Here is a 55,015-nt window from a genome sequence, read left to right on the forward strand (position 1 = left end):
TCCAGCTCGGCGTCGCCGTGCCCACGGGTGGTGAGGATCAGCAGCTCCCGCTCGACGAACACCGGACGGCGCCAGCCCCGGTCGCGGGCCAGGTCGGCCAGCGCGAACGTGGCGATCTCGTCGGGGACGGGTGGTGCCGTTCCGATCGTTGCCGCAGGAAGGGGACCGGTGGAGACCATCGCCTGCGACGGTAGCCCGAACCGCAGGTCACCGCATCCCGACCGCCGGTGCCTGCTGCAGCGGATCCGACGCAACGTCACGGGGCTTGTCGCGATCCCGGCGGCCGGGCTACGTTACCCGGCGGTAGCGCCGTCCGGTACCCGGTCCGCCCGGCGCCCCGCCGGCCTCCCGCCGGACCGGCGGACCCGCCGACTCGCGATGGGATGGGCATGACGCAGTTGTTCTCGGTCGAAGGCAAGACGGTCCTGGTCACCGGCGGGTCGCGGGGGATCGGTCTGATGATCGCCCAGGGCTTCGTCCGGGCCGGCGCGCACGTGATCATCTCGTCCCGCAAGGCGGACGTCTGCGAGGCGGTCGCCAAGGAACTCTCCGCCGAGGGGCGCTGCGAGGCGATTCCGGCCGACCTGAGCGCCGACGCCGGGGCCGAGTCGCTGGCCGCCGCCGTCCAGGAGCGCTTCCCCCGCCTCGACGTGCTGGTCAACAATGCCGGCGCGACCTGGGGCGCTCCGCTGGAGAACTACCCGGAGGCCGCGTTCGACAAGCTCTGGGCGGTCAACGTCAAGGCCGTCTTCCGGCTGACCACCGCGCTGCTGCCGGCGCTGCGCGCTGCTGCCAGCGCCGACGACCCGGCCCGCGTGATCAACATCGGGTCGATCGACGGCATCCGGGTGCCCTGGCTTGAGGTGTACGCGTACTCGGCCACCAAGGCGGCCGTGCACATGCTCACCCGCAGCCTGGCCCACCAACTGGCCGGCGAGCAGATCACCGTCAACGCGATCGCGCCCGGCCCGTTCGAGAGCAAGATGATGGCGTTCGCGCTGAACGACCCGACGAGCCGGGCCAGCATCGAGCAGCAGGTGCCGCTGGGCCGCATCGGGCGTCCGGAGGACATGGCCGGCACGGCCATCTACCTCTCCTCCCGCGCCGGCGCGTACCTCACCGGCGCGGTCATCCCGGTTGACGGCGGCATCACCACGCACGGCTGAGCACCGGCCGACCCGGAGCGGGCGGGCCCGCGTACCCCGGGGTGTGCCGGAGCCGCGCGGTCGGCAGATCCGCGCGGCCCCGTGATGGCCGGTGTTGCCCGGTCGGGCGGTGGTCAGCGACCGGCGAGCAGCCGGTTCACCGCCGTGTCGACGTCCAGGTGCTCGGCCTCGCGACCGCGCGGGACGACGACGTAGGTCCGTCGAAGGAAACGCACCAGGACACTGCGCGGCACCTCGAAGAGGGCGTTGCCGTCCGGTGACGATAGGGCCAGCGCGACGAAGTCGCCGCGCGGAGTGGCCCAGGGCCAGACCCGCACATCGCCGATGCCGGCTGGCTCGTCGAGGCCGGTGACGAGCAGTTCGCGAGCGAAGGACCAGCTCACCGCCTCGCCGCCGGCCGATTCGGCATGGAACAGGACATGGACCGCATACGGGTCAGCAGGGTCGTAACGCAAACTGGCACGCACCGGCAATGCGGTGGCGTCAGGTGCGACGAGCCTTAGCGACGTCTCGACCTCTACGGTCGTCGGTCGAATGACACTCATGGACGTTCTCCCCCCGGCACCGCTGCGGAACGCGCGTGTCCCGCTTTTCCCATACTCAGGTGCTACTCCTGGCTACGCTCCGCCATACGCTGACTTCACCCAGTGGTGGGAAGGGGGACGGAAAGGCCGCGTGAATGTGAGGATTCATGTAGGATTTCCGGTTCTGCCCAGTGCGTGATCCCGCCCGGCGTCGGGTGGCTCAGTCGTCGACTTACTCCGGTAACGTCCAGTCGGCCGTTGCAGTGACGGGCCCGGGCGACACTGGGGGGTGAAATGGTCGCGAAGCGATCCTCAGTGGATCCGGCAGCGGCGTCCGGTCCGCCGAACGTCGCGGTCCGAACAGCCGAAAAGCGGGGGTACGCAGTGCCAATGGAGCAGCCCGAGCGGCCCGGTCGGCCGGGCTCCGACCCCAGCCGTCCCGGTGCCGGAGCAGCGGGCCGGTCTGGCGGCGGTGGTGCGGACAACGCCGCCGGGGACGGAGCCGGTCGTGCCGGTGGCGTCCTCGTGGTGGCGGACCCGCCGCGGCGCCCTCGCTGGCGGGAGCGGGTCTCCACCACCCTCGACCTGATCCGGGCCAACCCCACCGGCCGGATCGCCCTCAAGATCTTCATCGCGATCGCCGGGGCGCTGGTCGTGACCATCGGCATCGCCCTCATCCCGCTACCCGGGCCGGGCTGGCTGCTGGTCATCGCCGGGCTGGGCATCTGGGCCGTCGAATACCACTGGGCCCGCCGGTTGCTCGGCTTCACCCGCCGTCACGTGCACGGCTGGACGAACTGGGCGAGGCGGCAGTCACTGCCGGTACGGATCGCGCTCGGCTCCGTCGGCCTGGTCTTCGTGGCTGTGGTGGTGTGGCTGTCACTCAAGTACAGCCTCGGCATCGACGTGGTGGCCGCGGTGATGAAGTACCTCGCGACGCACTGACCCCCGGATTTCCGGTCTGGTTCCACGATCGGGTAGAGTCATCGGCGCTGAGGGCGATTAGCTCAGCGGGAGAGCGCTTCGTTCACACCGAAGAGGTCACTGGTTCGATCCCAGTATCGCCCACGCAGGTCAAAGGCCACTTCCCGGAAACGGGAGGTGGCCTTTCTTGCTGTCGTACAGCAGCTTTGTACAGCAATCGCGGTCGTGGTGTGCGGGCGCTACCGGGAGGGTGGTGAAGGTGACGGACATGCTGAGGATCCAGGACCTTCGCCAGGTGTGTGCAATGCTGCTGGACGCAGTGGAAGAGCGTTTCGGGCCGGAAATCGATCTGTCGGACGCCGGTGTCGACCACTACTGGAACGTCGACCTGCGGACCGCGTTCGAGGTGAAGGAGGACCCGGCAGCTGGGATCGACGTCGGGCAGAGCAGCGACGACACTGCGGAGCTGCGCGCGCTGCTGCGCCGTCCGACGGACGACGTGCCGGTGCTCTGGCACGACCTGCAACACCTTGCCGGAGTTCTGCGGCTGCTGGCCTATCTCGACCTACCGGCTACGGGAGCCGACGAGAGCTGAGGCCAGCCCGCTGTGACTGGTGCCGTCTGGGAGCTCGCAGGTGCCGGGGTCAGCGGCCGAGGGTGTCGCCGAGGCGCTTGGCTGGCGGCGTCAAGATGAGTGTCTAATTGAGTGACTACGGGTGCGAACACTGCCGCACAACCACGGACGTCAGAGCATCCTTCGCGCAACTCAAAGGCGCAGAAACGGCAGCTCAACGAAGCGGAGTCGTTGCCTGGGGGCCAAGGGGTCGTCAGTTCGAATCCCGCCGTGCCGACGACGGTCGGAGGGCATATCCGATCGATGGGTACGCCCTCCCGTCGTTGAGCGGCTGTCAGGCGAGGCACTGGCCGTGCGGCAGAGCCCCGAGCACTTTCTGCTGCCCGCCCCAGCCCACCACGCAACCGGCGCCCGCCGATACGGCGTAGACGATGGCGTGCCGGGGTGCTGGATCCGTTGGCCCCGCTGGTCGTACGACGATGTCGGTGAAGCCGGCGGCGGCGAGCGTCTGCCGGATCTGGTCGGCGGTCTGCTCGGGGTTGTCCGTGGGCGGAAACATCCGTCGGCGGGCCTGCTCCGCCGAGCACTCCTGGGTGACTGGCCGGGCACAGTCAAACGTCACCCGGTCGATCGCTGCGCCGACGGCCTCGGCTGCGGTCTCCGCCTCAGCTCGCTGGCTGGAGGTGAGTTTGCTGCGGCGCAGCTCGTCGTCCACTATTCGCTGACAGTAGGTGGGGTCGTCGTCTTGGCCGGCCGGGCCAGCCCGGCTGCAGAGGATGGCGGGGCCGGACGTATCGGCCGGGGCCGGTGTGCCGCGAGTATATTGCCGTTTTGAGTCGGCGGCGGCGGTGGACCTGGTGCCCGGCTCCGGGGACGGTCGTCCGCAGGCGGTGAGTGTCAGGGCGGCGAGCAAGAGCCCGACCAGCGCCGCCCGGGAGGAACCGATGATTGGAGCCTGCGCGTGCACTGCCGCAGCATAGGGTTTTGGCCGGCCGCGCGGTGCCCACTCGCTTCCTGAGGAACGAGCGCCCCAAGGCCTGCATTCAGCGTCTCGACTGGTGCCAGCAGTACAGCAGTGGGGTACAGCAACCGCGCCAGCCGAACCGGCCCGAGACGCGCCTCAGCAAGCCGTTTGGCCTCGCATTCAGCCTTATCCGACCTGAGCCACCGGATGCCGTGGCCCGCGTAACTCGGGGTGCCTTTCATCCGATCACCCGACAATTGACAGTTGCGGGCCATCGGCCGTCGAGGACTGCTCAGACGGACAAGCACGTGCCATCGGGCAGCGTCCCAGCTACACCGGCCGCCTCGCGCGAGGACAATACGTAGCCGAGCACGCAGGCACCTTCAACCCGCGCGGCGAACACGAGCCCCTTGCCCTCGGTGATGTCGTCGGACCGCGCGGGCCGTACGACATGGTCGACCAGACCCACTCGGTTCAGCGCGTTTCGCAGCTCGACGGCGTCGACGTTGTCGCGACTGCATGGCCCGGGCCCGCCGGCCGCAGTCGTCGCGCAGACGGACGGCTGCCGATCCGCCAGGGCCGACAACTCCGTTCGGAGTTCAACGGCGGCGAGGTGGGCGGCCTCCCGCGCCGCTTCGCTCGGCGTGCTCCGGCCAGCCGCAACGGCGAGGTCCCAGCATGGATCGGGCACCGCTCCGGTCGGTTGCGGCGGTTGGAAACAGGTGATGAAACGGGGGGCGCTCAGTTCTGCCGCAGTGCTGCCACCATGACTGCTCCGGACCAAGATCGGCGCGGTGAGCGAGACGGCGGCAGAGAGGACGAAGGCACCACCGAGCGCTGCCGCTATGACAGTCGGTCTCGGTGAGCGCCAGTTCACCTCGCAGACAGTACGCGGAAGGGCTTGGCTCCGTGGTCCGACGTTGTCCAGATGGCCGCCCGCTGGCTCGGTCCGATCGCTACCGCCCACCGCTGGTTCGCCCGCCGTCGCGGCATCGACTGCCGTACTGACATCTGCCGTTGACATCAACGGTGGCGGCTCAGGCCGGACAACCGCCTACGAGTGTCGCCTCAACCCGAATCGAGTGAACGCCTGCGGACGCCGCGACTCTTGCCCGAAACGCCTTACAAGCGAAGGGTCACGGCCGGCCGGTGGGCAGGTTCTTCCGGGTTCGTTGCAGCCCCCGCAGCGACCGCTGGCCGGTGATCTCCCGGCCAGATCAGCATCCGGGCTACCCGGGGGGCGCGGGTTCGCGACGTACATGCCCTTGCCCTGTGGGCCGTCGATCAGCCCTTCGGCTGTGAGCACGAGCATGGCGGCGCGGATCACGGTGTTGCTGACCTCGTAGTGCTCGCACAAGGGTTCCGCGTTGTAGTGCTCGCCCTCCTTGTTCAGTTCTTCCGACAGAACCTCATGAGCGCTGGGGCGATTAGCTCGGCGCGGGGGAGCCTACGTTCGTCACCACCAGTGAATCCGCCCGGTGTCATCAACATCTGGTTCGTTCTCCTCTAGCCGCTCGGCAATGTCATAGAGCATCGCGGCGACGTCCTCCCATTTCAGGGTTGGCCGCTGCGCCCATATCCCTGTAGAACTGCATAACGCAACCATGTCTGCGGCCACTTCGGAGATCCACGAACAGGTGCGCCCCGCCATGGTCACTGGCGATGGGCAGCCACGCTGGTAGCCATGTCTCACATCTGGTGCCGGCCGGCCGACTGCTGTGCGAGCTTATAAAAGCTTCAAGCTCGGCGATCGGGATCGGCGCGATCTGCCGGGCAACCTCCATCGAGGTTCGGCGACTCCTGAGGGCATCCGCAACGGAGTAAGGGACGAAGCTCGGTGGGACGAGTGAACCGCTGTCGGCCTGCGGGGACGCACCGTTGGCGTCGGACCACCAGGACAACAGGTCCGAAGGGACCGGCTGGTCAACTGCCTCTTCGACCGCAGCGAGGTCTTGCTCTGAAGCGGGCGGCCTCAGTGCCGCGCGAACCCTGGGCGCGTGCTGCCGAAGCCACCTGTCGATCCTGCCGATCGCTGCGTCCGCAACCGCTGCTCGTGGCACACCAGACATCGTCCACCTCCATATCGTCCCACCAGACAGCCTCCTGCTTCCTTGCTCCATGTGCGACTGGACAGAGCCGCAGGTGACTGCGAGCTGAAGAGAGCAGCCGCCCATCATGTGGTGATGGGCGGCTGCTTCTCCCGTCGCCCGCTGCCTGGTTGGAATGTCCAAGTCCTGACGGGCGAGTGTGGTCAGAGCGTCTTGACCTGGCCGCCATCGAGGATGAACTCGGCGCCGGTGGTGTTGGCGGAGCGGGCGGAGGCAAGGAACAGCACCACGTCGGCGACCTCGCTGGCCTCGGTGATCCGGCCGGTGCTGATCGCCATGCTCTGCGGCACGACCTCGTCGAGCGCCTGCTGGGCGGTGACACCGGCGCCGGCGGCAACGGCGTGCGCGAAACCGTCAGGCCCGGTCCAGAACGGGGTCCGCACCGGACCGGGCGAGACGGCATTGACCCGCACACCGCGCGGCGCGAACTCCTCCGACAGGGCCTTGGTCAGGTTGGACATCGCCGCCTTGGCCGCCGAGTAGTCGACCACCATCGGGAACGGCAGCCGGGCATTGATGCTGCTGATGTTGACGATCGTCCCGCCGTTGTCCAGCAGGGCGGGCAGGGCCGCCCTGCTCGTGCGTACGGCGCTGAAGAAATTCACGTCGAACACGCGCGCCCACTCGGCGTCGTTGACGTCGAGGAACCCTGACCGGCCGCTGCCGGCGCCAACGTTGTTGACGAGCACATCCAGGCGCCCGTACGTCGACAGCGCGGCGTCGACGAGCCGCTGCGGGGTGTCCGCGTCGGTGATGTCGGCCAGCACCACGGTGGCGCCGCGCGCGGCCTGGGCCTCGAGCTCAGGTGTGCTCGTACGGCTGCTCGCCACCACGTGCGCACCCTCGTCGAGCAACGCCGCCACGGTGGCCAGACCGATGCCCTTGCTCGCGCCGGTGACGACGGCGACCTTGCCTTGCAGGTCGAGATTCACTACAACTCCCCAGTTGTTGACTGATCGGTTCCTAATTTGGGCAGCAAAAAGTCAGTCGAGGGCGCCCAGGGCAACCTCCACGGCATTGTCGAGGAATGCTCGATCCGCGCGGGCCTTGCCCATCACCCGCAGACCCTGCAGGAACGTGGTCAGGAACTGCGCCAGCTCCTGCGGTTTCTTGTCCGCCGCGATTTCCCCGCGGACCCGCGCCCGCTCCAACGCCCCGGCCAGGGCCGACTCAATCTGACCCATCGTGCGCGAAACCTGCTGCACCGTGTCCGGGTGCGCCGAGCGCTCCGTGGCCGCGTTGACCAGGAGGCAGCCCAGCTCCGGATCGGCCAGGTCGGCCTCCACCAACTCCAGGAGCACCGCCCGGATCGCCGGACGCACCTGCTCGGCCCGGTCCAACACCTCGATCAGCCCCACCGCGTGGCGCTGGCAGTAACGGCGAAGCGCAAGCGCATAGAGCTGCTCCTTGGATCCGAAAGCCTTGTACAGGCTGCCCCGGGCGATTCCGAGGCCCCCCACGAGATCCTCCGTCGAGGTCGCCTCGAACCCCTGGCGCCAGAACAACTCCATCGCGCGGTCCACCGCCGCGTCGATGTCGAACGTCCTCGGCCTACCCATGCGACAACCATAGGGGTAAGGAACTGATCAGTCCACTACTGTGGGAGCAGTCACCCGATGGGAAGTCAGCAAGAGGTGTGGCGCCGGTCACCGTCGGGCGACCTTCGATGGTGACCGAGACGCACGCGACGACATCAGATGGTGTCGGCTGAAGCGGCCCCTGCCGTCTCCTGCTTTCGAACACCGGCGCTGCCTGGGGCGCTAAGACAACTGGCCCGGCTGTGCCCATGTGCGGCGGGGCTGCCGCCAGCGTGGGTAAACCGCCGCCAGAGGCGTAGGCGGCTTCAACCTTGTCATGGGCTGGCGGAGCGGTGCCGAAGCAGGACCACCGCAAGGGCGATCGAACAAAGCGTCGGCCCCGAGCGGTCAAGCTGCGGCGGACGCTTCGCCGGAGTCGGTCACGCGCGATCCGTAGCGATGGGGTACGACTTCTGTCTCGCCTGAGCGGGCGGCGGCGTGCCGAAGGCGAAGGTCGGCAAGCTGGTCGGCAAGGCGGTCGAGGCCGCCGATAAGAAGCCGAAGAAGCGGATTCCCGCGCCGCCGGTGACCCGCAACAACAACCTGCCTGAATTCGTCCTCAAGATCAAGCGCAAGCCGTCCTACAAGAAGGGACCCTTCGACCGCAAGGTCAACGCGCTGAAGAAGCTCAGTGACGAGGGCAAGCTGTTCAAGCAGGCCAATCCCCTCGACAAGGACCCGGAGCTCACCAAGAACTACCGCAAACGCGTCATGGATGCGATTTTCGCCAAGTACTGGCCGCCGGGCGGCAAGGCCACCGAGGAGGGCAAAGCCATGGCGAACAAGCTTCTGGCCCGCCTGGCGGGGCTCGACGCCGATCATGTGTGGGATCCGCAACTGGGCGGTCCCGACACCGTCGATAATCTGAGACTTCTGGATTCCCATACGAACCAGGACATGGGCAGGGAGATCTGGAATGAGATCCGGAAGCTGCCGGACGGAACGCCGATCCGAATAGAGGTGATCCCTTGAACCCCGACCTGCGGGAACTCATCGTGGAGTTGCGCGCCGATCTGGAGGCAGATCAGCCCGCGACCTTGCTGTGGGCGCAGATCGGCCAGGGCGCGCCGGCCGACACGATTCCCGCCGAGGTGCCGCAGCCGGCCCGGGAACTGCTGGAGGTCGCCGACGGCGTCCGGGCCGGCGACTTCGAACTATGGGGCACCGCCCACGTCGACTACCGGCGGAACATGCTCGGCAGCATGCCAGAGTTCACCGGCGTGGCCGAGGAGCCCGCCGAGTGGTACTACCTGGGTGACCTGGCCGGGAGCCGCTGCTGCTGCGGCGCGACACCGGGGCGATCTGGTGGTTCCCGCGGACCAGCGGCGACCCCTACTACGCCCGGGAGGAATTCGAGGAGCTGATGCCGAACCTCGAGTACTTTCTCGCCGGCTACGTGTTCGGCCCCCTGTACGTCGATGTCGCACCCGACGACGCGTGGTGGGAGTTCCTCGACGAGCACGGGCTGACCGCCGAGGACGAGGACGACGAGGAGCCGGACGATTGACCGTCACGTACGAGCAGCTCGTCGGCCTGTGGGGCGCCGACGGCGTGCTGCATTTTCCGGTCGACAGGTTCGACGACGTGCTCGGCCCGATCCGGCCGGAGATCTTCCCGCCGAACGGCGCCTTCCCGACGGACGTACCGATCCTGTTCACCGTCGACGTCGCCGTCGAAGGCATGGAGCTGTTCTCGAAGCTGCGCATCGAGATCGGCGACGCAGGGCCGCGCACCTACCTCGTGCTGGGCAGTTCCCCCGAGGACGGCCACCTGCTGTATCGCCTGGACACGCTGACCGGCGGCGTCGCGCTGCTGGACCTGGAGTCGCCGAACTTCGAGCAGGTCAACTCCACGTTCGCGGCGTTCGTCGAGTTCCTGTACCGCCTCGAGCAGTTGATGGAGAACGACCCGGGCGACCGGGAGCGCGCGGCCCGCGCCGCCGCCATCCGCGCCGACCTGATGAGGGTGGACCCGTCCGCGTTCACCGACCCGGAGTCGTGGTGGAGCATGGCCTTCGGCCAACTGGAGTCCACCGGTCAGGGACGGTCCGCGTAGCACCGGGCGCCGATCGCGTGGTCGACCGTTTGGCAGAACGCGGCAAACCCCGCCGATCTGTCCTCGATCGGCGGATCCGGGGCCACCAAGTCGTGGCCGCGGCTGGCCAGCTCAGGGACGACAAGATGCCAGTCCCAAACGCTGCCCCCGCCGTCGTGGATCAGAACGAAAGCCGCCATGACCCGAAGCCGCACAGCCGGGTACGACAGCCAGCCACGCGGCCCGGCTCGCCGATCAGCGGCGACCGGTGGCCAGGGCGACGAGGTACTGCCCGCCGCCTGCGTCGACGCTTGCGGTCACCGGCAGTCCGGGCACCAGCCGGGAGAACCGGTCGACCAGCCAGTCCGCCGCCTCCTGGGCGTCCTTCTTGCTCGGACAGCGGGCGACCAACTCGCGGCCACCCTTGCGCTCAAGTCGCTCGGCGACGGTGATCAGCGGCGCGGGCTCCACCACGTGCAGACGGTCCGGCCAGGCGATGACCACCTTGACCGCGCCCTTGCGCGTGTTGCAGGCACGGTGCGCGAGTCGCTCGGCGACCTTGGCCTTCTTGTCGGCGGTGCGACTGTCGACGCTGGGACCACGCGGGTCGTTCACCGACATGCCGGCGTCGACCGGCTCGTCGCACACCCAGCATCGCCAACTGTCACGCCTCGCGACATCCTCGAGGAGACTCATCCGAGCAAACTAGCCTGCCAGGCCCCGGCCAACGACAGCGCCGACCGCCTTGACTCCCGACGGATAGCGAGTGTGGCGCCGTGGGCCAACCAGGGGTGACCCCGTGGAGACGACGAAAGACCCTCGCCTCTATGGTGGGCCGATGGCGTCGGTCAAGCAGTTCCAGGTCACCTTCGACTGCGCAGAACCTGAACGCGTCGCTCGTTTCTGGTGCGAGGTGTTGGGGTACGTCGTACCGCCGCCACCGGAGGGGTTTGCTACCTGGGACGATTTCAATCGCGCGTTGCCGCCTGAGCATCAGGGTTCAGCGTTCGCGTGCATTGATCCCTCAGGTGTGGGCCCGCGGCTGTTCTTCCAGCGCGTTCCCGAAGGCAAGGTCGTCAAGAATCGGCTGCACCTCGACGTGCGGGTCGGCACCGGGCTTGTGGGTGAAGAGCGCCTGGCCGTCCTTGAGGCGGAATGCGCACGACTGACCGCGCTCGGTGCGGTACGTGTGCGACTACTGCGTGCCGATGGCGAGAACGAGTCGTGCCTCGTGATGCAGGACATCGAGGGCAACGAGTTCTGTCTCGACTGAGTTCCGTGTGCTTCTAGGTTCCGATGGAACCGACGGAGGCAGCACTAGGTCTCATAGACATGAGGACCCTGTTTCGATTTGTCTCGGTGTTGGCGTGGACGTCCCTGGCTGCCCTGACAGTGGCATGTGGGGTCGCCACCGAACCACCTACCGCAAGATCAGGTGTGATCTCTGAGCCCGAGCCGAGTACACCGACACAGACGAGCGCGGGTGGCGATGCTGCTGCCTGGGATCTCGGTCCGGACAAAAGCCTTCAAAGGTCGTCCACGAGGTTCACTGCCCTCGTCTCGCGACTGGACTGCAATAACGGCGTCACGGGGCAGGTCTTGGCGCCGGCAGTTCACATCAGCGAGTTCGAGGTTGTCGTGACTTTCAGCGTCGCTCCGATGCGGCCGCATTTTGCAGCGTGCCCCAGCAACGATCAGGTCTCCTATGAGGTCGATCTCGGTGAGCCACTGCGGGACAGAGCGCTGGTTGACGGCCAGTGTCTGGCTGGCGGGGGAGCGGTGACCACGTCCTTCTGCGCCACTGGCCCCACGCGCTTCAGGCCGTAATGCCCATCCGGGCGCGTTTCCCCCTGGCGTTCCTCAACGCCACTGACATGCCGCGATCCGCGCGGCGTGGAGCGCAGCCGTTTGACGGATGGCGACGTGCGCACGTGCCGATGAGCGGATGCGGGCCGGTAGGTCAGCATGGGAATCTTGCCGGGTGATCAGCTCAGTCGAGCGACGCGATGTCATCCGGCGGGTTGCGGGCTTGATTCCCGCATTGCAGAACGGTGCCTGTGCCCGCGTGGCGGTCGATGGTCCGGACGCATCCGGTAAGACGATGTTCGCCGATGAGCTTGCCGCCGATGTTCAGGCGTCCGGCCGCCCTGTCGTTCGGATCTCCCTCGACGACTTCCACAACCCGCGACCGGTCCGATACCAGCAAGGACGGGAGTCACCGGAGGGCTATTGGCAAGACGCCTTCAACTATCCGAGGTTCCGCAGCGACGTCCTCGAACCCTTCCGCCCGGGTGGCACACGGCTGTACCGGCCCGCCGCACACGACCTCGCCACCGACGCCCCTCTCGACCCGGAACCGCTTACCGCTGCGCCTGCCGCCGTACTCATCGTCGACGGGCTCTTTCTGCAACGCGACGAGCTGGTCACGGCCTGGGATCTGTCGGTGTTTCTGGACGTGCCCTTTGCCGAGACAGCAAAGCGCATGGCGATGCGCGACGGAACGCATCCCGATCCCGCGCACGCGAGCATCCGCCGCTACGTGTACGCGCAACGCATCTACTTCGAAGCCTGTGCCCCGCATGACCGGGCCGACGTCCTCATCGACAATCAGGACCTCAACGCACCACGCATCATTCGACCATGACCCATTCAACTGCCGCCGATCGTGCGCGTCGGCGTCGGAGCGCCGTCACGCTAGGTAGCCGTCAGCGGTGGTAAGTCCGGGTACGAGGACGTCCGGTCGTAGCCGATGAGCGGACACGTTGCGCCGTCTCTGAGGAGGTTCAGGGGCGTGCGTCGAATTGGGTGCGGGCTTCGAAGACCCGGTCCATGTGCGTCTCCGCCCAGTTCTTGATCGCGATCATGACCGGAAACAGTTCATGGCCGAGCGGAGTGAGTTCGTAGTCGACGCGGACCGGTACCGAGGCGGTGACCGTGCGGGTGATCAGGCCGTCGCGCTCCAGCGTGCGCAGGGTCTGAGTGAGCATCTTCTGGCTGACGCCGGCGATGCGGCCGGCGAGTTCGCTGTGCCGCTGCGGGCCGTCGGCGAGGGCTGGGATCACCAGTGCGACCCACTTGTCAGTGAGCCTGCTCAACAACTCGCGGGTCGGGCACCGTGCCAGGAACGCGTCGTAGTCGCGTTTGGCCTGTTCGCGGCGTTGTGCCGCGGTCGTCGTCGCCATCGTGCCCTCCACCGGTGCCCTAGGCACTCCACGGTACCTACTTACTGGCAGTGCCCGCTGATCCCTACGGTCTTGGTGATCACGAGAAGCCCACCAGGGAGACAGCGATGCGCGCAGTCAGCTATGCACAGTTCGGCGGTCCGGAGGTCCTGCACGTGGCCGACGTGCCGGTGCCCGAGCCGGGGCCGGGGCAGGTACGGGTGAGGGTCGCCGCGTCCGTCGTCCACCCGGTCGATCTGATGATCCGCTCCGGTCGGTTCCCGGCCCCGCTGCCGACCGGTTTGCCGTACACGCCCGGCTGGGATGTGGCTGGCACCGTCGACGCGGTCGACCCGGCAGTCGAGCAGTTCACGATCGGCGACAACGTCATCGGCTTCTCGCCATGGCTGCAAACCACGGTCGGTGCCCACGCGGAGTACGTGGTGCTCGACGCAGCCTGGCTGACCTCCGCGCCCGCCGGCGTCCCCGCCACCGAGGCGGCGACCTTGCCGACCAACGGCCTCGCCGCCGCCCAGGCCCTCGACCTGCTCGCGGTCCCGGCGGGTTCGACCGTGCTCGTCACCGGCGCCGCCGGGCAGGTCGGCGGGTTCGTCCTGGCGCTGGCCCCCGCGACCGGCCTGCACGCCACGGGACTCGCCGGAACCGACGACCGTGCGTTCGTGGAGACGCTGGGCGCGGCATTCCTGTCGCGCTCAGACGACCCGACGGGGATGTTCGATGCGGTCATCGACCTGGCGGTGATCGGCCCCTCGCTGCTGGGCCTCATCCGCGACGGCGGCGGCTACGTGGCCGCGTCGCCTCCGCTTCGCCCGGAACCGGTGCGGGAAATCCGGACCTTCGCGCTGGAGGTGCTACCGGATGGATCGCGGCTGGGTGAACTGGTCAAACTCGTCACCAGCGGCGACATCCCGCTCCGGGTCGCCGACGTGTACCCCTTCGCCGACGCCGCGGCCGCTCACGACCGGCTGGGCAAAGGCGGCGTCCGCGGCGGCGTGGTGATCGTTCCATGACCCCAGCCAAACCTCGGCCGTCACGAATCTAGCGCCGCTAGAACTCCGCCAGTGTCACCAAGAGGGAAGTCGCCAATGCTCACCATCATCGCCAACGTGCTCGCCGGACTGATCGGCGCAGGCTGCATCTTCATGGGCGCGAACGCCTTCCGGGCGCCGCGGGCCGCAGCCGGCTTCGGCATCCCCGGCACGCGGACCGAGGACCGCACCTTCCAGGCCTGGCTGTCCGTCAAGGCCGTGCGCGACATCGCCTCGGGGCTCTTCATCTTCATCCTGCTGGCTGGAGCGACACCGCACCTGCTGGGCTGGTTCATGCTGGCCGCCGCCGGCATACCCGCCGGCGATGCACTGATCGTGTCGCGTAACAACGGGCCCAAGGCGGCCGTGTACGGCATCCACGGGGCCACCGCCATGGTGATGGTGGCGATCAGCGTGCTCCTCCTCGTCGCGTGACCACGAGTCACGCCGCTTCGGCTGAAGATCGAATCCACTGAAGGGGACACGACTCCGAACGCATCGACCTCACCCTGGGTAGCTGCCAGAGGTGGTATGTCCGGGTGCGCGGACGTCCGGTCGTAGCCGATGAGCGCACGCGTCCGTCACCGACTACAGCTTCAGTGTCGGAGGCTCCTCGGCGAGTATGGCCGCCGAGGTGGCCGAGCCGCTTAGCCTCACCGCGAGCCAGCCGTTCACGCTCCGGTGTCGACGGTGATCGGTTGCCTGAGGATGGTGCGCCGCCTGTCGGGTGCGACCTTGCGGAAGTCACTGAGGTAGATCTCGTGGTGGGTGCCGGCCATGCGAAGACCGTGGCCAGGGATGAAATCCTGATGCAGTCGCGCGAGCACGTCGGCCTCGTCGTCGAAGGAACCGACGTGCAGCGTCTGCACGCACCGCCCCTCGGTCAGCGTCTGGAGGCGGACGTCGTCGAGGCGCGCCGGTCGGTGCTTCGCCTCGGTCTGCTCGACGGCGGTCGTGAACATGGTCTGGTCGATCCAGTCCGGAACCATGAGCATCAGCGTCCAGTCCCACTGTGACTTGTCCCGTTCGGTGGTGAAAGAGCTCATGTCCTCGGCCCACCACAGGCCTTCTAGGGGCGGGACGACGTAGTCGCGCCCGAGGTCTCGCTTGCTGGCGAACTTCAGCTTGTACGCCACCGGGTAGAGCGCCTCGACCGCCTCGAGGAAGGCGGGCGAGGTGTTGGGGTCGCCGTGGCCATCGGTCATCAGGTACTGCATGTCGGGTATGTCAACTATCCGGAACCGGCCTCGTTGCGCTTGGTAGGCGTCAAGGGTCTTCTTGAAGTCGGTCTTGTCGTCAGCTTTGTTTGTCACCGGACACCTGGACTCGGGTGGCGAGCCACTGCCTTTCTGCCTTTAGGAGGCTCAGGGAGTAGGAGAACACCTCACGCGCCGCGAACGGGGCTTGTGCCAGCCGCACCTCCCGGACGGCCTCGACCGCGGCGATCCGGGCTTCGATCTGCGCCAGCCGGGTGCGCAGCGCCTGTGCGTACTGCTGCGCCGAGAGCAGGGACAGGTTGGCCACGCCGACCAGCAGTGGATGTGGGACCGGCCGTGCCTCGGCGACGAAGGCCAGCGCGTTACGTGCCGCAACCTTGCGGCCTTGGGTGGTGGCGTGGAAGACGCGGCGGGACTTCCCGGCGGCCGGAGCCTCCGGGACATGGAGCAGGCCGCGCTGCTCCAGCTTGGTGAGCAGGTAGTAGATGGAGGAGAACCCGATGTCGGTCCACTGTCGTATGCCGCGCTGCTCGATCACTTGCTGCAGGTCGTAACCGTGCTGCGGCCGTTCGATGACCAGGCCCAACACGGTCAGCTCAGCGGGAGTCAACTCCACGAGCCTATTCTAGCGCTAGAATACGGGTGGCCATGGCTGTGGCCGGCCGGTTGCCAGTCGCAGGCGTCGATTCCGCCGCCTGGCCTGCCCCGGGTGCCGACAATGAGGAAATGAGAGCGCAGAGGTTCCTGGAAAGGCAACAAGCCGCAGCTCGTCGTCGTACTCCAAAGAAGCAACAAGTTGTGGCTCGTCGTCGTACTCCATGGCCACTGATGGCGGCGCTGCTTGCGGCGGGAGCAGCCGGAGCCGCGGCGGTACGGCGTCGCAAAGCCGCCGGGCGCACCGGAGCCGGGGCGGCCGGTCATGCCGGCGATGCCAGCCGTCCCCAAGGAGCCACCGAGGGCTGGCCCCAGGGAAGGTGAAGCAGGGTGTTCCCCTCCGGCGTCGAACCGGAGACCTCCCAATCTTCAGCGCCGGGCTGGTGGGCTCCGGTCCGCCCGCATCGGCGCGGCAGCCGATGACCGGCGATCCGCGGCTGGCCGGGCTCAGCCGGCCGTCGGCAGGAGGGGGTTCAGTTCGGTGGCGGCCAGGTCACCGGGCCTCGCGCCGGGCAGCCAGGTGGCCAGGTCGTTGGCCTGCGCCGGGTTGGCCGGCGGGCTGACGGTCAGGCCGTCGGCGAACCAGATCACGGTCATCACCTCCCGCATGCGCGTCGACGCGTTGGGCAACGCCTTGTGCACGGTCCAGCCCGAGTGGAAGGTGGCGTCTCCGGCCGCCATCGCGGTCGGCGCCGCGATCGGGAACCGCCGGTCGGAGACGAGCCGTTCGAAGTGCTCCTCGGACGCGTCGGAGATGACGACGTCACTGAGCGGACCGGCGGTGTGACTGCCACTGGCGAAGCACATGCCGCCCGCCTCGGGACTGACGTCGACCAGCGGCATCCACATGGTGATGCACCGAAGCCCGTCCAGCGGCCAGTACATGGCGTCCTGGTGCCAGGGCGTGTGGCCGCCCTGCGGCTCCTTGAACAGCGCCTGGTCGTGGTAGAGCCGAACCCGCTCGACGCCCAGTAGCGCGGCGGCCACGCCCGCGAATCGGCTGGCCAGGCTGAACTGGGCCGCCGCCGGGTCGTGCCGCCACAGATTTCCGACCTGCAGGAACGCGCGACGGTAGGTGTCGCGCTCGTCCATTGGCTTGTCCTCGGTGCTCAGCCGTCGTACGCCGGCCGCGATCACGTCACGGAAGGCAAAGACCTCGCCGGCGTTCGCGACGCCGGGCAGTCGGACGTGACCGTCGCGCCGGTACGACGCCACGTCCGCGGCGGACACCGGGTACGCGCTGGTCAACGGCGGCAGGTGAGTGCGGGTCATGGCGCGATCTCTTTTCGCTCGGTAATGCTGTTTCGTGGTGCCAGGCTGTGCCGACAGCCCACCAGACGGCTGATGGCCACTCCCGGAACGACCTGGCAGGAGGGGTACGTTGTGGTCTACCGTCCCGGGATGGCACCCGGTGCGGAGGTGGTGTCCCGACGCGGCGTCGCACGTCTCGGGCACATACGACTCGCGGGGCGGATCGAGGGTGGGACCGGGATCCCGAGCCCTGCACCACGCAGCTATCCGTCCTACGCCCTGACCTACGTCACCGCCGGGGCCGGCCGGTACCGGGACGCGACCCATGACATCCCCGTGGTACCCGGCACGCTGATCCTCGTCTTCCCCGGACTGCCGCACTGGTACGGCACGGCTGGCGATGCCACCTGGGACGAAACGTTCCTCGTCTTCGACGGGCCGTTGTTCGAGCTGGCCCACCGGTCAGGCGTCGTCGACCCCGCCCAACCGGTGCACACGGCGTTGCCGGTGGCCCTGTGGCAGGCACGCTTGGGCGCCTTCCGTCGCCGCCCCCGTGCCTCGTCACCGGGAGGCGGTGACAGCGAGGGGTTGGAACTGTTGGGGCTCATCGTGGACGCAACCAGCGCCGCCGGCAGGACGAGGGAAGGCGTGCAGGCCGGCTGGTTCGCCCGCTCGGTGGAACTGCTCGAGGGTGACTTGGAGACGCACATCGGCATGCCGGAGGTGGCCCGAGCGGTCGGAATGCCGTACGAAACCTGGCGCCGAGCCTTCCGCGCTCGTGCCGGCGCTGGTCCGCAGCAGTACCGGAACCGGCACCGGCTGGACACCGCAGCGGAACTGCTGGAGCACACGTCGATGAGCACGAGAGACATCGCCGCCGTCCTGGGATTCAGCGACGAGCGGCACCTCATCCGTCGCTTCCGCGCCCGCACCGGCATGACCCCCCGCCAGTTCCGGGACAGCCGGCACCTCCGAGGAGCGGGTAGGCGTCCCTCACTGCGGCGATGAACCGGTAGACGTCGGTCCCGGTTGGCCGCGCACCGCGCGCGGGACCTGACGCCTGCGTGGCGCGCGGTTCGGCCCCGACGGCGCGCCCAGCCTCGCCGACCGGGTCGGCCGGCCTCCGGGCGAGCGAGCGGCCGGCGACGGCGAACCTCAAGTAATGCTCAAGATGTTGACTCGGCCTTACACATTCTGATATTTCTATTCATGAAAGGGGGGTGGAATTCGTCGGTTTCGGAGCGACTTACGCTGCCCGGAATTCGACACGCATTCAGCATGGCAGCGAGCACAAGGAGAATGTCTGTGCGTACCTGGAAAAGGAGAGCCCTGCTGCCCGCAGCTGCTCTCCTTGCATTGACCCTGCCCTTAAGTAGCAGTCTCGTTCTGAATTCGGCCGCCACCGCGGCCCCGCGCATCACCAGTCCCGAGCAGTTCTTCGGCTTCCCTCTCGGGGCCGAGGGCAAGCTGGCCCGCTGGGACGACCTCGTGAAGTACTACAAGCTCGTCGCGGACCGCTCCGACAAGGTGCTCTACCAGGAGATCGGCAAGACGGCGTCGGGGCGACCCTTCCCGCTGGTCACGGTCAGTTCCCGGGACAACCTCAAAAACCTTGACCGGATCAAGCAGATCAACCAGCGACTGGCCGACCCGCGCGGTCTGAGCGAGGCGGAGGCCAAGAAACTCGCCGCGCAGAGCAAGCCGGTCTTCCTGCTGGAAGCCGCGATCCACTCCACCGAGGTGGGCACCGCGCAGGTCATCCCGAACATTCTCCACCGGCTCGCCGACGAGAAGTCGACCACGATTTCGGAAATTCTCAACAACGTGGTGCTGCTCATCATTCCGGCGCAGAGCCCAGACGGCACGGAGTGGGTGGGCGACTACTTCAACGAAACCGCCGGAACGAACTACGCCCGCACCTATCCCGACCTCTACCAGAAATACATCGGGCACGACGACAACCGTGACTGGTTCATGTTCACGCAGCCCGAGACGCAGATCAGCGTCACCCTGCAGAACGAATGGAAGCCGCAGGTCGTCCAGAACCTCCACCAGATGGGTAACGCCCGGGGCCGGATCTTCGTCCCGCCGTACCTCTCGCCGAACGACCCGAACATCGACCCCATCACCGTCCAGCAGACCAACTCTCTCGGCATGGAGATCTCACGGAGCCTGACCGCCGAGGGCAAGAAGGGCGTCAACTGGGGGTCGACCTACGACTACTGGACGCCGTCGCGCCAGTACATGACCTACCACGGCGCGCCGCGCATCCTGGTCGAGGCGGCCAGCGCGCAGGACCTCGCCTACCCCTACAGAAGCAGCGACGGCGGCCCGATCGGCCCGCAGGAGCCGGACACCAACTTCATCGAGCCGTACGACCAGTCCACCTGGACGCTGGCGCAGATCGTGGACTACCTCGACACGTCGGTCTTCGGCGCGCTGAGCAACGTCGCCAAGTACAAGACCGAGTGGCTCTACAACTTCTACCGCACCCAGCGCAACGCTGTCGACCCGAGCGCCGACAAGCCGTTCGGCTACATCGTTCCGGCCGGCCAGCGGGATCCGTTCGCCACGTACGAACTGCTGAAGACGCTGCAGACCGGCGATGTCGAGATCGAGCAGGCGACCTCCGCCTTCACCGCGAACGGCAAGCAGTACGCGGCCGGCTCCTGGGTCATTCGGTACGCGCAGCCCTACGGTCGGTTCGCCAAGACGTTGCTGGAGGCGCAGGACTACCCCGACCTGCGGGAGTACCCGGGTGGCCCGCCGCAGAGCCCCTACGACGTGACGGCGCAGACCCTGCCGATGCTCCTGGGCGTCCAGGTCGACAGTGCTGCGAAGCCCTTCACCGCCGCGACCACCCAGGTGAAGGAGGTGCAGCCGGCCAACCCGGCGTTCCCCGGTGACCCGGGAGCGGGCGGCGCCTACCTGGTCGGCCCCGAGTCCTACGGCACCGCGATGATGATCGCCGCGCTGCAGAAGGCCGGTGCGCGGACCTTCCGGGCCAGCGCCGAGTTCTCGGCCGGCGGACGCACCTACGCCCCGGGCACCCTGATCGTCGAGCCGAGCAAGGCGGCGCGGACCGCCCTGCAGGATGTCTCCCGGAAGACCGGCATCCCCGTGTTCGGCGTCGGCCAGGCGCCGCGGGTGGCGGCGGAGCGACTCAAGGACAACACCCGGGTCGGTCTCTTCCGCGGCGTCAACAACATCCCCGGCGGCTGGATGAAGTGGCTGTTCGAGCAGTACGGCACCGGCTTCAGCGAGGTCGTGGCCGACGACTTCACCGGCGACCTCAACGCGAAGTTCGACACGATCGTCCTGCCGGCGGGGATCAGCCGGGCTGACATCGTCTCGGGCCTGAACCGGGACCGTTACCCGGCCGAGTGGTCCTGGGCGTACGGCGTTGGCGAGGCCGGCTGGGCCGAGCTGCGCAAGTTCGTCGAAGACGGCGGGACGCTCCTGGCGATCGGCGACTCCGTCGCGACGGCGCGCCAGCTCGCCTCGCTGCCGATCACCCCGGCGCTTCCCTCCGACGAGCATGAGTTCTTCTCGCCAGGCAGCATCCTCAGCCAGCGATTCGACACCGCGGACCCGGTGGCCTGGGGTATGCGCCCGGACACGCCGGTGTGGTTCGGTGAGGACGACCAGGCGTACAACGTCACCGGTGGCGACGTGGTCTCCTCGTTCCCCACCTCCGGCGAGCAGTTGCAGAGCGGCTGGCTCATCGGCGGGGAGCACCTCAACGGCAAGGCCAACATCGTCAAGCACCAGGTGGGGGAGGGGTTGATCGTGACGTTCGGCAGCGAGCCGACCTTCCGTACCTGGTCTCGCGACCCGAGCAAGCTGCTCTTCAACGCGATCTACCACGGTCCGTCGACCACGGTGGACGCGGCGGCACTGCCGGGCGCACTGCGCCGCTGACCGATATCGAGGGGGTCGCGTCCCGCCGGACGCGGCCCCCTCGCGGTGCACCGTCAGCCGGGGGAGTACGACGACCCGCGCCCCGCCGACCGGAAGCGTCGTTGTCCGCCCGGCTCGCCGGCATAGCCGCTGAACCGAGCGTCCGTCGGGTGTATCGGCGTCCGGTCCGGGTATGCGGGCGCGGTTGTCGCACCGACAGGAGGTTTACGGTGGAAAGTCGAGCCAAGGCGATGGGTCACGCGATCCATCCCATGCTGATCGTGTTTCCGCTCGGTCTGCTCGCTACGTCGGTCATTTTCGACATTCTCTATCTGATCACCGACCGAACGGGGTTTCAGATCTCCGCCGCGTACACCATCGCGGCGGGTGTCATCGGCGGCCTTGTCGCCGCCCTGTTCGGCCTCGCCGACTGGCGGGCCATCCCAGCCGGCACCCGGGCCAAGCGGATCGGCGCGGCGCACGGCACCGGAAATCTGGTGGTCGTGATCCTGTTCGCGGTGAGCTGGCTGGTGCGTCTGTCCCGGGAGAACTGGGAACCGAACGCCGCCGCGCTGGTCCTGAGCTTCGCGGGCATCATCCTGTCCGGGGTGACTGCCTGGCTGGGCGGGGAACTGGTCGAGCGGCTGGGCATCAGCGTGAGTGACAACGCCGGGGTGAACGCGAGCAGCTCGCTGCACCGCGCGCCGGCGCGCGGCGCCTGACCCGGCACCACGCCGGCCGATCTACCGGGCCGTTTTCAGGGTCCGGGGGAAGAAGACCCTCAGCGGGTCCGGTAGCGCGCGTAGATCAGTCCGCTGTCGAAGGCACGCTCCTCGACCAGCTCGAGATCGAGGCGCACGCCGTCGGGGAAGAATCGCTTGCCGCCGCCGACCACGCTCGTGGTGATGAACAGGTGGTACTCGTCCACCAGGCCGGCCGCGATCGCCTGGGCCGCGAGATTCGGGCCGTCGACGGTGAGGTCGTGATCAGCCTCGGCCTTGAGCTTGCGCACCGCGTGCGGGTCGAAGGTCCGCTCAATTCTGGTCTTCGCGCTGGACACCGACTCCAGCGTCGTGGAGTACACGATCTTCTCCGCGGCCTGCCAGTCGCGGGCGTACTGCAGGATGTGCGACGGCTGGTCGGGCTCGGTGTGCGCGGTCTCCCAGTAGACCATCGTCTCGTACATCCGTCGGCCGTAGAGGTATGTGCCGACGGGGCGGAAGAGGTCGTTGATGAAGGTATGCACCTCCTGATCGTCGGCCCCGGTGCCGAGGCCGCCTTCCGCCGCCTCGGCGTAGCCGTCGAGCGAGGTGATCATCGAGTAGATGAGCTTTGCCATGCGTCTCCTTCGGGTACGAGCGCGTCAGTCTGCCAGCGGTCCTGCAGGCTGTGACCTCCGCGCGACCCGAAACTCACCGATCGGCTGGCCGGCCGGTTCCGTCAGCCAGATCTGCACGCAGGGTGATCGATCCGGTGCGGCTGCGGGCAACCACCGGCAGATCCGAATCCGTTTCGACGTACGGTTTCCCACTCAACCCCGGACGGCGCAGATCGCGTCTCACTCTGCATCCGCACGTGAACGCGAGGCGGACGCGACCTGGAGGCGGCGTGAGTCGGCACGAAGACGACGAACAGTTCCGGCTGTTCGTACAACGACAGTGGGGGCCGTTGCTCCGAACGGCCTACCTGCTGACCGGCGACCGGGGGACAGCCGAGGACCTGACGCAGTCGGCGTTGGAGAAGACCCATCGGCGCTGGGGCGGGTACTGCGCAGGGACGCCCCCGAGGTCTACGTACGCCGGGTGATGGTCAACACGGCGATCTCCTGGCGGCGTCGGCGGCGGCCGCTGGAGGTGCCGCTGCTGACCTCCGACAGCGCGCCGACGTCGGACGCGTACGCGCAGGTGGAGGAGCGGCAACTGCTCCTCACCGCGCTGCGGCGGTTGCCGCCCAGGACCCAGGCGGTTCTGGTGCTGCGCTACTTCGAGGACCTCAGCGAGGCGGACACCGCCAAGGTTCTCGGCTGCTCCATCGGCTCGGTGAAGAGCCAGGCGTCGCGCGGGTTGGCCCGGCTGCGGGTCGAGTTCGTCCCACCCGCCCCGCAGTCCCCGGTACGGCTCGAGGAGGAACTGGCATGACCGAGAGCTTCGCAAACTCGGCGCTCAGTCCTGCGCTGTGGCAGGCCGCGCACGGCGTCGACGTACCTGAGGACCCGTGGCCGGGGTTCGCCCGGCGCGAGCGACGGCACCGACGGACGCGGCTGATCCGGGCGGCGGTGGCTACCGTGGTCGGGGCCGCGCTCGTCGGGGTCCAGACCAACGTGGTTCCCCTGCCCAGGTGGGCGCCGGGCATCGCGGTCGCCGCCGCCCCGATGCCGCTGCTCGACGCGCCGCCGCGGGGCGCGCTGGCCGGCGATCAGGCCTGGCTGGACACGCTGCGGGCGCGGATCAGCACCGAACCGCCGATGAGCACCGACACCCCGTTGGGTGGCTGGAACCGGGACGGCATCTGGAAGGTCGGCGATCGCAACCGGATTCGTCTGCTCTACGGCAGTGACGAGCCGGGCCACCGGGTCGCGCTGGTCGCGGTGCCGCTGCGGTTCGGCCTACTGACCAAGGAGGCGCTGGTCTGGTACGTGGGTCCGGCCGGGGCCGGCGCCCAACAGATGCACTACGCCGGGCACAGCGAGAGCGTCGACAGCCCCGTGATGACCCTGATGCAAGCCGGTACCGAACGGGGCGGATTCGCGGTCGTCGTCGGGCCGGCCGAGTCGACCGTGATGATCAGTGGCGACCCTCGGTACACGACGAGGGGCACCCTGGAGTACCAGAACCCCGCGAGGGCGGACGGCAGCGGGGTCGGGTTCGCCGTCCTGCCCCCCGCGCCCCTTCCGAGCGAACCCGTCGTCCGGGTCAGCCGTGGCGACCACGTGCTCTACCAGGGTGGCCTGGGCGGCGGCCCGTACGCCGCAATCGACCCGACCGGGCCGGAGATGGACGTCCTGCTCACCACCGCCCGACGGGGTGTCCGAGGTACGCCGCTGGACGACGCGAACCTGCGTAACTTCGTCGAATCGGCACTCCTCAACAGTCGCCTTCCGGCTGCCGGGACGACGGTACGGGTGCGTTGGTCGGGCAGCGAGCACGGCCAGGCCGCCGTGCTGCTCACCGTGCAGCCTGCCGGCGGCGGGGTTATCGCGTACGCCATGCACGGTGACGACCGAACCGGCTGGTCGACCGACCTGCGGCTGCTGCTGCCGGCCGAGGGCGCCGACCAGCGACCGATCGGCTGGCGGATCCGGGCCGACAACGGCACCCGCACGCCGACGGACCAGGTGCGGGTGATCGCCCCGCCGGACGCGGCCCGCGTCACGGTCACGGTCGGCGGCGCACCGCCGGCCACGGTCACCCTCGACGCGTCGAACGCCGGCACCACTCGGATACCGCTGGACCAGCCGGGCACCCTCACCGCGTACTCCCCGGACGGCAGCGTCCTCGGAACCACTCCGTTGCCGCCGGTCGAGGCCGACATGTCGGGCCTGCCGGGCGACAGCCCGGCCACCCGGGTGACCCCCTGACGAACCGAGAGCGGGGCCGAGCCGTCCGTGGACGGCTCGGCCCCGCCGAGCAGGTTCAGAACCGGGGCGGCCCGCTCTCAACAGCGCCAACTGGTGTGGAACGGACGCCGCCTGGCCATCCGACCGCCCCAAAGCGGGGCTCGTCAGGACGTCGCGGCCGACTGCCCGCTGCGGTTGCCCGGCCTTGTGTCGTGCCCGGGGCGGCGGGTCAGTACCTGGGGGCCGGCCGTGGTGATCGCGACGGTGTGCTCGGAGTGGGCCGAATGCGAGCCGTCCGCGGACCGGATCGTCCACCCGTCCTCGTCAAATTTGATCTTGTTGGTGCTGCGGCAGAACCACGGCTCGATCGCGATCGTCAAGCCGGGCTTGAGCTTCATGCCCCGGCCGGAGCGGCCGTTGTTGGGCACGTGTGGGGCCTCATGCATGGTGCGGCCGATGCCGTGCCCGCCGAACTCGTCGTTGACCTGGTAGCCGTAGCGGCGGGAGACCTCGCCGATGGCGGCGGAGATGTCGCCGAGCTGATTGCCCGGCCACGCGGCGTCGATCGCGGCCTCCAGCGCGACCTCGGTGGCCTCGATCAGCTTCAGGTCATCCGGGGCAGGGGTGCCGACGATGACGGACAGCGCGGAGTCGGCGACCCAGCCGTCGATCCCGACCGCCATGTCGATGCTCAGTAGGTCACCGTCGCGCAGGGCGTAGTTGCGCGGCAGGCCGTGCAGCACGGCGTCGTTGACCGAGAGGCACAGGACGTTGCGGAACGGGCCGCGCCCGAACGACGGCGTGTAGTCCCAGTAGCAGGACTCGGCGCCACGCTCCCTGATCCGGCGGCGGGCGTGGTGCTCGAGGTCCATCAGGTTGACCCCGACGGCGGCGACCTCACGCAGCTCCGCCAGCAGCTCGCCGACGAACTGGCCGGTCACGGCCATCCGATCGATCTCCTCGGCGGATTTAAGTTCGATCACGATCAACCCTCCCCGGTCCGGTGCGGTATATTTATACCACCCGGTCGGGGTGCCCGCCGGGTTGGCATTGCTGGCCCGAGAAGGCGGATCTATCCTGCTGACATGGTTCGCCCACCGCTCACGCCTGCACAGATCGCAGCCGGGCAACGTCTCGGGGCGGCTCTTCGGGTCGCGCGAGGTGGCCGCAGCCTCGTCGAGGTCGCCCTGGCGGCCGGCATCTCGCCGGAGACGCTGCGCAAGATCGAGGTGGGCCGGCTCCCGGCACCCGCGTTCGGCACCGTGGTCTGCCTCAGTGAGGTCCTCGGCGTCGCGCTCAGCGACCTGGCCGAGGTGTGGCTGGCCGACCTGCGCGTCCGCGAAGCGTCCTGATACTCCGACGTCACTTCAGCCGTGGCGGGTGAGCCTGCGCCCGCACCGGCCAGGGTCACCGCGGTCGCGCCTCTCGACGGGGACCGGAACCGCACTTCCTGGCGGACCGGATGAGCGTCGACCGAACGTGCGTCGTAGATGCAGTGGGGGTCAGGCGGATCGCCTGACCCCCACCCGGTCGATCTGGCTCCGTTAGCCCAGGTACTTCTCCCACGGGCCGGTGATGGCCAGGGTGAGGCCGGGGTCCTGCATGTTGACGAAGAGCACCTTGCCGTCGGCGGTGAAGGTCGGCCCGCAGAACTCTGAGTCGTTGAGCTGGTTGCGGGCGATCGCGTACGTTGGGCCGCCCGGGACCGCGCTGAGCACGTGGGAGGCGCCCGAGCCGTCCTCGGCGAGCACGAGACTTCCCCACGGGGTGACGGTCACGTTGTCCGGGCCGTCGAAGGTGAGGTCGTTGTACTTGACCGGCGTCCCCTCCTCCGAGGCGGTCTGGTGCGGGAAGTACGTCACCAGCTGGATGGTCTGAGCCTTGTAGTTGTAGAACCAGACCATGCCGTCGTGCGGAGCCGCGTCGGCCGGCAGGTCACCGTCGTCCCAGGCGAAGGAGTTGACCACGTACACGCCCTCGTCGGTGCCCCACACGCCCTCGAACTTGCGTCCGCGGGTGACCTGGCCATCGGTGAACTGCTCACGCACGGGCTTGTTCCGCGCGTCGCGGTCAGGCACCTCGATCCACCGCACGGGGAAGGGGCGCCCCATCTGGGCGGAGGTCAGGTAGGCGACGTCCGGCAGGACCGAGCCGTCGTCCATGATGATCTGCATCGCGGCGAGGACGCCGGCGTTCGGTGCGAGGCGGGTGAGCACACCGGGACCCAGCTTGAGGCCGCTTGGCGCCGTCCAGCGGTAGAAGAGGCCGTTGGGCTCGTCGGCGTCCTCGGAGAGGTAGATCGTGGTGCGGTCCTTGTCGACCGCCAGAGCCTCGTGCGAGTAGCGGCCCAGGCATTTGATCGGCTTCGGGTCCGCGCTGCCGTCGGCCCAGACCTCGAAGACGTAGCCGTGATCCTTCTGGAAGACGCCGGACTTGCCGTCCTCTTCCCACTCGTCGCCGGCCCGGTCCTCGGTCTCCTCGCAGGTGAGCCAGGTCCCCCACGGGGTCGGCCCGCCGGCGCAGTTGGCGACGGTGCCCGAGAGGGCGACGAACTCACCCAGGTTGCGGCCCGCACGGTCGGTTCTGATCACGGTGCAACCGCCGGCGTCGACGGCGCCCGAGTCGTAGACCGTTCCCTCGACGTGCGGTACGCCGAACTCGGCGCCCGGGTCGATCTCGTGGTTCTGGATCAGGGTGTAACGGCCGCGGCCGGCGTCGTAGACAGCCATGCCGTCGTGGGCGGCCGGGGTCATGCCCTGGCCGCGGTCGAGCCGGGTGACGCCGGTCCGGGTAACCACGGTGTAGTTGAAGCCCTCGGGCAGGGCCAGGATGCCGTCGGGGTCGTCCACGAGCGGCGGGAAGGGCACGTTGCCGGCCTTGACCGGCGGGTGAGGCCGGCCCGGGCTGGCCTGCGCCAGGGACGGCAAGCCGCCGGCGATGGCAATGCCTACGCCGGCGGCGGCGCCGCCAGCGAGGAAGGTACGACGAGAGGAAGGCACGTGGATCAGCTCCTGGTCAGGACAAGTGCGACGACTGACAGCCAACTCCTGCGCACAGACACCGACACGTCACCTGTGGAATCGATTGGTGACATCGGAGTGAAGAATCAGGGCCACTCACGCCAGGGACGGCCCCCGGGCTGTTGAACGAACGTTCGTCCTCGTCAAGGAGACGCCGGTCGAACAGCAGGTGTGCCGTTTGCTGGTGGGGCGGGAGGGTAGTTGGGTGGTTATGACCACGCCTGAGCAGAGTCAGCAGGAGAGAGCCCTCGAGACCGGCGAGGTGTATCAGGACGCCGAGGGACGCCGAACGACGGACCCGAGCTCCGGGGCTGCGCACGCCGACAGCGAAGCCGACCGCAACGCGGAGCACCTGAAGCGGGGCGAGGTTGGGCCGCGCGTCCCGGAGGAGTAGCCGGTCCGTCCGTACGCCGGCGCAGGCGGACTGAGGAGCACGGTTGGATGCGGCCGCCGTGGTGGCGGTGTTTCCGGACCACCACAGGTCCACACCATGGGTGGGATCGGGGACGCCCGAGCCGCCCGCCTCACCGACACGGTGATCCCATTGCCGCCGACAGTTGGCCAGCGCCGGTTCAGCCCGGCGCCCGCACCGTACGCAGGAATCGGGGTAGCAGCCACGGGCGGCGGCCACCGATGACGATCTTGCGGGTGAGTACGGCGCGCGGCCGGTTGATCCGCCCGAACATCATCAGGTTCATCGTCGGCGGGTCGAAGGACACCCGCACGTCCAGGTCGCGGCCGGGCTCTTCTACCGACACCCGGCCGTCCCGCAGGACCAGCGCCGTGGTGGACGTGTACGCGGAGCGGAACTCGACCGCGATCCGGCCCGCCCGTACCGGCTCCGCCGAGTCCAGCAACCGCCCGTAGTCATTGGTCAGCAACCCGACCAGGAAAAGGTCGAAGTACAGTGCCGCGTCCCGCGGCGGGATCGACCACGGGAGTCGCGCCACCCGGGCGATATCCCAGCCATGGATCAGCAGTTCGTTCAGCAGGTGGGCCAGCACAGCGGCGACCGGCAGCTGGGAGCCACCGAGCCAGGGCACCGGTGTTGCTGGATCGACGTTCTCGGTCGTACCGAGGATCTGGTTGACGTCGGCGCGGAGCCGTTGGGCCAGGGTCTCCGGGTCACGCTCGGTGAAATGCCGCATCACCAGGTCATTGAGGTCGGACACATTGTCGATCGTGGTCGCCATGAGCCGGTCCTCGAGCGCGGGCACCGAGAGCGCGGACGGCACCTCGCCCGGCCGGACAATCGAGGTGTACAGCGCGGCGATGGCGACCACGTGCGCGGCGGCGTCCACAATCGACCAGTGCGGGGTTGCCATTGCCGCTGGATGCTGGGCCGTCCGAACCAGTTCGCCGAACCGGTCAGCGGTTGCGTCGAGGCTCTCACGCACCCCGCCCCACCCGTCATTATCGCGGTTGACAGCCACGTTCCCCCTTCGCCGACCCTCGCTCCGCGCAACGTACCGCATCAACACCGCCGCCATGACCCGTGAAGCCGAGCAACCATGCCTCGGGACGAGGGTGACACATCTCGGCTAGCCGGGTGGTGAGGGCGGCTCGGGTGGGCGTCCTCGGGCGCGGGCTGCGTCGGACACGGCGATTACGGCCAGGACGAGGGCAGGTGCCGTGGCGGCCAGCAGTGGCGGCAGGAAGAACGCCGCCGGCAATGTGGCGGCGAGTGCGAGGATCCCGATCGGCCGGGAGCGGGAGACCCGACCGAACACCTCGTACTCGAACATGCCCCGGCCGGCGAGGAACAGCGCGGGTCCGCCGAGAATGACGATGATCCAGGCCGGTGGGGTGTGTCCGAGCGGGTGCTCGATGACAAGCTCGTCGCCGACTGCGATGACGACGATGCCGGCGACCATGAGCAGGTGGGCGTACAACGCCGGGATGACCGCGCGGAGTGGATCGCGGGCGGCTGCGATGGCCTCCCCCAGCAGGCTTCCGGCGCGGTGGATGTAGATCCGCCACTGCAGCGCCGTGGTGGCGAACGCGACCACGACCGCGGCAACCCGGTCGGGCTCGAATCTGCCGCGGCTGAACGTCAGCCCGCTCACCAGGATGAGCTCGCCGAGCGCGATGATGAAGAATTGCCGGAAGCGCTCGGCTGCGTGCACGCCGTAGACCGCGAACTCGGATGTGCGCGCGACCCAGGCGCGGCGTGGACAAGCCGAGTGAGACTGCGGCGAGTTCGAGCACTCCGTCTATCCACCGAGTGGCGATAGAGATCATGAGTTCCGTTCCATGCGCCGCCGCCCGCGCGGATCGAATTGTCGAGGCAGAGGCCGAGTGCCGCTGGACCTTTCCAAAGCCGCCTACCATGTGGGCTATGACACGTCGAGCCGCGGTGGCCGGCATTTCTGCAGGAATACTGCTCCTACTGTGCTGGTCGGTTGGCGCGCGGACGGGAAACGAACCCGCCCCGGCGCCGACCATCAGCGCGGAGGCCGCCGCTACGGCCAGCGCGATCGACCTGCTGTGGGCAGGTACGGAGTTCATCGATCAGACGAGCTTTCGCGTCGACGCCGACATCGCGAGTCAGGTCATAACGCTGTCGCACACCGACAACGTCAACAAGCGCGCCGATGCCACGATTTCGGCATTCGGTAAGGTCGCTGAGATCCGGATGATCGACAATGAGGTCTACATGAAGTCCAACCTGGACCTTCCGGGTGTCGGCCACGAATGGATGACCCTCGACCCGGCCCGGGTGCCGTCAAATTTCGCCATCAGCTTCGCCCGGGGAAAGAACGACCCTGGCGGCTCGGCCCGCCTCATCAACGCGATCGTCACCGCACGAGCAGACGGCTCTCAGATCACCGGGACGATCGACGTGACCCGGATCGACGCCGGCAACGGGATCAACTTGCGTCCCGGTCCAGATGGCACGTTCTCCGACAGCGCGCGCAGCCACGCGTTCAGCGCAACGCTGGATGCCGAAGGCCGGTTGGTGATCTTCTTGATGCCAGCCGCCGATGGGCTGCCGAGCGCGTCTCTTCGCTACAGCGACTTCGGTGCAGCTATCGACGTCGTGCGGCCGCAAGGAGCGGTCGTCGCCCCCGACGCCCTCTATCCCCAGCTTGGCTTCAGCGACTGAGACCGGTTGACAGGTTCAATTCGAGCGCGAACCGTCCTCATCGTGCTGGCGGCGCACCATCTCGCCGATCCAGGTGGGCGCGAACGGAGACGTGCAGCCCGGGGGAGTCGGGTAGTCCTTGAGCACCTCCAAGCGCTCACCGATGTCGATTACGCGGGCGCGGTGCTCGGCGTGCTCGATCCCGATCTGAGCCAGGCAGTGGTTCATCGCCCACTGCAGGCGATCCGGGGCGTCCTTCATCTCCGCCTCGATGACGTCGAGCAGCGCTGGAAGGTCGAGGCCCTCCGGCTTCTTCGTCACGCGTTCGGTGGTCAGCGCCCAGCCGGCACTCGCGACCACCGGGTCCGGATCGGCGGACCAGGCCAGGCGCAGCTCTTCGGAGTGCGGGTTCTTCTTCACCACGTAGTTCACGAGCCAGTCGTGCACCTTGGGTGTGCGCGCCTCGCGCAACATGGCGTCCAACTCGTCACGCGCGAACGCCTTCGGCCGGCAGATCAGAATCGCCAGCAGTCTCGCCGCGGTGTCACCCGTCGCCCAGAGCCGGCCTGCGAGGTCCTGCTGCGTCTTCAGCCGCTTCGCGAGCGCGCGCAGCTTGCCGAGGTTCACACCGTGATCGTCACCGTGTTTCTCGTTCACCTGGCGTGCCTTCGGGTCCTCAAGCTCGGCCAGCTCGGCCATCACCTCGGCCACCATCGTCTCGGTCAACGTCGTCCCGGCCACCTCAGCCTCCTGTCCATCACGCGCGAGATGCAGCCTACGACGGAGGCCGGCCACCTGTCGTACACGCCGATTTCGCGCCGAGGCCTGTGGGGTAGGACACTCACTGGCAGCCCTTAATCGAACGAACTAGTCTGTTCGATTAAGGATGTGAGGGGCATGGTGACGCAGGCTCGCCGGACCAAATCGGTGCAGCGCATCCTCGACGCCGCAGCCGAGCTGTTCTACACACATGGTCTGCGTGGTGTCGGGGTGGACGAGGTCGTGGCGGCGTCCGGGGTGTCGAAGTCGACGCTCTACGTGCACTTCCGTTCCAAGGACGATCTGGTCGCTGCCTACCTCACTGCGACGGACGAGTCGTGGATAGGGCAGTTGCAGGCCGCCGCCGAGCGCGCCGGTGTTGCTCCGGTCGAACAACTCGTCGGGTTGTTCGACGCGCTGCTGGACGCGTTCGACCGGCACGGCTTCTTCGGCTGCCCGTTCGTCAGCGCGGCCGTGGAGTCCCCGATCGGGTCACAGGCCCGGGCGATAACCCTCGCCCACACCGCCCGTCGCCAGGCCTGGATCACCGGGCTGTGTGAGCGGTCCGGGGCGTCGGAGCCAGCCCGACTCGCCAGCCATCTCGGTCTGCTCATCGACGGTGCGATGACGCGTGGACGGCTTGAGCAGGACCGCTCGGTCGTGCAGGACGCCAAGGAAGCTGCCCGGGCGGCAATTCAGTCAAGTAGCGTCCCCGTGGCGCCTCGATAACGGGAAGTGTGGAAGGTCATGCGTGCTGCAGTGTTGCGAGAGTTCGGCGTCCCGCTGGAAGTCGACGAGATCGACCAACCCACCGCCCGCGTCGGTCAGGTGCTCGTGCGGGTCGTCGCCAGCGGGGTCAACCCCCTCGACACGAAAATCCAGGCAGGTAAGGCCCCGCACGCCCGTATCCAGTTGCCCGCGGTGCTCGGCCTGGACCTCGCCGGCGTTGTGGCAGCTGTGGGCCCGGACGTGACCGGCTTCGAGCCGGGGGACGAGGTGTACGGGCTCGGCGGTGGTGTGGGCGACCTACCGGGCTCGCTGGCCGAGTACGCCGCCGTGGACGCGCGGTTGCTGGCACGCAAGCCGCGGACGCTCTCGATGCGTGAGGCAGCCGCGCTGCCGCTTGCGGCGATCACCTCCTGGGAGGGGCTGGTTGACCGGGCCGGGGTCCGCACCGGGCACAAGGTGCTGGTACACGGCGGTGCCGGCGGCGTCGGTCACGTGGGTGTCCAACTCGCCCGGGCGCGAGGCGCCGAGGTGTACGCGACGGGCGCCCCGACGAGCATGGGAGCGATCGAGAGCCTCGGCGCCGTGCCGATCGACTACACCTCGACCAGCGTCGAGGAGTACGTGGAGAGGTACACCGCGGGCGAGGGCTTCGACATCATCTCCGACAACGTTGGCGGCGCGACACTCGACGCGTCGTTCGCGGCGGTGCGTCCCTATCACGGGCACGTCGTCAGCGCGCTGGGCTGGGGGTCGCACTCGCTCGCGCCGCTGTCGTTCCGTGGCGCAACCTATTCCGGGGTGTTCACCCTCCTTCCGATGCTGACCGGGCGCGGCCGCGAACACCAGGGCGAGATCCTGCGCGAGGTTGCGGCGTTGGCCGACGCCGGCGCACTGCGTCCCCGACTGGACCCACGCCCGTTTACGCTCGACACGGTCGTGGATGCCCACCGGCTGGTCGCCGACGGCGCCAGCGACGGCAAGGTCATCGTCGACATCGACGGCTGAGCGAGACCGCCCCAACGGTGCGGGATCAACTGCACCGTTGGGGCGAAGCCGAGCGCAGGGGCCGTTCCAGCCGTCGTGCCAACGCCGAAGCGCCTCGGAAAGGCCGGCTCGGCCCCTGCTCAGCGTTGCTGTGGGCCGGAAGCTACGAACAGCCCTCTCGGTCGGTCGTGAGTCAGGACAGGATCTGCACGTACCCGTCGGTTCCGTGCACACGAATCCGCTGCCCGTCCCGGATCAGCTTGGTCGCATGCTCCACACCGACGACGGCGGGTAGGCCGTACTCCCGGGCGACCACCGCCCCGTGGGTCATGAGGCCGCCCACCTCCGTCACCAACCCCTCGATCGCGACGAACAGTGGTGACCAGCTCGGGTCGGTGTAGGCGGTGACCAGGATGTCGCCTGGTTCGAGATCGGCCTCGGCCATGTCCAGGATGACGCGAGCTCTCCCCTCGACGATCCCGTTGGAGACCGGGAGGCCGACCAGCGCGCCCGTCGGCACATCGTCGCGTCGGTACGCCCCGGCGATGCCCTCACCTTCCGACGTGAGCACCCGGGGCGGTGTGAGCGCCTGATACGACCTGAACGCGTCCTTGCGCTGCTGGATGAGCTGGTCGTCCACCTGGTTGCTGCGCGCGACGTCGTGGAGCTCCTGGAACGTGAGGTAGAAGATGTCCTCCTTCTCTGCGAGCACGTTGGCCTGCACGAGGCGCTCGGCCTCTTCCAGCAGGGCCTGCTTGTAGACGAAGTAGCGGCTCACGATGCCGTACTTCGGGTACTCCCGATAGCCGATGAAGGTCCGGACCCGGTCGATCATCCGCTTGGCCTCGTCGGCTCTCCGCTCCCCGTCCGGCAGGGCCCGCAGGCGTTCCAGCAGGTCCTCTTGCTTCTTCTGCGCCTCCTGGCGTCCTTGCTCGAAGCGCCGCTCGGCGGCGCCCGGCTCGAAGAGCTTGATGTTGTCGAGGATCAGCGGCACGAGCGTGGTGGGGCGTTCGCTCCAGCGCGGCCTCGTGATGTCGATCTCGGCGACGCAGCGCATGCCGTACCGGTCGAGGTAGGCCTCGATGGCGTCGCGTGCTTCGGTCCCGCCCGCGAGCTTCGGCAGCTCGTCAAGGAAGCCGTCGTCCTCGACGCCCTGCAGGAACGACACCACCTCCGGGTGCGGGCGGATCACGTCCGCGACGTCGAGCAGCGCCAGTCCCATCTCTGACGTGATGTTGCCGGGGGCGGACAACGTGAGGGTGTCGGCCGCATTCTTCTCGCCCAGCCATTCCTGCAGCTGGTCGTTGAGCCACCAGGTGGCCTCCATCCCCGCCATGATCGCCTGCATGTTCAGCGGATCGCCGAGGACTCGCTTGTGCTCCTGGAAGGCCTCCAGCAGGAAGTCGAACAGCGCCGGTCCGGTCTTCGTCCGGATGTCACGTCGCAGGGCGGCGACGGATGCCTGGCTGCGCTCGATCAGCTCGGTGACGATGGCCGGATCGTTCTCGATCGGGGCGGACGCGCGGCTGGGCGGCGGCCCTGCTGGACCCTGATCGGGGAGCGTCGGGAGGAAGTTGCCGCGGTCGATGATGGTTTCCAGCGCGTCCCTGATCAGCGGATCGCCTCTTCCCACCACCTCCAGGAGGCCGGCGCGGCTCGCGGGTGAGGCCAGGCGCCGGGTGACGTCGACGAACAGCCTCCCGCCGGCCTCATGCATCGGCGCCATGGCCGTCAGCTGCCACATGGAGACGCCCAGTGGCTTCATGGGGTCGGTCATCATCTGCTGATGACCAACGGAGACGTAGACGTGGTTCTCCCGGTCGCCGGCCGCGGGGATGGGGAACAGCGTCGTGATCGGCCGGCTCTGCACGATCTGGAAGTCATCGTCGACCAGGCACCATTCGATGTCCTGCGGGCGGCCGAAATGCGCTTCGATCCGCCGACCTAGCTGCACGAGCCGCACGACCTGCGCATCCGTCAGCGCTGGCTGCCCCTGCCGCTCCGAGCTGATCGCCCGTTCCTTCGTCCCGCCGGCCGCTAGGGCCTGGACGGCGAGCCGCTTGGTGGCGATCGCCTTCTCGATGATCTCCCCGTCCCGCACCTTGTAGGCGTCCGCGTTCACCAAGCCGGAGACCAGAGCCTCGCCGAGGCCGAAGCTGGCGTCCACGGTGGCGACCTTCCGGTTGCCCGTGACGGGGTCGGCCGTGAACAGGATGCCGGCCACATCCGGGAAGACCATCTGCTGCACGACCACGGCCATGTGGACCGTTCGGTGATAGATGCCGTTCCGCAGGCGGTAGGTCACTGCCCGCTCGGTGAACAGCGACGCCCAGCACCGGCTGACGGACTGGAGGATCGCCGCCGGCCCCAGGACGTTCAGGTACGTGTCCTGCTGGCCGGCGAAGGAGGCCGTCGGCAGGTCCTCTGCCGTCGCGCTGGACCGGACGGCGTAGGCAGCTCGCTCACCGAGCTGGGTGAGAGCCCGGGTGATCGCCGCCGCCACATCGTCGGGGAGGGCGATCCCCTGGATGGTCCGGCGGAGCTCCGCGCTGAGCGTGCGGATCGCAACCCGGTCGTCCGGGTTCAGGCGCGACAGTTGATCGAGCCGATCGTCGATCGACGGCGCTTCGGCCATGATCCTTCGGAAGGCGTCCGTCGTCACGCAGAAGCCAGCCGGAACGCGGATGTCGTCGATCCGCGATAACGCTCCCAGGTGCGCGCCCTTGCCGCCAACGGTGGCAACCTGTGTCTCGTCGACCTCGTGGAGACCTAGCACGTACTGTTCGATCATCGCGACACCTCCGCGGCAGCCGTCCTCATTTTTCCTCGCCTTACCGTTTGACTGTCGGCCGGTCGCTCCGCCCACACCCGCATCTGCGCGCCGATCGGCCGCAAGCGCACCCCCGATGCCACCAGCGGTTCGACGTCACCGCGTCCCCCATAGGTCGACAACAACCGACGCACGTCGTGCCCCATTTCTTCGTCCGTTCTTGGCTCCGGCCGACGATTCTGCGGCAAGATCCGGGTCTTGCGGCAAGTCCCCCGGTGCGATATACGTTTAAGTGGGAGAACTTCCTTTGTTGTTGTCCGCTGCGGATTGAAGCCGTTCTCGAGAAGCGGTGGCGTGGCGCGCTGGCCAAATCCGGCCGCCGAACCGTCTCGGACGCCGCGCGGACGTCGACCTTCCGGTAGTAGTCAACGCCGAGTGCGGACAGCGGGATGCGCGGTCCGACCCTTGGCTCCAGGCTCGTCGCCGTCGAGCACGTGCCGCACCGTGTAAGGCAGCGCGCGTCAAAGCCACGAGCACCGGCAGCGGGTATCGCGCACGGATCAGCACGACGGCATGGAGGAGGATCGTCATGGCAGGGGCCGGGCAGATCTTGTTCATCCAGGGTGGCGGCGCCGGCGCGCACGACGAATGGGACAACGAGCTGGTCGACAGCTTGAGGCGGGAGCTCGGGGATGGGTACGAGGTCCGCTACCCGCGCATGCCCGACGAGGACGACCCGACCTACGCCAAGTGGAGCGCGGCCATCCGGCGGGAGATCGCGGCCCTGGACGACGGGGCGGTCGTCGTGGGCCACTCAGTGGGCGGGACTGTCCTCATCAACGCGCTCGCCGAGTGGCCACCGGAGCGGGAACTCAAGGTGATCGTGTTGATCGCCGCTCCGTTCGTGGGTGCGGGCGGCTGGCCCGGCGGCGAGTCCGAGCTGCCGCACAACCTCGGCGCGAGGCTGCCGCACGGCGTGCCGGTGCATGTGTTCCATGGACTCCGGGACGAAACTGCTCCACCGTCGCATGCTGACCTGTACACGCGTGTCATCCCGCAGGCGCAGCTGCACCGGCTGCCCGGACGCGATCACCAGCTGGACAATGACCTGAGCGAGGTGGCGAAGGTGATCGAGCTTGCCACCCCCGGGCCGTAGTGGCCGCGCAAGGGCTCTCACCTTTCAATGTCTCGCCTGATCGGGCCCGTACGATCTCCGCTCATGGGCAGCAGCTACCAAACCGTCCTCGCCACGGGCAATCTCGTCGACGTCCGGGCTGCGGTTGCGATGTCGCAGCAGATGGCCATGATCATCCCGGTCGCCGAGGGGCGGTGGGCGGTCGTGCCGGTGCAGGAGGACGGCATCTATGCCGAAACCGAGGACCTGGCGGAGCTGCTGAGCCTTGCCCCGGGCAGCATGGCAGCCTCGTTTGACGTGTTCGACTCCGATGTCATGGTGGCCAAGCTGTTCCGCGATGGTCGTAGCTACCACGAGTACCTGTCTGATCAGGCTTACCTCGTAGAGACATGGGACGACGACGACAATGAGATCCTGTTCGACCTACTCGGCCGACCGTACCCGCCGGGCGCGAGCCCGCCGTCGGGTGCCTATGGTGCCGATCCCGCCATGTTCGGCGCGCTCGGCGTCGAGCCGATCGATGAAGCGGAGCTGGGCGTCGCGCTCAGTCGGTCGGGGCTCAGGGCCGAGGAGCAGCATCACGCGATCCTGCACGCGCTGAATCTCGATTGCGGTCCGCTGGCGATGTCCTTCGAGGAGGCTGCCGCATCGGGTTTGGGCGTCTAGGCCAATCTCCACGTCGGCAGAGTGCCCGATGCACCGGTCGCTGTCGATGTAGCTGGCGTCAAACCCACGTTGTCGCTGGCGCATCACATCGCACCCGACGCTGGCGTAGGTGGCTGCGAGTCACTGGCGCGGATGTGGTCGACACGCTGGGCGACGGCTATGGTTTGCGGCATGCACGATGGGCGCACTCTTCGGCGCGTCGGCGAGCGCATGCCGCTGCCGACGATGCTGGTGCTTGCCGTGGTCGTGATGGTGCTCTCCGCCACCCGGTCGATCGGGCTGTGCATTGTGTTCCGCTCTGCACGGCGGGCGATCCCCGGTTGCGTGCCTGCCTGGTCGGCGGATCGCGCACCGCCGCACCACGCGCGCGCCATCGCCTGACCCACTCGCCCGGCTCACGCCGGTCCCCGCCTGGGAGCATCATGCCCACTTCGTGCCTGTACGCATGCCCGCATTCACCCTCAACACGTGCCGCCACCCCGACGCTCGGGCGGTGCACATGCTGACCCCCGGCGCGTACGCCCGCCCGGGCGTACGGCATCCTCTCGCTCTCGATCTGGGCACGTCGACCGTGCGGTTGTGGAGCCCGATCCGCGGCACGGTCGTCACCGCACCCGCCGTCATCGCGCCGGGACCGTCCGGGCGGCACGTCGTCGGTCGTGCCGCGCTCGATGCGGTCGCCTCCGCCGGCGGGAAGCCGACGTGGCCGGTTCGGGACGGCGTGGTGGACAACTTCTTCGCCTGCGTGTACCTGTTGCGTGTTCTCAGCGCCGCCACCGGCCGGCCCCGCGATGACGAATCCCCGGTTCTGGTCGGCGTCCCGGCCACCGCCACGGTCCGGCAGAAGAACATGCTGATCGCGGTGGTGCGCCGGGCTACTGGTGGGCGGGTCGCCGCAGTCGAGGAACCACTCGCGGCGGCGCTTGCCTGCCGTCCCGGTCCCGACTGCGGCGACGTACTGGCCGTGGACATCGGTGACGGGCGTACCGAGGTCGCCCGCATCACCGACGGGACGGTCGTAGCCGCCGAACGCGCGGACGTGACCAACACCGTCGATCAGATCCCGGCGATCGTCGCCTGCGTGCGACGCCTGAGCGCCGGACCGCAACGGGTCCGGCGGCTGCTGCTAACCGGCGGCGGTGCCACTCATCCGGATGTCGCCGCCCGGCTGGCCGCCATGACCGGGCGCGCGGTGAGCGTGCCCGCCGAACCACGCCTGGCCACGCTCGCCGGCCTGCGCCTGCTGCTGACCCGCTGAGCCACTTCCGCCGCCTCAGGAGTCGTCATGAATGTCGAACTGACCCCGCTGCCCGGTATCGGGGTACGCCGCATGTTCACCACCGCCGAAGGCCGCCGCGTCGGCGTGGTCACACACCGTCCCGGCGGCCGGCGAGATCTCGTCTATGAGTCCCACGACGATCCCGACGCCACCTGCTGTCTGACCTTGACCCGCTCCGAGGCCCTGGCCCTCGCCGGGCTCCTGGGCATCCTCGACGTCGTCACCGTCGCAGAACCATCCTGCACGTAACGGCGTGCGGCTGCCGTGCCGCCTGCGCGGCACGGCAGCCACATCGGGCGTCACCCGTTGTGCTTCTCCTGGCACGGCACGCAGAAGCGAGCGTGCGGGAGAACCTCGAGCCGCTCCGCCGGGATCCTGTTGCGGCACTTCTCGCAGGCGCCGTAGGTGCCGTCGGTGATCCGGCTCAGCGCATTGGTGATCTGCTCGATGTTGCGCCGGGTGGCCACCAGCAGCGCGGCCCGGTTGTGGGCCTCGCTGGGGTCGCCGGTGTCCGCGTTGAGCTCGGTCAGTTCCCGCAGCCGAGCCGTCTGTGTGGCGAAGTCGTCCGCCAAGGACGCTCGCAGATCAGCCAGCCATTTCTGGTCGACAGTTCGATGATCGATGCTCATGGTCTGCCCTTCAAAAGGAACGGGAAAAAGAAAAAGGGCCGAAGCTTGAATAGCTTCGCCCTGGCGGTCGTTCTGAGATGCAACGATTCCGCGGGAGGGCCTCGGCCGGTTCGCGCCGGGCTCGACAGCCTGTGCGTGGGCGCGATGTGCGGCGTGCGGACAACCGGCACCCGCATCCCGGGCATACGGCGCGCCGCCGTCGCCACGCGGACAGCGCCGGGTGCCGCCACCTCAGTGACGGCAGGCGAGCGGAACGTCACCGGCGGCATGCCTCCACCATAGGGCGATGACTGCCCTAAAGCCAACGCCCACGGTGGGGCCTCCGCGTCCCGCCTGAGCGCTCTGGAGCCTGTCGATCGGGCGCGCGTCTAGCCGCAGCGGGTCTCCTGGACGAGGACGACTGAGTCAGGCGCAGCCGCCTGAGTCGTCCACAGCAACGGCGACAGTAAACCGCCCGCCCTGGATTCGACGAGAACGGCCCCGGAGCGCGTTTCCGCAGTTCACGGGGCCGTTCCCAGATCTGCTGGCAGGTAGCGGATTCGAACCTCTACCGCGTCGGCTCAGGTGCTGGCTACCACCCGGTGACCAGGGGTTCGTTGAAGATGTGCTCGCCCTGGGCCGGCTCCCGCAGAGGTGCTGATGCCAGGACCGTGCCGTCGCGGGCCAGGGCGCGCAGGGTGACTTGCGCGCCGACGGCGATCGTGAGTACGGCCGCACCGCTTCGGACGTCCGCACTCGCCCGTGTGGCGCCGTCGGTGACCACGTCGACGCGTGCTGCCCCCGGTGGTGGAACGACCAGCAGTTGGTCCGTCAGTACGCCGCGCCCGCCGGAGACAGCTGGCACCCGGACGGCGGCCAACGTCGCCGAGGTGGTCACCGCCGTTGTGACCAGCGAGCCTTCGGCGCCGCTGGCGGCGTTTTCCTCGGCGTCGTTCGACGTGGTGTCACCGGGCTTCGCAAGTGCCAGCACGCTTCCCTCGGCACCCACGTGCAGCACCAGAGGGCCGGTGCCCGAGGCCGGGCCGATGACGGCTGCCTCCGGTTGGCCGTTGCTGTCCAATCGCCCGGACCAGCGGACAACCGGATCCGGGCCAGGCGGCAGGCCGGTCATGTCCATCAGGTTGCGGTAGGAGACGCCACCCCACCGCTCGGCCCGCCAGGCGTCCATTCTCCTGGAGGTGTCCCCGCCAGGCAGGGCATCAGCGAGCTCGGTCGGCTGGTACCGGCCGCCCTCGCCACGGATGACAACGCTGCTGTGGCCCACCGGCCCTTCTACGCGGACCTGCCCTTCACACTCCACCCGCCACCAGCCGCGAACCCGCGACGCGTCCAGACGGACGTAGTCACCCGTGGGCGACGGTTGCCACTGCCGCCGTGGTACACCGTCCGCGCCCACCACGGCCGCATCCGCCAGGGAGACGACGCAGCCGGCCGGAGCGAGACCCAAAAGTCCCTGATCCTCCGGCCCACGAGGGTCGTACGAGGCATCGAGCACGCTGAACGGCTTCACCCGTACGTTGACGGATCCGTTGAAGATGCGGACCGACTGCTGAGGCGGGGTGCCGACCGGAACCTTCAGTTCAACCAGGGCGGCGGAGCGGTCGGAATGGTAAGCGGCGACCAGTTGCCGGAACCCGGCCGATTCGTCGGCGTAGAGCACCTTCACCTCCGGCAGCGACTTGGACATCCGCAGATCGGCCCGGTCGCGGTCGAACAGCCTGGTCAACTCGTCGATCAGTTTCTGATCTCCGGCCAAGCTCCCTCGTGTCGGTGAGTTGATCAGCCGCCACTCCCAGTCCGAGGTCACCGGATATCCCTCGACCACCCGGTCGTCCTCCCGCTCCTGGCCGTCGGAGCCGGCACCGAGAGCGACCGGGCCGAGCACCACCGTGGCCAGCAAGCCAGACACTGCCGTGACCAGGCCAGCGAGCCGGCGACGCTTCCGCCGTCGCGCGTGACGCAGCAATCGGCCGTACGGGTCCTCATCCGGCACCACCGGCTCCACGATCCGTGCCAGCCCGGCACGCAGCTCGTCCACGCTCATGCCCGCTCCCTCATCAACTCACCCCGGACGGCCGGCCGAGCAACCGGCGCCAACCGCAGCACCTCACGCATCCGGGCCAGACCGCGCGCCGCCTGGCTCTTGACCGTCCCGACCGAACATCCCATCGTCTTCGCGATTTCAGCCTCGGAGAGGTCCTCCCAATACCGCAGTACCAGCACCGCCCGCATCCGTACGGGCAGCCGGTCCAAAGCCGCCTGCAGTTCGTCTCGGACGACGACCGCTTCGGTGGAATCCGGGCGGGACCGGTCCGGCACGGCAGCGGTGAGCAGCTCACGCAACCCGAGCCGCCGCCACCGGCTGGTCCGCTCGTTGACCATCACTCGCCGCACGTACGCCATCGGCTCATCGACTGTGCGCCAGTGCCGCATCGCCTTGAGCAGGGCATCGTGCACGAGGTCCTGCGCCGTGTCCCGAGTACCGGTCAACAGGTACGCCGTTCGCAGCAGGTCGCCGTAGCGCACTTCGACGAACTCCCGGAAATCGGCGTCATCCACACGCCGCCCCATCACCATTGCCGCCCATCCTGCCGCTCCCCTCATCAGCGCTGTCACCCGAGACGACGCGGAAGGAGGGCCAAAGGTTGAGAGGGCTCGACGGACAGCGCTTCAACGCTGACGTATTCCGCCAACGCTGAGGCGAGCGCGCCCGCGAGCGCCCGAGGCCTACTGTCGGGGTCGGGTGCCGGCGCGAGCGGATGCCGCTGGGCCAGGTAGCACGCGATTTCGATGGCGGATGACCTGCGGGGCAAGCACGGCTGCTGCCCAGCTGGGTGTTCGGCGTTCCGCTCGACGACGTGTTCCAGTACCCCGACTCCATGGAGGAGCAGTCATGAAAGCGATCGTCCACGACGTGTACGGCCCGGCTGACGTACTCGAACTTCGCGACATCGACAAGCCCTCGATCGGCGACGACGAGGTGCTCGTCGAGGTACGCGCCGCCGGGGTGGACCCTGGCGTATGGATTTTCATGACTGGCCGGCCCATGGCCGTGCGCCTCGCGGTCGGGTTGCGCCGGCCCAAGGTGGCAGTGCTCGGTCGGGCCGTCGCCGGGGTGGTGGCGGCGGTCGGAGCGAGCGTCACCCGTCTGCACGTGGGCGATGAGGTGTACGGCACCTGCGAGAGCGGCTCGTTCGCCGAGTACGCGATGGCGCGGCAGCACCGACTGGCACCCAAGCCGGCCAACCTCACCTTCGATCAGGCGGCGGCGACGGCCATCTCGGCGGTGACGGCGCTGCAGAGCATCCGCGACGCCCGGGTGCAGGCCGGACAGCGGGTGCTGATCACCGGCGCGGGCGGGGGCGTCGGGTCGTTCGCCGTCCAGCTTGTCAAGGTTTACGGCGGAAGCGTGACCGGCGTCTGCAGCACCTCGAAGATCGAGCTGGTGCGTTCGATCGGCGCCGACGATGTCATCGACTACACCCGGTACGAGATCGACCGCGACGGTGCGCAGTACGACGTCATCATCGACACCGCAGGCAACCGGCCGTTGTCGTTGCTCCGGCGCGCACTCGCACCACGCGGGACGATCGCCCTTGTCGGAGGCGGGCACGCCGAGGGCCGAATCATGGGCGGCTTCCAGCGCCAGATGGCCGCACCGTTGATCTCGCTGTTCATGACCCAGCGACTGTGTGGCGTGACCGCCCGCGAACGCCACGAGGACCTCGAGGAATTGACGTCGCTCATCGAGTCGGGCTCGGTCACCCCGGTCATCGACCGCGTCTACCCCCTCGCCGACACCCCTGACGCGATCCGTTACCTCGCCGAGGGTCACCCGGCCGGCAAGGTGGTCGTCAGGGTTTAGCCCGAGGGATGGATCCGTCGAACGCGACCAGCGTCAGCAGGCCGTCGGTGCCGGAGACTGGCCTGCATGGTCGAGTTGGTTCGCTGCGTCGCCGAACTGACCAAGACTCCAGTTCACGCTCTGACCAACCCGGTTCGTCGACGTACAACGGCCAGCCAGACGGCTACGCCCACGCACATGGTGGCCAGCAGGGGCAGGAGCACCAGGGCGGGGTTGACCCATGCCGGGACGAGGTCAAAGGTGGCGTTGCACTTGTTGTGCAGGGGGAACCATCGTGAGGGCTCTTGCCAGTGGGCGGAGCGGTAGGCGCCGTCGTAGGTGGCGCCGGCCGAGTGGCAGGACTCCTCCGCGTTCATGAAGGCACCGGAGAAAGCGCCGCGGAACCATGTGATGGCGGTGGCGGCGACCCATAGCGCCGCTGTTCCGAGGAACCAGCCCGGGGTTTTCCATCGGCCGGTGTACAGGGGCCTGCCCCACAGCCACAGCACGAGCAGGGCGGGTATGGCGAGGCAGAGGGACGTCGTGATGAGACCCATGCTTACGTTGCCATCTCCCTCGGTTGGTTCCCCGGCGTTGCGAGGGAAGCCACGTCTTTCCAGTCGCCGCCCGACGCGCCATCAACGCTTGATCATCCACGAGCAGGCCCCTCGTCACTGAACCGGTCTCGAGTTAGTTCGTCGGCCTTCGACGTCGGGTCTGGCTTGACGGTTGGGCGTGTGTGAAATCCGCCGGTGTGGGGCGGCGAAGATGCTTCAATCAGACCAAAGCGAACGTATGCCTACAACGCGGCTGAAGCCTGCCTCATCGAGGAGCCCGGAATGCAGATGACCGCCACCGACAACCACGCCGTCGCCCAGGCGGTGCACGACATCGGATCTGCCCTCTGGTTCGGCGGGACCGTGATGGGCGTCGCCGGAGTGAACAAGTCGGGCAGCGACCTGCGGGATGGCATCGACCGCATCCGGGTCGCCGAGTCGGCGTGGGGCCGGTTCGGGCCAGTGCAGTGGCTCGGCATCGGCGCCACCCTGCTCGCCGGGGCGCAGCTGGCCCGGATGGGTGGGCGGCGCATGGCGTTGCAGAAGGGTTTCGGGACGGTGGGGGCCGTCAAGGCCGGGCTGGCGGTCGCCGGCGCCGCGGCCACCGCGTACGCCGCCTACAGCGGAAGCAGGATCGGCCGGCTCGCCGAGGAGGCGCACCAACGCGGTGACAAGGTCGAGGTACGTGACGCGACGCTGTCGACGCCGGAGACTCCGTCCGAGATCGCTCGCTGGCAGCGGAGGCAGCGGCTGGCCCAGTACCTGGTGCCGGTGCTCGCCGGGGCGAACATCGCCTGCGGCTCGTACCTCGTCCAGTCGTACCGGATGGGGGCGACCGGCAAGGGCGTGCTCCGGCGGCTGCTGCCGGACTGAGCCGTCGCCAGCCCTGCGCGGGCGCGACCCGCTGCGGCTGCTCCAGGTCTGGTCGGGTCAGCAGTCGAAGTAGAGGGCGAACTCGTGCGGGGTCGGGCGCAGCACCATGGGTTCGACCTCGTTGGCCCGCTTCCACTCGACCCAGGTGGAGATCAGGTCGGGGGTGAAGACGCCGCCGTCGAGCAGGTAGTCGTGGTCGGCCTCGAGCGAGTCGAGCACCGCCGGCAGCGAGCCCGGCACCTGCTTGACGTCGCCCCACTCCTCGGGTGGGAGGTCGTAGAGGTCCTTGTCGATCGGCGTGGGTGGTTCGATTTTGCTCTTGATGCCGTCCAGGCCGGCCATCATCATCGCCGAGAAGGCCAGGTAGACGTTCGCTGACGGGTCCGGGACGCGGAACTCGACGCGCTTGGCCTTCGGGTTGGCGCCGGTGACCGGGATGCGGGTGCAGGCCGAGCGGTTGCGTTGGGAGTAGACCAGGTTGACCGGTGCTTCGAAGCCGGGCACGAGGCGGCGGTAGGAGTTGATCGTCGGGTTGGTGAAGGCCAGCAGCGACGGGGCGTGGTGCAGCAGGCCGCCGATGTACCAGCGGGCCATGTCGGACAGGCCGGCGTAGCCGGTCTCGTCGTAGAACAGCGGTTCGCCGTTGAGCCAGAGGCTCTGGTGGGTGTGCATGCCCGAGCCGTTGTCACCGAACAGTGGCTTGGGCATGAACGTGGCGGTTTTGCCGTTGGCCCAGGCTTCGTTCTTCACGATGTACTTGAACAGCTGGAGTTGGTCGGCGGCGTGCAGCAGCGTGGAGAACCGGTAGTTGATCTCGGACTGGCCGGCGGTGCCGACTTCGTGGTGTGAGCGTTCCACGGTGAAGCCGGAGTCGACCAGGCGGCGCACGATCGAGTCGCGTAGGTCGGCGTAGTGATCGACCGGGGGGACGGGGAAGTAGCCGCCCTTGTAGGCGGTCTTGTAGCCGCGGTTGCCGCCGGGCTCCTCGCGGCCGGTGTTCCAGGCGCCCTCGATGGAGTCGATGTAGTAGAACGACTGGTGCGCGGAGGTTTCGTGGCGGATGGAGTCGAAGATGTAGAACTCGGCTTCGGCGCCGAAGTAGGCGGTGTCGGCGATGCCGCTGGCGGCGAGGTACGCCTCGGCTTTCTTGGCGACGTTGCGGGGGTCGCGGCTGTAGGCCTCGCGGGTGAACGGGTCGTGGATGAAGAAGTTCAACGCGAGGGTCTTCTGCGCCCGGAACGGGTCGATGAACGCGGTGGCGACGTCCGGGAGCAGGAGCATGTCCGACTCGTGGATCGCCTGGAAACCGCGGATCGATGAGCCGTCGAACGCGAGGCCGTCGGTGAACAGGTCGTCGTTGACGGACTCGACCGGCAGGTTGAAGTGCTGCATCACGCCGGGCAGGTCACAGAAACGAACGTCGACGAACTTCACGTCCTCGTTCTTGAGGTATCGCAGCAGTTCCTCGGGATTGGCGAACACACGTCCTCCCGGAAGGTGTAGTCCGATCGTGGGCCAGACCGGCGGCCGTACCTGACCCGGTCGGCGCACCCATTACCCGACCGTACGACGACTCGCGGGACCACCGTCGCCCATCCGCCCATCCGCCCGGCCACACCAGCGGGTGAAAGAGCGTGCATGCGACCGAGCACACCGGGTACGCCGCTGCCGGCCCTACACCTAGCAGGGTGTCCAGGTCTGACCGCTTCCAGCGCAGCCGAGGAGCACCGACATGAGCATCGCGGGGCGGGCACGACTCTCGCCGAGGGCCTCCCTGGTGCTGCTCGCGTCGATTCTCGTGTCGTTCCTGGCCGCGTCGGCAGCCCCGACCCCGCTCTACGGGATCTACCAGGAGCGCTGGCACTTCTCGCCGGTCACGACCACCGTGGTGTTCGCCGTCTACGCGCTGGCGGTGCTGGCGTCGCTGCTCACGTTCGGCAAGCTGTCCGATCATGTCGGCCGCCGTCCGGTCCTCGCCGTCGCGATCGTGGTGCAGATGGTCTCGCTGGTCATCTTCGTCTTCGCCAACGGCGTACCCACGCTGCTGGCCGCCCGTCTCGTGCAGGGGCTCGCGGCCGGCGCCGCCACCGGCGCCGTCGGTGCCGCCATGCTCGACATCGACCGCGCCCGCGGCACGCTGGCGAACTCGATCGCCCCTGGCATCGGGACCGGTAGCGGTGCTCTGCTCTCGGCGCTGCTCATCCAGTTCCTGCCCGCGCCGACGCGGCTGGTGTACGTCGTCCTTCTCGTGATCCTGCTGATCCAGGCCGTCGGGGTCGCGCTGATGCCGGAGACGGTCACGCGGATGGCGGGAGCGCGACGCAGCCTACGGCCGGACATCGAGCTGCCCCGCTCCGTGCGCGGGCCGGTACTGGTCGTCGTTCCGGTGCTGTTCGCGGTCTGGGCGCTGGCCGGCTTCTTCGGGGCGCTCGGCCCGGCGCTCGTGCGCGCCCTCATGAACACGTCGATCGTGGTTGGCGGTCTGGTCCTCTTCGTCTTCGCCCTCTTCGGGTCGATCGCCGTCGTGTTACTGCGGAACACCGCCGCGCGGACCGTGATCCTGACCGGGATCGGCGCGCTGATCCTGGGCATGGTCGTCACGTTGGTGTCGGTCATGGCCGAGTCCGTCCCCGGATTCTTCGTCGGGCTCGCGCTCGGGGGCGTCGGCTTCGGTGCCGGTTTCCAGGGCAGCCTCAAGACGATCATGCCGCTGGTCGAGGCGCACGAACGCTCCAGCGTGCTGTCCGTGCTCTACGTCGTCTGCTACGTCGGCTTCGGCCTCCCCACCGTGATCGCCGGCTTCCTCGTGGTCTACGCCGGCGGCGTGCCTCGGACCGCCGACGAGTACTCCGTCGCCGTCATTCTCCTCGCCCTCATCGCTCTGCTCGGAGTGCGTAGGGCGACGAGGGTGTCGCCCGGCTGATGCCGGGAACGAGGCACCCGGGTGGGGCGCAGCCAGTAGCGTGGTGATCGAGCTGGCATCGCTCGCGGGAGCGGTGGCTCGCGTGCCGATCCCGGGAGTTCGGCCGTCGTCGCGGCACGCCGGCCAGGAAATCCACGAGTACGCCGGGCGAGCCCATGGCGCCGCACTCAATCCAGGGAGGCCGCGATGAGCCCGAGGGGTGCCCAGAGCGACGCGAGTGGACCGTCGAGCGTCGAGACCCTCGACGTGAAGCTCGAGGTGATCGTCGTCCCGGTGTCGGATGTCGACCGCGCGAAGGAGTTCTACGGGCGCCTCGGCTGGCGGCTCGACCAGACACCGCCTGGGGTGGTCCAGTACACGCCGCACGGCTCCGGATGCTCGGTGCAGTTCGGCCCGGAGCTCACCTCGGCGGCGCCCGGTTCGGCCACGGCGTACCTGATCGTGTCCGACGTCGAGGCGGCCCGGAACGCCCTGGTCTCTGCCGGTGTCGAGGTAGGCGACGTCTTCCACGCCAGCCCGAACGGCCCGGTCGACGGGCTGGATCCCGAGCGGCGCAGCTACTTTTCGCGCGCCACGTTCCGCGATCCGGACGGCAACACCTGGTGGATGCAGGAGATCACGACCAGGCTTCCCGGGCGCATCGAGGGGGGCGTGACGTCGTTCGGCTCCGCGAGCGACCTGGCGAGCGCGATGCGGCGCGCGGCCGCCGCCCACGGCGAGCACGAGGAGCGCACCGGCGAGAGGGACGAGAACTGGCCCGACTGGTACGCGACGTACATGGCGAGCGAGCAGACGGGGGCGAAGCCGCCCGAGTGAGCCGTGACGACGCGAGGCGTCCGACCGGTCCGGTCAGCCTGTGAAGGACCCGGGGCCGAATCGGCCCCAGGCCACGTACGCGGCCAGGGCGAGATACGCCAGGTTCAGCAGGACGAACCTGGCGTCGCCGTCGCGGAGATGCGTGATCATCGCGCCAACCATCAGCAGCACCCAGCAGACGGCAGTCACCGGCACCAACACCGGTGCGATGTCGAGCGCGGCAGGCAGGATCAGGCCAACCGCGGCCAGGAGTTCGAGGATCCCGAGGGTCCTGACGAAGCCGACGCTGGCGTGTTCGGTCCATCCACCGCCCGGGGCCGCGGCCAGTTTCTCCTTGGGTACGAACGTCTTGCTGATGCCGCCGAGCAGGGCGACCATGGCCAGCAGTCCGGCAGCGATCCACAGAGTGAGGTTCATGCGGTTTCCTTAGTGGTCGGCGGCTCTGGTCCCGAAGCCGGAGCCGGGATGGGGTCGACCAGGAGATGCCGCGGGCCCGATCCCTGTGACACCTCGGGCCGGGTGACGGCCGTCACGAACGCCTGGTGTCACAGGAGGTGATGGGCCGGCGTCTCGTGAGCGACGCAGTCGGGACCGAAAGCGACAGGAGCGACCCATGGTCAGCACAATTCCGGACGCCGGGAGCGCAGCCACGCGGGAGGATCGCCGGCCGGACCCTGCTACCGACGCATTCGTCACCCATCGCAACCTGCTTTTCACCGTCGCGTACGAGATGCTCGGCTCTGCCGCCGACGCCGAGGACGTCCTCCAGGAGACCTGGCTGCGGTGGGCGGACGTCGATCTCGACACGGTGCGGGACCAGCGCGCGTACCTGGTCCGGATCGCCACCCGCCAGTCACTCAGCCGGCTGCGTACGCTCGGCCGCCGCAAGGAGTCCTACGTCGGCTCCTGGCTCCCCGAGCCCCTGCTGACCACGCCCGACGTCGCCGAGGACATCGAGCTGGCCGAGAGCGTCTCGATGGCCATGCTGCTGGTGCTGGAGACGCTCGCTCCGACCGAGCGGGCGGTGTTCGTACTGCGCGAGGTGTTCGATCTGCCCTACGACGAGATCGCCGAAGCCGTCGACAAGAGCTCGGCCGCGGTCCGCCAGATAGCCCACCGGGCACGGGCACACGTGGCCGCGCGCCGGCCGCGCGGGGTGGTTTCTCCGGCCGAGACCAAGGGCGCGCTCGAGGCGTTCCAGCGGGCGGTCGAGACCGGCGACGTGCAGGGCCTGCTCGACATCCTCGCGCCGGACGTGGTGCTCCTGGGTGACGGTGGCGGAGTCAAACAGGCCGTGCTGCGGCCCATCGCCGGAGCCGGCAAGGTGGCGCGGCTGATGGCCTCCAAGAAGACCAGGATCGCCGCCACGTCGCTGCAACCGGCCCAGGTCAATGGCTACCCTGCGCTGGTTCTGCGGCTCGACGGCGAGATCGACACGGTCATCGCGCTGCGCATCGACGACGGGCTCATCACCGGGCTCTACGCCGTGCGCAATCCTGAGAAGCTGTCGCACATGCAGGCTGAGATCGCCCTGCGTCGCTGAGTCCGTGCCCCTCGAAAGGAGCACCAGCATCCCTGCCTGCGGCCGCACGGTCCGGGTGGCGGTCGGCCGGTTACCGTTGCCGGTGTGCGGGCGGAGGCGGGCGAGACGATCGGGTTCTCGGTGCTCGGCTCGATCAGGGTCGTCCGCGCCGGCGCCGAGCTGCACCTGGGCGCGCGCCAACAGCGCCTGGTGCTCGCGTTGCTGCTGGCCCGGGCCGGTTCACCGGTCTCCCTGGCCGAACTGGTCGACCTGCTCTGGGACGAGGAGGCCCCGCCCAGCGCCGCGAACGTCGTGCACCGCCACGTCGGGGTGCTCCGGCGGCTGCTCGAGCCCGGCCTGCCCAACCGGTCGGCGGGCCGGCACATTCTCCGGGAGCTCTCCGGCTACCGGCTGCGCGCCGACGAGGAGTCCCTTGACCTGCTGAAGTTCCGGTCGTTGAGCCGGCTGGCGGGCCGGAGCCTGCAGGACGGCGACCCGGAGTCGGCGCTGCGGCATTCCCTCGACGGGCTGCGGCTGTGGCGCGGCCGGTGTGCCGCGGGCCTGGAACCGGCCTCCCGCCTGCATCCCGCGTTCCTCGCCGTGGAGGCCGAACGCGCCGAGGCCGTGCGCGAGGCCGCCGACGCCGCCGAGCGCTGCGGCCGGATGAGCGCCGTGCTGGCGCCGTTGCGGCAGGCTGCCGAGCAGCATCCGCTCGACGAGTCGCTGCAGAGCCGGTTGCTGCTGGCGCTCGCCGCCGACGGCCGCCAGGCGGAAGCCGTCGAGATGTACCGGATGGTGCGCCGCCGGCTCGCCGACGACCTGGGCATCGATCCGGGTGAGGAGCTGCGGGAGGCGTACGACCGGCTGCTGCACCAGCGCACCCGGCCGGTGCGTACCGAGTCGCGGTCGTCCCTTCCCCGGCCCGCGCAGTTGCCGCCGGACCTGCCCTTCTTCAGCGGCCGGGACGACCTCGTCGCCGAGGCCCGCGCGGCGGTCGCGCGCCCGGGCGGTCCGGCAGTGCTCGCGATCGACGGCATGCCCGGGATCGGCAAGACCGCCCTCGCCGTCCACCTCGCCCACGAGTTCGCCGCCGGCTACCCGGACGGGCAGCTGTACGTCGACCTGCGCGGATACGACGGGCGCGAGCCGGCGATGAGCCCGGCCGAGGCGCTGCGTGGCTTCCTCGGCTCGCTCGGGGTGCCGCAGGAGGGCATCCCCGCCGAGCTGCACGCCCAGGCTGGCATGTACCGCAGCAGCCTCGCCGGTCGGCGCCTGCTGATCGTGCTCGACAACTGCCGGGACGCCGAGCAGATCCGGCACCTGCTGCCGGGCAGCCCCGGCTGTCTGGCGATCGTCACCAGCCGCAGCCGGCTCAGCAGCCTGCTGACCACGGCCGGCGCGCACCCGTTGCCGGTCGGTCTGCCGAGCCTCGACGAGGCCCGCGCGGCGCTCCTGCGGCCGCTCGGCGCCGGCCGTGTCACGGAGGATCCGGCCGCGATCGACGCCATCATCGCCAGCTGCGGGCGGCTGCCGCTCGCGCTGGCCGTGGTGGCCGCCCGCGCGGCGAGCCTGCCGCTGACGCCACCGGCGCAGATCGCCGCCGAGTTGGCCCGAGCACCCGGCAGCCTGGACGGCTTCGACGGCGACGACCCGCAGACCGGCCTGCGTGCGGTCTTCTCCTGGTCCTACCAGGCACTTTCCGCCCCGGCGGCCCGGCTCTTCCGGCTGCTGCCGATCCATCCCGGCCCCGACATCTCGATCGCCGGGGCGGCCGGCCTGGCCGGCGTCCCGCTGCGGACCGGGCGGGCGCTGATCGGCGAGCTGAGCCGCGCGCACCTGATCAGCGAGGAACTGCCGGGCCGCTACCGCACCCACGACCTGCTGCTGGCCTACGCCACGGAGCTCGGCGAGGAGAACGACAGCCCGGCGGAGCGCGCCGCTGCGGAGCTGCGTTGCCTGCAGTTCTACCGGGCCACCTGCTATCAGGCGCACCGACAGTTGCTGACCTCCGAGCACCACCCGATGATCGAGCCGGGGCCGGGCGAGACCCCGCTGCGCTTCGCCGGCCACGGCGAGGCCATACGCTGGTTCAGCGCCGAGCGGCAGGTCCTGATCGCGCTGGTCGGCCGGGCCGCCCGGCACGGCTGGCACACCGAGGCCTGGCAGCTCGCCCTGGGCATGCAGCATTTCTTCGACCGCACCGGCAGGTGGGCCGACTGGACGGCCACCGGCGAGGTGGCCCTCGATGCCGCCCGGGCGGGCCGCGACCTGGTCGGGCAGGCCCGGATGCATCGCAGCCTGGCCGGGGCGGCGTACTTCCGGCGCGAGCACGAGACCGCGGTCGAGCATCTTGACCAGGCGCTCGAGTTGCTCGCCCGGCTCGGCCTGCACGACGAGCTGACCCGGGCCACGATCAACCGGGTGATGATCCTGGCCGCCCAGGGGCGACACGAGGAGGTCGTCCGGACGCTCTCCGCGGTGCTGGGGCCATGGGCGGCCGAGGACGACAAACTGTTCGCGGACGCCTTGGTGATCATGGCCGCGAGCAACGCCGAACTGGGCCGGGAGGACGAGGCCGTGCGCTGCGCCGAGCAGGCGATGGCGCTGTCACGCGGAGCGCAGTACAGCCTGGGCGTAGCGGAGGCGTGGGAGGTGCTCGGCCAGGTGCGTTCCGCCCGCCGGGAGTTCGGCGAGGCGGTCGACTGCTGGCGCGAGGCGGCCGTCGCGTACCAGGAGGCCTCGGCGTCGGCCCCCGCCGCGGAAGTGCTGGCGCTGCTCGGCGACGCCCTCGCCGCCAGTGGCGACCAGGAGGCGGCGGTACGGGCGTGGCAGGAGGCGTTGGCTCTGATGCCGTACGCGCAGACCCGGACCGGACGGCGGCTGACCGGCCTGCTCGCGGCGGTCACGTCGCGTCCGTGACCGGTTGCGATCGGCGACGGCACTCGATCCGCACTAACGCGTCAGTCCATTGGCGGCGGGCGTCCCTAGGCTCATGCCTCGTTCACCGTTGCTCCTGCCTGTGGGGAGGTGCCGTGCTGCGGGCACTCGACGAATCACCGGCCGGCCGTGCCGAACGCATGACCACGCTGCATGCGGACCACGCCCGTGCCGTGCTGCGTCTCCTGCTCGTGCTGACCCGCGGCCAGCGGCAGACCGCCGAGGATCTGCTCCAGGAGACGATGCTGCGGGCCTGGCGGCACCTCGACTCGGTGCCGTCCGAGCCCGATGCCGCCCGTCGGTGGCTCGTCACCGTCGCCCGTCGGCTCGTCATCGACGGCGTCCGGCTGCGGCGGGGCCGCCCGGCCGAGGTGCATCTCGTCGACATGACCTGGATTCCCGCTGGTGACGACACCACGGGCACCGCGCTCGCGTCGTACGCCATCCGGCACGCGCTCGGCCGGCTGAGCCCGGCGCAGCGCAGTCTGCTCTCCGAGGTTTACCTGGTCGGGCGGTCAGCGGAGGAGGTCGCGGGCCGGCTGGGGGTGCCGATCGGCACGGTGAAGTCCCGCACCCACTATGCGCTGCGCGCCCTGCGCACCGGTCTTGATGCGGCCTGAGCTGGGACGACTCCACCGACCGGCGATCCGGCGGCTGAGCCGAAGCTCACACTGCCGCAACACGCGCCCGTCTCGCGGCGTGCGTCCTGCGATGCTCTGGCGATCGTGGCAACCAGCCCCAGACGGATCGCATCACCATGACCAGCCCGCTCTCCTTCGCGGTTCTCGGCCCGGTGCGGGCCTGGCGTGGCCAGTCCGAGATCGACCTGGGCACCCGGCAGCAGCGACTGATCCTGGCGTTGCTGCTCGTCCGGGCCGGCGGCGCGGTCAGCGTTGCCGAGCTCGTCGACCTGCTCTGGGAATCCGACCCTCCGCCCAGCGCGGTCAATGTGGTGCACCGGCACGTCGGGATGCTCCGGCGGCGCTTCGAGCCGGACCTGCCGACGCGGGCAGCGGGCTCGGTACTGATCCGTGACGGCGCCGAATACCGGCTGCGGATCGACGGGGAGTCGCTCGACCTGCTGCGTTTCCGGCGCCTGATCGCCCAGGCCGGTGGCAGCTCCGGCGAGCCGGCCGTCGAGCTCTACCGGGAGGCGCTGGCGCTGTGGCGCGATCGGTGCGCCTCGGGCCTGCAGGCCGGCGGCCGGGCCCATCCGGAGTTCGTCGCCGTCGACGGCGAGCGGTTCGCGGCGGTCCGGGCGACGAGCGACATCGCTCTGCGGGCCGGGTGCGTCCACGCGGTGCTGCCCGCGATCCGGCTCGCCGCCGAATACGAGCCGCTGGACGAGGCACTGCAGGCGCGCCTGCTGCTCGCGCTCGCCGCGGACGGCCGGCGGGCCGAGGCCCTCGCGGCCTATGCCGACATCGAGCACCGGCTCGCCGACGAGCTCGGCATCCAGCCGGGCGGCGACCTGCGCGCAGCCCGGGACAGCCTGTTCGACCACGACGCGCCGGCGTCGACCCGGGCCGAGCCGCCGGCGCAACTGCCGGCCGACCACCCGTTCTTCATCGGTCGTCGCAGCGTCGTGGCCGCCGCGGAGGAGTTGCTGGCCGGAGACGGGCGGACCACCGCGCTGGTCATCGACGGAATGCCCGGCGTCGGGAAGACGACCTTCGCAGTGCACCTGGCCCATCAGCTGGCCGCCCGCTACCCCGATGGGCAGTTGCACGCGGACCTGCGCGGGTTCGATTCCGGCGACTCGGTGATGACACCGACGGAGGCGTTGCGCGGCTTCCTGTGGTCCCTCGGGGTGGCGCCGGCCGCCATC

56 protein-coding genes, 1 tRNA gene and 3 pseudogenes (2 of these 60 cut by a window edge) are annotated in these 55,015 nt (G+C 69.0%); 34 read left to right on the forward strand and 26 right to left on the reverse strand.

Features of this window, described 5'->3' with window-relative positions; translation table 11 throughout:
* Positions 1–179, reverse strand: partial view of a helix-turn-helix transcriptional regulator gene (locus BUS84_RS32425; RefSeq protein ID WP_074318193.1) — the 5' portion only. Its footprint begins 778 nt before the window's first position; 179 of the gene's 957 nt are visible here — the first part of the coding sequence; its start codon is at positions 177–179; the stop codon falls past the left edge of the window.
* 210 nt (positions 180–389) lie between these two features.
* On the opposite strand from BUS84_RS32425, the gene BUS84_RS32430 reads away from it, so the two are divergent.
* On the forward strand, positions 390–1,166 hold the full coding sequence (locus BUS84_RS32430; protein WP_074319271.1) for a glucose 1-dehydrogenase: 777 nt from the start codon (positions 390–392) through the stop codon (positions 1,164–1,166).
* A 113-nt stretch (positions 1,167–1,279) separates the two neighbouring features.
* Here the strand turns inward: BUS84_RS32430 and BUS84_RS32435 are convergent, their stop codons facing one another.
* On the reverse strand, positions 1,280–1,711 hold the full coding sequence (locus BUS84_RS32435) for an SsgA family sporulation/cell division regulator (RefSeq protein ID WP_007457244.1): 432 nt from the start codon (positions 1,709–1,711) through the stop codon (positions 1,280–1,282).
* 294 nt (positions 1,712–2,005) lie between these two features.
* Here BUS84_RS32435 and BUS84_RS32440 point away from each other — a divergent pair, with 294 nt between their 5' ends.
* From BUS84_RS32440 to BUS84_RS32450, 3 genes are all read left to right on the forward strand, one after another.
* Positions 2,006–2,635, forward strand: coding sequence for a TIGR02611 family protein (locus BUS84_RS32440; RefSeq protein ID WP_425293476.1), 630 nt, complete (start codon positions 2,006–2,008; stop codon positions 2,633–2,635).
* Positions 2,636–2,686: 51 nt separating this feature from the next.
* Positions 2,687–2,758 (forward strand) — tRNA-Val (locus BUS84_RS32445).
* Positions 2,759–2,882: 124 nt separating this feature from the next.
* A complete protein-coding gene (locus BUS84_RS32450) occupies positions 2,883–3,209 on the forward strand; it encodes a hypothetical protein (RefSeq protein ID WP_244298921.1) in 327 nt (108 codons plus the stop codon).
* 313 nt (positions 3,210–3,522) lie between these two features.
* On the opposite strand, the gene BUS84_RS32455 is transcribed toward BUS84_RS32450, so the two are convergent.
* From BUS84_RS32455 to BUS84_RS32480, 6 genes and pseudogenes are all read right to left on the reverse strand, one after another.
* Positions 3,523–3,903, reverse strand: coding sequence for a hypothetical protein (locus BUS84_RS32455; protein ID WP_074318196.1), 381 nt, complete (start codon positions 3,901–3,903; stop codon positions 3,523–3,525).
* A 541-nt stretch (positions 3,904–4,444) separates the two neighbouring features.
* Positions 4,445–5,029, reverse strand: a complete 585-nt coding sequence (locus BUS84_RS32460; protein WP_143728585.1) for a hypothetical protein — start codon at positions 5,027–5,029, stop codon at positions 4,445–4,447.
* 360 nt (positions 5,030–5,389) lie between these two features.
* Positions 5,390–5,509 (reverse strand): annotated as a pseudogene (locus BUS84_RS40980) (GntR family transcriptional regulator); the annotation flags it as partial.
* Between the two features lie 166 nt (positions 5,510–5,675).
* Positions 5,676–6,329 (reverse strand): SMI1/KNR4 family protein, encoded by a 654-nt coding sequence (locus tag BUS84_RS41380; protein ID WP_084757668.1) that lies wholly within the window; start codon positions 6,327–6,329, stop codon positions 5,676–5,678.
* Between the two features lie 74 nt (positions 6,330–6,403).
* Positions 6,404–7,192 (reverse strand): SDR family NAD(P)-dependent oxidoreductase, encoded by a 789-nt coding sequence (locus tag BUS84_RS32475; RefSeq protein ID WP_074318200.1) that lies wholly within the window; start codon positions 7,190–7,192, stop codon positions 6,404–6,406.
* 51 nt (positions 7,193–7,243) lie between these two features.
* Positions 7,244–7,819, reverse strand: a complete 576-nt coding sequence (locus tag BUS84_RS32480) for a TetR/AcrR family transcriptional regulator (RefSeq protein ID WP_074318201.1) — start codon at positions 7,817–7,819, stop codon at positions 7,244–7,246.
* 456 nt (positions 7,820–8,275) lie between these two features.
* Here BUS84_RS32480 and BUS84_RS32485 point away from each other — a divergent pair, with 456 nt between their 5' ends.
* Genes BUS84_RS32485 through BUS84_RS32495 form a run of 4 tightly spaced genes read left to right on the forward strand, consistent with a single transcriptional unit; the run spans position 8,276 to position 9,892 of the window.
* The gene (locus tag BUS84_RS32485; protein WP_074318202.1) at positions 8,276–8,809 is read left to right on the forward strand and encodes a hypothetical protein; all 534 of its coding nucleotides are present in this window, start codon (positions 8,276–8,278) and stop codon (positions 8,807–8,809) included.
* The gene (locus BUS84_RS32490) at positions 8,806–9,201 is read left to right on the forward strand and encodes a hypothetical protein (protein ID WP_084757670.1); all 396 of its coding nucleotides are present in this window, start codon (positions 8,806–8,808) and stop codon (positions 9,199–9,201) included. Before BUS84_RS32485 ends, BUS84_RS32490 begins: the two co-directional genes overlap by 4 nt.
* Positions 9,201–9,344: a hypothetical protein gene (locus BUS84_RS38435; RefSeq protein WP_159451094.1), complete on the forward strand. Its 144-nt coding sequence runs from the start codon at positions 9,201–9,203 to the stop codon at positions 9,342–9,344. The genes BUS84_RS32490 and BUS84_RS38435 overlap by 1 nt, the downstream gene beginning before the upstream one ends.
* Complete coding sequence (locus BUS84_RS32495) at positions 9,341–9,892, forward strand: SUKH-4 family immunity protein (RefSeq protein ID WP_074318203.1); 552 nt, start codon at positions 9,341–9,343, stop codon at positions 9,890–9,892. The genes BUS84_RS38435 and BUS84_RS32495 overlap by 4 nt, the downstream gene beginning before the upstream one ends.
* A gap of 234 nt (positions 9,893–10,126) precedes the next feature.
* Here the strand turns inward: BUS84_RS32495 and BUS84_RS32505 are convergent, their stop codons facing one another.
* Entirely contained in the window at positions 10,127–10,567 is a 441-nt protein-coding gene (locus BUS84_RS32505) for a hypothetical protein (RefSeq protein ID WP_074318204.1), read from the reverse strand.
* Between the two features lie 142 nt (positions 10,568–10,709).
* Between BUS84_RS32505 and BUS84_RS32510 the strand changes: the two genes are divergently transcribed.
* On the forward strand, positions 10,710–11,144 hold the full coding sequence (locus BUS84_RS32510; RefSeq protein ID WP_074318205.1) for a VOC family protein: 435 nt from the start codon (positions 10,710–10,712) through the stop codon (positions 11,142–11,144).
* A gap of 708 nt (positions 11,145–11,852) precedes the next feature.
* On the forward strand, positions 11,853–12,515 hold the full coding sequence (locus tag BUS84_RS32515) for a nucleoside/nucleotide kinase family protein (RefSeq protein WP_244298794.1): 663 nt from the start codon (positions 11,853–11,855) through the stop codon (positions 12,513–12,515).
* Between the two features lie 139 nt (positions 12,516–12,654).
* Here BUS84_RS32515 and BUS84_RS32520 read toward each other — a convergent pair whose 3' ends face one another.
* The gene (locus tag BUS84_RS32520) at positions 12,655–13,053 is read right to left on the reverse strand and encodes a winged helix-turn-helix transcriptional regulator (protein ID WP_074318207.1); all 399 of its coding nucleotides are present in this window, start codon (positions 13,051–13,053) and stop codon (positions 12,655–12,657) included.
* Between the two features lie 107 nt (positions 13,054–13,160).
* Here BUS84_RS32520 and BUS84_RS32525 point away from each other — a divergent pair, with 107 nt between their 5' ends.
* A complete protein-coding gene (locus BUS84_RS32525) occupies positions 13,161–14,063 on the forward strand; it encodes an NADP-dependent oxidoreductase (protein ID WP_074318208.1) in 903 nt (300 codons plus the stop codon).
* Positions 14,064–14,138: 75 nt separating this feature from the next.
* The gene (locus BUS84_RS32530) at positions 14,139–14,516 is read left to right on the forward strand and encodes a DUF4267 domain-containing protein (RefSeq protein ID WP_074318209.1); all 378 of its coding nucleotides are present in this window, start codon (positions 14,139–14,141) and stop codon (positions 14,514–14,516) included.
* Positions 14,517–14,752: 236 nt separating this feature from the next.
* On the opposite strand, the gene BUS84_RS32535 is transcribed toward BUS84_RS32530, so the two are convergent.
* The 3 genes from BUS84_RS32535 to BUS84_RS32545 form a co-directional block, all read right to left on the reverse strand.
* On the reverse strand, positions 14,753–15,394 hold the full coding sequence (locus BUS84_RS32535) for a GyrI-like domain-containing protein (protein WP_074318210.1): 642 nt from the start codon (positions 15,392–15,394) through the stop codon (positions 14,753–14,755).
* Positions 15,378–15,914 carry a PadR family transcriptional regulator gene (locus tag BUS84_RS32540; protein ID WP_074318211.1) on the reverse strand — a complete coding sequence of 179 codons (537 nt, stop codon included), beginning with the start codon at positions 15,912–15,914 and terminating at the stop codon, positions 15,378–15,380. Before BUS84_RS32540 ends, BUS84_RS32535 begins: the two co-directional genes overlap by 17 nt.
* Positions 15,915–16,399: 485 nt before the next feature.
* On the reverse strand, positions 16,400–17,224 hold the full coding sequence (locus tag BUS84_RS32545) for a phytanoyl-CoA dioxygenase family protein (RefSeq protein WP_074318212.1): 825 nt from the start codon (positions 17,222–17,224) through the stop codon (positions 16,400–16,402).
* Positions 17,225–17,353: 129 nt separating this feature from the next.
* On the opposite strand from BUS84_RS32545, the gene BUS84_RS32550 reads away from it, so the two are divergent.
* From BUS84_RS32550 to BUS84_RS32560, 3 genes are all read left to right on the forward strand, one after another.
* Entirely contained in the window at positions 17,354–18,211 is an 858-nt protein-coding gene (locus BUS84_RS32550) for a helix-turn-helix transcriptional regulator (protein WP_159451095.1), read from the forward strand.
* A gap of 297 nt (positions 18,212–18,508) precedes the next feature.
* On the forward strand, positions 18,509–21,124 hold the full coding sequence (locus BUS84_RS32555; protein ID WP_159451096.1) for a M14 family zinc carboxypeptidase: 2,616 nt from the start codon (positions 18,509–18,511) through the stop codon (positions 21,122–21,124).
* A gap of 149 nt (positions 21,125–21,273) precedes the next feature.
* On the forward strand, positions 21,274–21,825 hold the full coding sequence (locus tag BUS84_RS32560; RefSeq protein ID WP_244298795.1) for a DUF2231 domain-containing protein: 552 nt from the start codon (positions 21,274–21,276) through the stop codon (positions 21,823–21,825).
* A 59-nt stretch (positions 21,826–21,884) separates the two neighbouring features.
* Here the strand turns inward: BUS84_RS32560 and BUS84_RS32565 are convergent, their stop codons facing one another.
* On the reverse strand, positions 21,885–22,442 hold the full coding sequence (locus tag BUS84_RS32565) for a dihydrofolate reductase family protein (RefSeq protein WP_074318216.1): 558 nt from the start codon (positions 22,440–22,442) through the stop codon (positions 21,885–21,887).
* Between the two features lie 269 nt (positions 22,443–22,711).
* Between BUS84_RS32565 and BUS84_RS32570 the strand changes: the two are divergent.
* Together BUS84_RS32570 and BUS84_RS32575 are read left to right on the forward strand one after the other, a co-directional pair.
* Positions 22,712–23,241 (forward strand): annotated as a pseudogene (locus BUS84_RS32570) (SigE family RNA polymerase sigma factor).
* Entirely contained in the window at positions 23,238–24,680 is a 1,443-nt protein-coding gene (locus BUS84_RS32575) for a hypothetical protein (protein WP_074318217.1), read from the forward strand. The pseudogene BUS84_RS32570 and the gene BUS84_RS32575 overlap by 4 nt, the downstream one beginning before the upstream one ends.
* Before the next feature lie 143 nt (positions 24,681–24,823).
* Here BUS84_RS32575 and map read toward each other — a convergent pair whose 3' ends face one another.
* Positions 24,824–25,642 (reverse strand): type I methionyl aminopeptidase, encoded by an 819-nt coding sequence (gene map, locus BUS84_RS32580; RefSeq protein WP_074318218.1) that lies wholly within the window; start codon positions 25,640–25,642, stop codon positions 24,824–24,826.
* Positions 25,643–25,744: 102 nt separating this feature from the next.
* Between map and BUS84_RS32585 the strand changes: the two genes are divergently transcribed.
* Complete coding sequence (locus BUS84_RS32585; RefSeq protein ID WP_074318219.1) at positions 25,745–26,011, forward strand: helix-turn-helix domain-containing protein; 267 nt, start codon at positions 25,745–25,747, stop codon at positions 26,009–26,011.
* Positions 26,012–26,203: 192 nt separating this feature from the next.
* Here BUS84_RS32585 and BUS84_RS32590 read toward each other — a convergent pair whose 3' ends face one another.
* From BUS84_RS32590 to BUS84_RS32605, 3 genes and pseudogenes are all read right to left on the reverse strand, one after another.
* A complete protein-coding gene (locus tag BUS84_RS32590) occupies positions 26,204–27,658 on the reverse strand; it encodes an alkaline phosphatase PhoX (RefSeq protein WP_074318220.1) in 1,455 nt (484 codons plus the stop codon).
* Between the two features lie 593 nt (positions 27,659–28,251).
* Positions 28,252–29,112 (reverse strand): maleylpyruvate isomerase N-terminal domain-containing protein, encoded by an 861-nt coding sequence (locus tag BUS84_RS32600; RefSeq protein ID WP_074318221.1) that lies wholly within the window; start codon positions 29,110–29,112, stop codon positions 28,252–28,254.
* Between the two features lie 108 nt (positions 29,113–29,220).
* Positions 29,221–29,826, reverse strand: a pseudogene (locus BUS84_RS32605) (low temperature requirement protein A); the annotation flags it as partial.
* Positions 29,827–30,017: 191 nt separating this feature from the next.
* On the opposite strand from BUS84_RS32605, the gene BUS84_RS32610 reads away from it, so the two are divergent.
* Positions 30,018–30,785 (forward strand): hypothetical protein, encoded by a 768-nt coding sequence (locus BUS84_RS32610; RefSeq protein ID WP_143728587.1) that lies wholly within the window; start codon positions 30,018–30,020, stop codon positions 30,783–30,785.
* Between the two features lie 15 nt (positions 30,786–30,800).
* Here BUS84_RS32610 and BUS84_RS32615 read toward each other — a convergent pair whose 3' ends face one another.
* A complete protein-coding gene (locus BUS84_RS32615) occupies positions 30,801–31,478 on the reverse strand; it encodes a DNA alkylation repair protein (RefSeq protein ID WP_208869961.1) in 678 nt (225 codons plus the stop codon).
* A 183-nt stretch (positions 31,479–31,661) separates the two neighbouring features.
* Here BUS84_RS32615 and BUS84_RS32620 point away from each other — a divergent pair, with 183 nt between their 5' ends.
* Entirely contained in the window at positions 31,662–32,252 is a 591-nt protein-coding gene (locus BUS84_RS32620) for a TetR/AcrR family transcriptional regulator (protein ID WP_074319273.1), read from the forward strand.
* A gap of 18 nt (positions 32,253–32,270) precedes the next feature.
* Positions 32,271–33,257, forward strand: coding sequence for a zinc-dependent alcohol dehydrogenase family protein (locus BUS84_RS32625; RefSeq protein ID WP_074319274.1), 987 nt, complete (start codon positions 32,271–32,273; stop codon positions 33,255–33,257).
* A gap of 172 nt (positions 33,258–33,429) precedes the next feature.
* Here BUS84_RS32625 and rph read toward each other — a convergent pair whose 3' ends face one another.
* Entirely contained in the window at positions 33,430–36,027 is a 2,598-nt protein-coding gene (rph, locus tag BUS84_RS32630; protein ID WP_074318225.1) for a rifamycin-inactivating phosphotransferase, read from the reverse strand.
* Positions 36,028–36,595: 568 nt separating this feature from the next.
* Between rph and BUS84_RS32635 the strand changes: the two genes are divergently transcribed.
* The 5 genes from BUS84_RS32635 (at position 36,596) to BUS84_RS32655 (ending at position 39,335) form a co-directional block, all read left to right on the forward strand.
* On the forward strand, positions 36,596–37,162 hold the full coding sequence (locus BUS84_RS32635; protein ID WP_074318226.1) for an alpha/beta fold hydrolase: 567 nt from the start codon (positions 36,596–36,598) through the stop codon (positions 37,160–37,162).
* Positions 37,163–37,225: 63 nt separating this feature from the next.
* A complete protein-coding gene (locus BUS84_RS32640; RefSeq protein ID WP_074318227.1) occupies positions 37,226–37,807 on the forward strand; it encodes a hypothetical protein in 582 nt (193 codons plus the stop codon).
* Between the two features lie 171 nt (positions 37,808–37,978).
* Positions 37,979–38,188 (forward strand): hypothetical protein, encoded by a 210-nt coding sequence (locus BUS84_RS32645; protein WP_074319275.1) that lies wholly within the window; start codon positions 37,979–37,981, stop codon positions 38,186–38,188.
* A 64-nt stretch (positions 38,189–38,252) separates the two neighbouring features.
* Positions 38,253–39,065, forward strand: coding sequence for a rod shape-determining protein (locus BUS84_RS32650; protein ID WP_084757679.1), 813 nt, complete (start codon positions 38,253–38,255; stop codon positions 39,063–39,065).
* 27 nt (positions 39,066–39,092) lie between these two features.
* Positions 39,093–39,335, forward strand: a complete 243-nt coding sequence (locus BUS84_RS32655; RefSeq protein ID WP_074318229.1) for a cation:proton antiporter regulatory subunit — start codon at positions 39,093–39,095, stop codon at positions 39,333–39,335.
* A gap of 50 nt (positions 39,336–39,385) precedes the next feature.
* On the opposite strand, the gene BUS84_RS32660 is transcribed toward BUS84_RS32655, so the two are convergent.
* The 3 genes from BUS84_RS32660 to BUS84_RS32670 form a co-directional block, all read right to left on the reverse strand.
* Positions 39,386–39,715, reverse strand: a complete 330-nt coding sequence (locus BUS84_RS32660; RefSeq protein ID WP_084757684.1) for a TraR/DksA family transcriptional regulator — start codon at positions 39,713–39,715, stop codon at positions 39,386–39,388.
* 571 nt (positions 39,716–40,286) lie between these two features.
* Positions 40,287–41,759, reverse strand: coding sequence for a hypothetical protein (locus BUS84_RS38440; RefSeq protein WP_159451097.1), 1,473 nt, complete (start codon positions 41,757–41,759; stop codon positions 40,287–40,289).
* The gene (locus tag BUS84_RS32670; RefSeq protein WP_084757887.1) at positions 41,756–42,274 is read right to left on the reverse strand and encodes a SigE family RNA polymerase sigma factor; all 519 of its coding nucleotides are present in this window, start codon (positions 42,272–42,274) and stop codon (positions 41,756–41,758) included. Before BUS84_RS32670 ends, BUS84_RS38440 begins: the two co-directional genes overlap by 4 nt.
* A gap of 334 nt (positions 42,275–42,608) precedes the next feature.
* Between BUS84_RS32670 and BUS84_RS32675 the strand changes: the two genes are divergently transcribed.
* A complete protein-coding gene (locus tag BUS84_RS32675) occupies positions 42,609–43,580 on the forward strand; it encodes an NAD(P)-dependent alcohol dehydrogenase (RefSeq protein WP_074318231.1) in 972 nt (323 codons plus the stop codon).
* Positions 43,581–43,693: 113 nt separating this feature from the next.
* Here the strand turns inward: BUS84_RS32675 and BUS84_RS32680 are convergent, their stop codons facing one another.
* Positions 43,694–44,116 (reverse strand): hypothetical protein, encoded by a 423-nt coding sequence (locus tag BUS84_RS32680; RefSeq protein WP_074318232.1) that lies wholly within the window; start codon positions 44,114–44,116, stop codon positions 43,694–43,696.
* A gap of 282 nt (positions 44,117–44,398) precedes the next feature.
* Between BUS84_RS32680 and BUS84_RS32685 the strand changes: the two genes are divergently transcribed.
* Positions 44,399–44,989 (forward strand): hypothetical protein, encoded by a 591-nt coding sequence (locus tag BUS84_RS32685; RefSeq protein WP_208869777.1) that lies wholly within the window; start codon positions 44,399–44,401, stop codon positions 44,987–44,989.
* Between the two features lie 57 nt (positions 44,990–45,046).
* Here BUS84_RS32685 and glnA read toward each other — a convergent pair whose 3' ends face one another.
* A complete protein-coding gene (gene glnA, locus BUS84_RS32690; RefSeq protein WP_074318233.1) occupies positions 45,047–46,471 on the reverse strand; it encodes a type I glutamate--ammonia ligase in 1,425 nt (474 codons plus the stop codon).
* A 250-nt stretch (positions 46,472–46,721) separates the two neighbouring features.
* Between glnA and BUS84_RS32695 the strand changes: the two genes are divergently transcribed.
* Together BUS84_RS32695 and BUS84_RS32700 are read left to right on the forward strand one after the other, a co-directional pair.
* Complete coding sequence (locus tag BUS84_RS32695) at positions 46,722–47,912, forward strand: MFS transporter (protein ID WP_074318234.1); 1,191 nt, start codon at positions 46,722–46,724, stop codon at positions 47,910–47,912.
* A gap of 186 nt (positions 47,913–48,098) precedes the next feature.
* Positions 48,099–48,728 carry a VOC family protein gene (locus tag BUS84_RS32700; protein WP_074318235.1) on the forward strand — a complete coding sequence of 210 codons (630 nt, stop codon included), beginning with the start codon at positions 48,099–48,101 and terminating at the stop codon, positions 48,726–48,728.
* Between the two features lie 33 nt (positions 48,729–48,761).
* Here BUS84_RS32700 and BUS84_RS32705 read toward each other — a convergent pair whose 3' ends face one another.
* The gene (locus BUS84_RS32705; protein WP_074318236.1) at positions 48,762–49,145 is read right to left on the reverse strand and encodes a DoxX family protein; all 384 of its coding nucleotides are present in this window, start codon (positions 49,143–49,145) and stop codon (positions 48,762–48,764) included.
* Between the two features lie 196 nt (positions 49,146–49,341).
* On the opposite strand from BUS84_RS32705, the gene BUS84_RS32710 reads away from it, so the two are divergent.
* The 4 genes from BUS84_RS32710 to BUS84_RS32725 form a co-directional block, all read left to right on the forward strand.
* Entirely contained in the window at positions 49,342–50,271 is a 930-nt protein-coding gene (locus BUS84_RS32710) for an RNA polymerase sigma-70 factor (protein ID WP_074318237.1), read from the forward strand.
* A gap of 84 nt (positions 50,272–50,355) precedes the next feature.
* Positions 50,356–53,169: an AfsR/SARP family transcriptional regulator gene (locus BUS84_RS32715; protein WP_084757685.1), complete on the forward strand. Its 2,814-nt coding sequence runs from the start codon at positions 50,356–50,358 to the stop codon at positions 53,167–53,169.
* Positions 53,170–53,282: 113 nt separating this feature from the next.
* Complete coding sequence (locus tag BUS84_RS38445; protein WP_159451098.1) at positions 53,283–53,807, forward strand: sigma-70 family RNA polymerase sigma factor; 525 nt, start codon at positions 53,283–53,285, stop codon at positions 53,805–53,807.
* A gap of 137 nt (positions 53,808–53,944) precedes the next feature.
* Positions 53,945–55,015 carry the beginning of an AfsR/SARP family transcriptional regulator gene (locus BUS84_RS32725; protein WP_074318238.1) on the forward strand. Its footprint extends 1,683 nt past the window's final position, so the window shows 1,071 of its 2,754 coding nt (coding positions 1–1,071); its start codon is at positions 53,945–53,947; the stop codon falls past the right edge of the window.

It is taken from the genome of Micromonospora cremea (assembly GCF_900143515.1).
GTDB lineage: Bacteria > Actinomycetota > Actinomycetes > Mycobacteriales > Micromonosporaceae > Micromonospora > Micromonospora cremea.

What these genes read in the sequence shown, in the direction of transcription:
- BUS84_RS32655 (WP_074318229.1), top strand. Translation starts at nt 39,093, where the DNA reads ATGAATGTCGAACTGACCCCGCTGCCCGGTATCGGGGTACGCCGCATG.
- BUS84_RS32480 (WP_074318201.1), bottom strand. Translation starts at nt 7,819, where the DNA reads ATGGGTAGGCCGAGGACGTTCGACATCGACGCGGCGGTGGACCGCGCG.
- BUS84_RS32435 (WP_007457244.1), bottom strand. Translation starts at nt 1,711, where the DNA reads ATGAGTGTCATTCGACCGACGACCGTAGAGGTCGAGACGTCGCTAAGG.
- BUS84_RS38440 (WP_159451097.1), bottom strand. Translation starts at nt 41,759, where the DNA reads ATGAGCGTGGACGAGCTGCGTGCCGGGCTGGCACGGATCGTGGAGCCG.
- BUS84_RS32650 (WP_084757679.1), top strand. Translation starts at nt 38,253, where the DNA reads ATGCCCGCATTCACCCTCAACACGTGCCGCCACCCCGACGCTCGGGCG.
- BUS84_RS32615 (WP_208869961.1), bottom strand. Translation starts at nt 31,478, where the DNA reads ATGGTGGCCGAGGTGATGGCCGAGCTGGCCGAGCTTGAGGACCCGAAG.
- BUS84_RS32700 (WP_074318235.1), top strand. Translation starts at nt 48,099, where the DNA reads ATGAGCCCGAGGGGTGCCCAGAGCGACGCGAGTGGACCGTCGAGCGTC.
- BUS84_RS32510 (WP_074318205.1), top strand. Translation starts at nt 10,710, where the DNA reads ATGGCGTCGGTCAAGCAGTTCCAGGTCACCTTCGACTGCGCAGAACCT.
- BUS84_RS32625 (WP_074319274.1), top strand. Translation starts at nt 32,271, where the DNA reads ATGCGTGCTGCAGTGTTGCGAGAGTTCGGCGTCCCGCTGGAAGTCGAC.
- BUS84_RS32645 (WP_074319275.1), top strand. Translation starts at nt 37,979, where the DNA reads ATGCACGATGGGCGCACTCTTCGGCGCGTCGGCGAGCGCATGCCGCTG.
- BUS84_RS32505 (WP_074318204.1), bottom strand. Translation starts at nt 10,567, where the DNA reads ATGAGTCTCCTCGAGGATGTCGCGAGGCGTGACAGTTGGCGATGCTGG.
- BUS84_RS32530 (WP_074318209.1), top strand. Translation starts at nt 14,139, where the DNA reads ATGCTCACCATCATCGCCAACGTGCTCGCCGGACTGATCGGCGCAGGC.
- BUS84_RS32675 (WP_074318231.1), top strand. Translation starts at nt 42,609, where the DNA reads ATGAAAGCGATCGTCCACGACGTGTACGGCCCGGCTGACGTACTCGAA.
- BUS84_RS32695 (WP_074318234.1), top strand. Translation starts at nt 46,722, where the DNA reads ATGAGCATCGCGGGGCGGGCACGACTCTCGCCGAGGGCCTCCCTGGTG.
- BUS84_RS32685 (WP_208869777.1), top strand. Translation starts at nt 44,399, where the DNA reads ATGCAGATGACCGCCACCGACAACCACGCCGTCGCCCAGGCGGTGCAC.
- BUS84_RS32680 (WP_074318232.1), bottom strand. Translation starts at nt 44,116, where the DNA reads ATGGGTCTCATCACGACGTCCCTCTGCCTCGCCATACCCGCCCTGCTC.
- BUS84_RS32610 (WP_143728587.1), top strand. Translation starts at nt 30,018, where the DNA reads ATGACACGTCGAGCCGCGGTGGCCGGCATTTCTGCAGGAATACTGCTC.
- BUS84_RS32575 (WP_074318217.1), top strand. Translation starts at nt 23,238, where the DNA reads ATGACCGAGAGCTTCGCAAACTCGGCGCTCAGTCCTGCGCTGTGGCAG.
- BUS84_RS32585 (WP_074318219.1), top strand. Translation starts at nt 25,745, where the DNA reads ATGGTTCGCCCACCGCTCACGCCTGCACAGATCGCAGCCGGGCAACGT.
- BUS84_RS32705 (WP_074318236.1), bottom strand. Translation starts at nt 49,145, where the DNA reads ATGAACCTCACTCTGTGGATCGCTGCCGGACTGCTGGCCATGGTCGCC.
- BUS84_RS32545 (WP_074318212.1), bottom strand. Translation starts at nt 17,224, where the DNA reads ATGACCCGCACTCACCTGCCGCCGTTGACCAGCGCGTACCCGGTGTCC.
- BUS84_RS38435 (WP_159451094.1), top strand. Translation starts at nt 9,201, where the DNA reads ATGCCGAACCTCGAGTACTTTCTCGCCGGCTACGTGTTCGGCCCCCTG.
- BUS84_RS32430 (WP_074319271.1), top strand. Translation starts at nt 390, where the DNA reads ATGACGCAGTTGTTCTCGGTCGAAGGCAAGACGGTCCTGGTCACCGGC.
- BUS84_RS41380 (WP_084757668.1), bottom strand. Translation starts at nt 6,329, where the DNA reads ATGATGGGCGGCTGCTCTCTTCAGCTCGCAGTCACCTGCGGCTCTGTC.
- BUS84_RS32660 (WP_084757684.1), bottom strand. Translation starts at nt 39,715, where the DNA reads ATGAGCATCGATCATCGAACTGTCGACCAGAAATGGCTGGCTGATCTG.
- BUS84_RS32565 (WP_074318216.1), bottom strand. Translation starts at nt 22,442, where the DNA reads ATGGCAAAGCTCATCTACTCGATGATCACCTCGCTCGACGGCTACGCC.
- BUS84_RS32550 (WP_159451095.1), top strand. Translation starts at nt 17,354, where the DNA reads ATGGCACCCGGTGCGGAGGTGGTGTCCCGACGCGGCGTCGCACGTCTC.
- rph (WP_074318225.1), bottom strand. Translation starts at nt 36,027, where the DNA reads ATGATCGAACAGTACGTGCTAGGTCTCCACGAGGTCGACGAGACACAG.
- BUS84_RS32620 (WP_074319273.1), top strand. Translation starts at nt 31,662, where the DNA reads ATGGTGACGCAGGCTCGCCGGACCAAATCGGTGCAGCGCATCCTCGAC.
- BUS84_RS32525 (WP_074318208.1), top strand. Translation starts at nt 13,161, where the DNA reads ATGCGCGCAGTCAGCTATGCACAGTTCGGCGGTCCGGAGGTCCTGCAC.
- BUS84_RS32635 (WP_074318226.1), top strand. Translation starts at nt 36,596, where the DNA reads ATGGCAGGGGCCGGGCAGATCTTGTTCATCCAGGGTGGCGGCGCCGGC.
- BUS84_RS32640 (WP_074318227.1), top strand. Translation starts at nt 37,226, where the DNA reads ATGGGCAGCAGCTACCAAACCGTCCTCGCCACGGGCAATCTCGTCGAC.
- BUS84_RS32520 (WP_074318207.1), bottom strand. Translation starts at nt 13,053, where the DNA reads ATGGCGACGACGACCGCGGCACAACGCCGCGAACAGGCCAAACGCGAC.
- BUS84_RS32450 (WP_244298921.1), top strand. Translation starts at nt 2,883, where the DNA reads ATGCTGAGGATCCAGGACCTTCGCCAGGTGTGTGCAATGCTGCTGGAC.
- BUS84_RS32710 (WP_074318237.1), top strand. Translation starts at nt 49,342, where the DNA reads ATGGTCAGCACAATTCCGGACGCCGGGAGCGCAGCCACGCGGGAGGAT.